54 protein-coding genes, 1 pseudogene and 1 riboswitch are annotated in these 57,362 nt (G+C 40.8%); of the genes and pseudogenes, 22 read left to right on the top strand and 33 right to left on the bottom strand.

The features are described 5' to 3' along the window. Nucleotides 1-247 precede the first annotated feature (247 nt). Genes B4Z90_RS00005 through B4Z90_RS00015 form a run of 3 tightly spaced genes read right to left on the bottom strand, consistent with a single transcriptional unit; the run spans nucleotide 248 to nucleotide 1,816 of the window. Complete coding sequence (locus B4Z90_RS00005) at nucleotides 248-535, bottom strand: hypothetical protein (protein ID WP_145331509.1); 288 nt, start codon at nucleotides 533-535, stop codon at nucleotides 248-250. Between the two features lie 2 nt (nucleotides 536-537). Continuing rightward, nucleotides 538-1,221 carry a hypothetical protein gene (locus B4Z90_RS00010; protein ID WP_286801149.1) on the bottom strand — a complete coding sequence of 228 codons (684 nt, stop codon included), beginning with the start codon at nucleotides 1,219-1,221 and terminating at the stop codon, nucleotides 538-540. 19 nt (nucleotides 1,222-1,240) lie between these two features. Further along, a complete protein-coding gene (locus B4Z90_RS00015) occupies nucleotides 1,241-1,816 on the bottom strand; it encodes a hypothetical protein (RefSeq protein ID WP_159333228.1) in 576 nt (191 codons plus the stop codon). A 616-nt stretch (nucleotides 1,817-2,432) separates the two neighbouring features. On the opposite strand from B4Z90_RS00015, the gene B4Z90_RS00020 reads away from it, so the two are divergent. The 4 genes from B4Z90_RS00020 (at nucleotide 2,433) to B4Z90_RS00035 (ending at nucleotide 9,572) form a co-directional block, all read left to right on the top strand. Further along, on the top strand, nucleotides 2,433-2,807 hold the full coding sequence (locus B4Z90_RS00020) for a hypothetical protein (protein ID WP_159333227.1): 375 nt from the start codon (nucleotides 2,433-2,435) through the stop codon (nucleotides 2,805-2,807). A 152-nt stretch (nucleotides 2,808-2,959) separates the two neighbouring features. After that, on the top strand, nucleotides 2,960-4,975 hold the full coding sequence (locus B4Z90_RS00025; RefSeq protein WP_286801152.1) for a TlpA family protein disulfide reductase: 2,016 nt from the start codon (nucleotides 2,960-2,962) through the stop codon (nucleotides 4,973-4,975). Nucleotides 4,976-4,977: 2 nt separating this feature from the next. After that, nucleotides 4,978-8,199 (top strand): SusC/RagA family TonB-linked outer membrane protein, encoded by a 3,222-nt coding sequence (locus B4Z90_RS00030; protein WP_070567077.1) that lies wholly within the window; start codon nucleotides 4,978-4,980, stop codon nucleotides 8,197-8,199. A gap of 11 nt (nucleotides 8,200-8,210) precedes the next feature. Next, entirely contained in the window at nucleotides 8,211-9,572 is a 1,362-nt protein-coding gene (locus B4Z90_RS00035; protein WP_070567074.1) for a RagB/SusD family nutrient uptake outer membrane protein, read from the top strand. Nucleotides 9,573-9,648: 76 nt separating this feature from the next. On the opposite strand, the gene B4Z90_RS00040 is transcribed toward B4Z90_RS00035, so the two are convergent. The 4 genes from B4Z90_RS00040 to B4Z90_RS00055 all read right to left on the bottom strand — a co-directional run bounded on the left by B4Z90_RS00040 (nucleotide 9,649) and on the right by B4Z90_RS00055 (nucleotide 12,965). After that, nucleotides 9,649-10,014: a hypothetical protein gene (locus B4Z90_RS00040; RefSeq protein ID WP_139145023.1), complete on the bottom strand. Its 366-nt coding sequence runs from the start codon at nucleotides 10,012-10,014 to the stop codon at nucleotides 9,649-9,651. Nucleotides 10,015-10,040: 26 nt separating this feature from the next. Next, a complete protein-coding gene (locus B4Z90_RS00045; RefSeq protein ID WP_139145022.1) occupies nucleotides 10,041-10,802 on the bottom strand; it encodes a MauE/DoxX family redox-associated membrane protein in 762 nt (253 codons plus the stop codon). A gap of 382 nt (nucleotides 10,803-11,184) precedes the next feature. Next, complete coding sequence (locus B4Z90_RS00050) at nucleotides 11,185-12,273, bottom strand: hypothetical protein (protein ID WP_070567065.1); 1,089 nt, start codon at nucleotides 12,271-12,273, stop codon at nucleotides 11,185-11,187. Next, nucleotides 12,270-12,965 (bottom strand): hypothetical protein, encoded by a 696-nt coding sequence (locus B4Z90_RS00055; protein WP_145329640.1) that lies wholly within the window; start codon nucleotides 12,963-12,965, stop codon nucleotides 12,270-12,272. Before B4Z90_RS00055 ends, B4Z90_RS00050 begins: the two co-directional genes overlap by 4 nt. A 316-nt stretch (nucleotides 12,966-13,281) precedes the next feature. On the opposite strand from B4Z90_RS00055, the gene B4Z90_RS00060 reads away from it, so the two are divergent. Together B4Z90_RS00060 and B4Z90_RS00065 are read left to right on the top strand one after the other, a co-directional pair. Continuing rightward, nucleotides 13,282-14,310, top strand: coding sequence for a hypothetical protein (locus B4Z90_RS00060; RefSeq protein WP_070567060.1), 1,029 nt, complete (start codon nucleotides 13,282-13,284; stop codon nucleotides 14,308-14,310). A 31-nt stretch (nucleotides 14,311-14,341) separates the two neighbouring features. Continuing rightward, complete coding sequence (locus tag B4Z90_RS00065) at nucleotides 14,342-14,650, top strand: hypothetical protein (protein WP_070567057.1); 309 nt, start codon at nucleotides 14,342-14,344, stop codon at nucleotides 14,648-14,650. A gap of 16 nt (nucleotides 14,651-14,666) precedes the next feature. On the opposite strand, the gene B4Z90_RS00070 is transcribed toward B4Z90_RS00065, so the two are convergent. Further along, complete coding sequence (locus tag B4Z90_RS00070; RefSeq protein ID WP_115049991.1) at nucleotides 14,667-15,293, bottom strand: DKNYY domain-containing protein; 627 nt, start codon at nucleotides 15,291-15,293, stop codon at nucleotides 14,667-14,669. Nucleotides 15,294-15,456: 163 nt separating this feature from the next. On the opposite strand from B4Z90_RS00070, the gene B4Z90_RS00075 reads away from it, so the two are divergent. Beyond that, nucleotides 15,457-15,762 carry a hypothetical protein gene (locus tag B4Z90_RS00075; protein ID WP_075993880.1) on the top strand — a complete coding sequence of 102 codons (306 nt, stop codon included), beginning with the start codon at nucleotides 15,457-15,459 and terminating at the stop codon, nucleotides 15,760-15,762. A 30-nt stretch (nucleotides 15,763-15,792) separates the two neighbouring features. Here the strand turns inward: B4Z90_RS00075 and B4Z90_RS00080 are convergent, their stop codons facing one another. Further along, nucleotides 15,793-16,056 carry a 5-oxoprolinase gene (locus B4Z90_RS00080; protein WP_070567048.1) on the bottom strand — a complete coding sequence of 88 codons (264 nt, stop codon included), beginning with the start codon at nucleotides 16,054-16,056 and terminating at the stop codon, nucleotides 15,793-15,795. Nucleotides 16,057-16,123: 67 nt separating this feature from the next. Further along, a riboswitch (SAM-I-IV-variant riboswitch) is annotated at nucleotides 16,124-16,217 on the bottom strand. A 210-nt stretch (nucleotides 16,218-16,427) separates the two neighbouring features. On the opposite strand from B4Z90_RS00080, the gene B4Z90_RS00085 reads away from it, so the two are divergent. The 4 genes from B4Z90_RS00085 (at nucleotide 16,428) to B4Z90_RS00100 (ending at nucleotide 21,378) form a co-directional block, all read left to right on the top strand. Beyond that, nucleotides 16,428-17,198 carry a DUF3050 domain-containing protein gene (locus B4Z90_RS00085; RefSeq protein WP_070567045.1) on the top strand — a complete coding sequence of 257 codons (771 nt, stop codon included), beginning with the start codon at nucleotides 16,428-16,430 and terminating at the stop codon, nucleotides 17,196-17,198. Between the two features lie 264 nt (nucleotides 17,199-17,462). Beyond that, entirely contained in the window at nucleotides 17,463-18,740 is a 1,278-nt protein-coding gene (locus B4Z90_RS00090; RefSeq protein WP_070567041.1) for a TolC family protein, read from the top strand. Then, nucleotides 18,740-19,801: an HlyD family secretion protein gene (locus tag B4Z90_RS00095; RefSeq protein ID WP_070567039.1), complete on the top strand. Its 1,062-nt coding sequence runs from the start codon at nucleotides 18,740-18,742 to the stop codon at nucleotides 19,799-19,801. Before B4Z90_RS00090 ends, B4Z90_RS00095 begins: the two co-directional genes overlap by 1 nt. After that, a complete protein-coding gene (locus B4Z90_RS00100; RefSeq protein ID WP_139145021.1) occupies nucleotides 19,801-21,378 on the top strand; it encodes a beta-carotene 15,15'-monooxygenase in 1,578 nt (525 codons plus the stop codon). The genes B4Z90_RS00095 and B4Z90_RS00100 overlap by 1 nt, the downstream gene beginning before the upstream one ends. A 70-nt stretch (nucleotides 21,379-21,448) precedes the next feature. On the opposite strand, the gene B4Z90_RS00105 is transcribed toward B4Z90_RS00100, so the two are convergent. From B4Z90_RS00105 to B4Z90_RS00120, 4 genes are all read right to left on the bottom strand, one after another. After that, on the bottom strand, nucleotides 21,449-22,666 hold the full coding sequence (locus B4Z90_RS00105) for a HAMP domain-containing sensor histidine kinase (RefSeq protein WP_236560265.1): 1,218 nt from the start codon (nucleotides 22,664-22,666) through the stop codon (nucleotides 21,449-21,451). Between the two features lie 158 nt (nucleotides 22,667-22,824). Beyond that, on the bottom strand, nucleotides 22,825-23,505 hold the full coding sequence (locus B4Z90_RS00110; protein WP_070567033.1) for a response regulator transcription factor: 681 nt from the start codon (nucleotides 23,503-23,505) through the stop codon (nucleotides 22,825-22,827). 199 nt (nucleotides 23,506-23,704) lie between these two features. Continuing rightward, entirely contained in the window at nucleotides 23,705-24,991 is a 1,287-nt protein-coding gene (locus B4Z90_RS00115; protein ID WP_070567030.1) for a sensor histidine kinase, read from the bottom strand. 9 nt (nucleotides 24,992-25,000) lie between these two features. Next, the gene (locus tag B4Z90_RS00120) at nucleotides 25,001-25,675 is read right to left on the bottom strand and encodes a response regulator transcription factor (RefSeq protein WP_070567028.1); all 675 of its coding nucleotides are present in this window, start codon (nucleotides 25,673-25,675) and stop codon (nucleotides 25,001-25,003) included. A gap of 166 nt (nucleotides 25,676-25,841) precedes the next feature. Here B4Z90_RS00120 and B4Z90_RS00125 point away from each other — a divergent pair, with 166 nt between their 5' ends. After that, nucleotides 25,842-26,366, top strand: a complete 525-nt coding sequence (locus tag B4Z90_RS00125; RefSeq protein WP_070567025.1) for a hypothetical protein — start codon at nucleotides 25,842-25,844, stop codon at nucleotides 26,364-26,366. Between the two features lie 144 nt (nucleotides 26,367-26,510). Here the strand turns inward: B4Z90_RS00125 and B4Z90_RS00130 are convergent, their stop codons facing one another. Further along, nucleotides 26,511-27,260, bottom strand: coding sequence for a hypothetical protein (locus tag B4Z90_RS00130; protein ID WP_159333225.1), 750 nt, complete (start codon nucleotides 27,258-27,260; stop codon nucleotides 26,511-26,513). A 245-nt stretch (nucleotides 27,261-27,505) separates the two neighbouring features. Here B4Z90_RS00130 and B4Z90_RS00135 point away from each other — a divergent pair, with 245 nt between their 5' ends. Further along, entirely contained in the window at nucleotides 27,506-28,630 is a 1,125-nt protein-coding gene (locus B4Z90_RS00135) for a serine hydrolase domain-containing protein (RefSeq protein WP_083295997.1), read from the top strand. Between the two features lie 81 nt (nucleotides 28,631-28,711). Here the strand turns inward: B4Z90_RS00135 and B4Z90_RS00140 are convergent, their stop codons facing one another. The 4 genes from B4Z90_RS00140 to B4Z90_RS00155 form a co-directional block, all read right to left on the bottom strand. Beyond that, nucleotides 28,712-29,608, bottom strand: a complete 897-nt coding sequence (locus tag B4Z90_RS00140; RefSeq protein WP_115050007.1) for a 3-hydroxyacyl-CoA dehydrogenase — start codon at nucleotides 29,606-29,608, stop codon at nucleotides 28,712-28,714. A 64-nt stretch (nucleotides 29,609-29,672) separates the two neighbouring features. Beyond that, nucleotides 29,673-31,613: an oleate hydratase gene (locus tag B4Z90_RS00145; RefSeq protein ID WP_115050009.1), complete on the bottom strand. Its 1,941-nt coding sequence runs from the start codon at nucleotides 31,611-31,613 to the stop codon at nucleotides 29,673-29,675. 97 nt (nucleotides 31,614-31,710) lie between these two features. Continuing rightward, on the bottom strand, nucleotides 31,711-32,607 hold the full coding sequence (locus B4Z90_RS00150; protein WP_159333224.1) for a helix-turn-helix domain-containing protein: 897 nt from the start codon (nucleotides 32,605-32,607) through the stop codon (nucleotides 31,711-31,713). A gap of 64 nt (nucleotides 32,608-32,671) precedes the next feature. Further along, the gene (locus B4Z90_RS00155) at nucleotides 32,672-33,172 is read right to left on the bottom strand and encodes a GNAT family N-acetyltransferase (protein ID WP_115050011.1); all 501 of its coding nucleotides are present in this window, start codon (nucleotides 33,170-33,172) and stop codon (nucleotides 32,672-32,674) included. Between the two features lie 217 nt (nucleotides 33,173-33,389). Between B4Z90_RS00155 and B4Z90_RS00160 the strand changes: the two genes are divergently transcribed. Then, on the top strand, nucleotides 33,390-33,842 hold the full coding sequence (locus tag B4Z90_RS00160) for a GNAT family N-acetyltransferase (RefSeq protein WP_201303570.1): 453 nt from the start codon (nucleotides 33,390-33,392) through the stop codon (nucleotides 33,840-33,842). Between the two features lie 22 nt (nucleotides 33,843-33,864). Then, nucleotides 33,865-34,065: pseudogene (locus B4Z90_RS25015) on the top strand (VOC family protein); the annotation flags it as partial. A 1-nt stretch (nucleotide 34,066) separates the two neighbouring features. Here B4Z90_RS25015 and B4Z90_RS25020 read toward each other — a convergent pair. The 5 genes from B4Z90_RS25020 to B4Z90_RS00190 form a co-directional block, all read right to left on the bottom strand. After that, nucleotides 34,067-34,591, bottom strand: coding sequence for a GNAT family N-acetyltransferase (locus B4Z90_RS25020; RefSeq protein WP_070567003.1), 525 nt, complete (start codon nucleotides 34,589-34,591; stop codon nucleotides 34,067-34,069). 3 nt (nucleotides 34,592-34,594) lie between these two features. Next, entirely contained in the window at nucleotides 34,595-34,957 is a 363-nt protein-coding gene (locus B4Z90_RS00175; protein WP_046675035.1) for a DUF4180 domain-containing protein, read from the bottom strand. A gap of 112 nt (nucleotides 34,958-35,069) precedes the next feature. Next, the gene (locus tag B4Z90_RS00180; RefSeq protein WP_070567000.1) at nucleotides 35,070-35,993 is read right to left on the bottom strand and encodes a Dyp-type peroxidase; all 924 of its coding nucleotides are present in this window, start codon (nucleotides 35,991-35,993) and stop codon (nucleotides 35,070-35,072) included. 73 nt (nucleotides 35,994-36,066) lie between these two features. Next, a complete protein-coding gene (locus tag B4Z90_RS00185; RefSeq protein WP_070566997.1) occupies nucleotides 36,067-36,663 on the bottom strand; it encodes a hypothetical protein in 597 nt (198 codons plus the stop codon). Continuing rightward, nucleotides 36,644-37,429, bottom strand: a complete 786-nt coding sequence (locus tag B4Z90_RS00190) for a class I SAM-dependent methyltransferase (protein WP_070566994.1) — start codon at nucleotides 37,427-37,429, stop codon at nucleotides 36,644-36,646. The genes B4Z90_RS00185 and B4Z90_RS00190 overlap by 20 nt, the downstream gene beginning before the upstream one ends. 488 nt (nucleotides 37,430-37,917) lie before the next feature. On the opposite strand from B4Z90_RS00190, the gene B4Z90_RS00195 reads away from it, so the two are divergent. Then, a complete protein-coding gene (locus tag B4Z90_RS00195; RefSeq protein WP_139145020.1) occupies nucleotides 37,918-38,751 on the top strand; it encodes a hypothetical protein in 834 nt (277 codons plus the stop codon). A 151-nt stretch (nucleotides 38,752-38,902) separates the two neighbouring features. Here B4Z90_RS00195 and B4Z90_RS00200 read toward each other — a convergent pair whose 3' ends face one another. Genes B4Z90_RS00200 through B4Z90_RS00210 form a run of 3 tightly spaced genes read right to left on the bottom strand, consistent with a single transcriptional unit; the run spans nucleotide 38,903 to nucleotide 44,711 of the window. Next, nucleotides 38,903-40,000 (bottom strand): efflux RND transporter periplasmic adaptor subunit, encoded by a 1,098-nt coding sequence (locus B4Z90_RS00200; protein WP_070566989.1) that lies wholly within the window; start codon nucleotides 39,998-40,000, stop codon nucleotides 38,903-38,905. A gap of 21 nt (nucleotides 40,001-40,021) precedes the next feature. Further along, nucleotides 40,022-43,312: an efflux RND transporter permease subunit gene (locus tag B4Z90_RS00205; protein WP_159333223.1), complete on the bottom strand. Its 3,291-nt coding sequence runs from the start codon at nucleotides 43,310-43,312 to the stop codon at nucleotides 40,022-40,024. Nucleotides 43,313-43,322: 10 nt separating this feature from the next. Beyond that, a complete protein-coding gene (locus tag B4Z90_RS00210; RefSeq protein WP_159333222.1) occupies nucleotides 43,323-44,711 on the bottom strand; it encodes a TolC family protein in 1,389 nt (462 codons plus the stop codon). 170 nt (nucleotides 44,712-44,881) lie between these two features. On the opposite strand from B4Z90_RS00210, the gene B4Z90_RS00215 reads away from it, so the two are divergent. After that, a complete protein-coding gene (locus B4Z90_RS00215) occupies nucleotides 44,882-45,892 on the top strand; it encodes a sensor histidine kinase (protein WP_159333221.1) in 1,011 nt (336 codons plus the stop codon). Nucleotides 45,893-45,895: 3 nt separating this feature from the next. After that, on the top strand, nucleotides 45,896-46,591 hold the full coding sequence (locus tag B4Z90_RS00220; protein WP_159333220.1) for a LytR/AlgR family response regulator transcription factor: 696 nt from the start codon (nucleotides 45,896-45,898) through the stop codon (nucleotides 46,589-46,591). A gap of 44 nt (nucleotides 46,592-46,635) precedes the next feature. On the opposite strand, the gene B4Z90_RS00225 is transcribed toward B4Z90_RS00220, so the two are convergent. Further along, complete coding sequence (locus B4Z90_RS00225; protein ID WP_046675049.1) at nucleotides 46,636-47,532, bottom strand: LysR family transcriptional regulator; 897 nt, start codon at nucleotides 47,530-47,532, stop codon at nucleotides 46,636-46,638. A gap of 97 nt (nucleotides 47,533-47,629) precedes the next feature. On the opposite strand from B4Z90_RS00225, the gene B4Z90_RS00230 reads away from it, so the two are divergent. Together B4Z90_RS00230 and B4Z90_RS00235 are read left to right on the top strand one after the other, a co-directional pair. Continuing rightward, complete coding sequence (locus tag B4Z90_RS00230; protein ID WP_159333219.1) at nucleotides 47,630-48,241, top strand: NAD(P)H-dependent oxidoreductase; 612 nt, start codon at nucleotides 47,630-47,632, stop codon at nucleotides 48,239-48,241. A gap of 80 nt (nucleotides 48,242-48,321) precedes the next feature. Then, nucleotides 48,322-48,612, top strand: a complete 291-nt coding sequence (locus tag B4Z90_RS00235) for a putative quinol monooxygenase (RefSeq protein WP_070567167.1) — start codon at nucleotides 48,322-48,324, stop codon at nucleotides 48,610-48,612. Nucleotides 48,613-48,755: 143 nt separating this feature from the next. On the opposite strand, the gene B4Z90_RS00240 is transcribed toward B4Z90_RS00235, so the two are convergent. From B4Z90_RS00240 to B4Z90_RS00260, 5 genes are all read right to left on the bottom strand, one after another. After that, entirely contained in the window at nucleotides 48,756-49,079 is a 324-nt protein-coding gene (locus B4Z90_RS00240) for a hypothetical protein (protein ID WP_070566978.1), read from the bottom strand. A gap of 89 nt (nucleotides 49,080-49,168) precedes the next feature. Continuing rightward, on the bottom strand, nucleotides 49,169-49,906 hold the full coding sequence (locus B4Z90_RS00245) for a type 1 glutamine amidotransferase (RefSeq protein WP_070566976.1): 738 nt from the start codon (nucleotides 49,904-49,906) through the stop codon (nucleotides 49,169-49,171). 11 nt (nucleotides 49,907-49,917) lie between these two features. Further along, nucleotides 49,918-50,649, bottom strand: a complete 732-nt coding sequence (locus B4Z90_RS00250; protein ID WP_070566974.1) for a YggS family pyridoxal phosphate-dependent enzyme — start codon at nucleotides 50,647-50,649, stop codon at nucleotides 49,918-49,920. Between the two features lies 1 nt (nucleotide 50,650). Further along, nucleotides 50,651-51,187, bottom strand: a complete 537-nt coding sequence (locus B4Z90_RS00255; RefSeq protein WP_083296001.1) for a GNAT family N-acetyltransferase — start codon at nucleotides 51,185-51,187, stop codon at nucleotides 50,651-50,653. 110 nt (nucleotides 51,188-51,297) lie between these two features. Continuing rightward, complete coding sequence (locus B4Z90_RS00260) at nucleotides 51,298-51,810, bottom strand: FMN-binding negative transcriptional regulator (protein WP_083295995.1); 513 nt, start codon at nucleotides 51,808-51,810, stop codon at nucleotides 51,298-51,300. Nucleotides 51,811-51,962: 152 nt separating this feature from the next. Between B4Z90_RS00260 and B4Z90_RS00265 the strand changes: the two genes are divergently transcribed. Further along, nucleotides 51,963-52,457 (top strand): GNAT family N-acetyltransferase, encoded by a 495-nt coding sequence (locus B4Z90_RS00265; protein ID WP_070566972.1) that lies wholly within the window; start codon nucleotides 51,963-51,965, stop codon nucleotides 52,455-52,457. Nucleotides 52,458-52,549: 92 nt separating this feature from the next. On the opposite strand, the gene B4Z90_RS00270 is transcribed toward B4Z90_RS00265, so the two are convergent. Beyond that, nucleotides 52,550-54,370 carry a mechanosensitive ion channel family protein gene (locus B4Z90_RS00270; protein ID WP_083295994.1) on the bottom strand — a complete coding sequence of 607 codons (1,821 nt, stop codon included), beginning with the start codon at nucleotides 54,368-54,370 and terminating at the stop codon, nucleotides 52,550-52,552. 272 nt (nucleotides 54,371-54,642) lie between these two features. Here B4Z90_RS00270 and B4Z90_RS00275 point away from each other — a divergent pair, with 272 nt between their 5' ends. Next, entirely contained in the window at nucleotides 54,643-57,111 is a 2,469-nt protein-coding gene (locus B4Z90_RS00275) for a glutaminase family protein (protein ID WP_070567163.1), read from the top strand. Nucleotides 57,112-57,362: the final 251 nt, after the last annotated feature.

Here is a 57,362-nt window from a genome sequence, read left to right on the forward strand (position 1 = left end):
GGTTATCTACTGATATAATCCTAAAGTTATCACCATCGTCCGAAAAAACAAGTTTTGATGCATTCATTAAAATATGAACGCTAATTGAAGACAAATATGATGGTATTACCACCAAAAGTGCGGAAGAACCAGCATGCTCCGGTATATGCAATCTTTTTAAGCATTCATTTCAATGTGGATGTCTAGAAAAATACAAATATTATATAATCACCTTCACAAAGCGGGCAGGAAGTTGTCATTTTATACGTCAGTTCTGTTGGTGGTTACCTACATAACTTATCTTCCATCTTGCCCCAGGTTTCTTTTGGTATGCACCACATACCTGAATATTAAGAACACCATCTCGGCATTGTCTAAGCATTTCTCGAAAATTGAACCCCGGTTTAGGTCCTTTTGTATTAGTTAGAATACTAGCATCAGATAAAGCTTGCGCACATTCATCTGCTGTTAGAAATGGTATGTTATTTTTCTTCATGTAAAGTTGAAGATAGTCTGATACATCTTGTACTTGTTGGTCTGTATAAATGAATTCCATTATTATTCAATATTTTTAATAATAGCTATTTTACTCATTCCATAAACAAACCTCCCATTCTCATTTTTCTTGTTCGTTAACTTAGGGGTTCCTTTTGTTCCATTGCAAGCTTTTAGCGCATTTGCAAGAAATAATGGGCGTACTGGAGACTCGAATTCTTTCTCACAATCTTTGAGAATCTGTAAGGCATTTTTAGGTTCGCTAAAATATCCTGAGGAGATTTGTTGTAATACCCATTCTTTAACTGATTGTTCTGTAACTATATTTGGGGATTCCAGTAATAAATCTTTTGGTTCAGCAGATAAGATAGCGACAAGTTCTATACTGCCATCTTTGAGGATTTTTTCAGCTTTATAAACAGCCAAGTCAGATTCACTCTTTGCTACAGATATTTGGATTGTAAATCCTGAGTTAGTGATATCGGGCACTATTTGCTCTATGCTACAATCGAAAATCTCACGAAATATATTATTAAATGGTATGGAGTAAATTAAGGTATGAGTGGGATCTTCAGCGTCACGAACATAAAAGTCGCGTTGACCCATGAGAAAAGAAAGCTCGAATTGACTATAACCTTTTTTCTTCCTCAAAAGAAATACATTTAGCATTTTTTCGACCTCTATTCGTGGCATGGCAGTAATATTAATTATTTCAAATTTGAGATCAACTAGCATAAAATTGGCCATTTCTTTCACCGCAAATATACTAATCCTTTTTTTGCTTACCGATAAGGATGTATGTATTAAAGTCGCCTTTAAGCACTACTTTGAGTCTTTTATTTTTACCTTTCACTGCATTTTCCAAAGGCTGAGTAAAATCTTGAGAAACCCAATTCTTGTTCTGAACTCTATTACACTCTTCAACAATTTCTTTTAACGTATGAGAAGTTTTAAAAAAATCTGTCGCTTCTATTACGGCATTTAAAGTAATAGTTGGGCCAGATCCAGGAGGAATAGCATCGACCTTTTTAGCTACTTTTTCGTTGCTTACTACTTCTGAAGGATATAAATCATAAATTGTATAATGATTTTTCCCTTTAAACTCTAGTTCTAAGCTAGGATTTTCACTGATAAATTTATTGATATAAAGTATTATATCTGATAAAACTTCGTCACTATAGCTTCCTTCATTCTGTTCATTTTCCATTGTCCCAATATAGTTGGAACTTTTTCCAATGCCTTTGGATAGCTGGCTAGCAGATAAATTGAAATGAATTCTTATACGTCTAACAGCATTAATACTGAAGAGTTGTATGGGAAAGATAAAAACTGATTTTGCCATTTTCCAAGTTGGTAAAGAAAAATATGTATCATGTTTATATGTAATAATTTGATTTTTTAAAACCACTTTACTATCTTTGTTTTATTAAAATATTAGATCAGTCATCTATAGTTTAGGTGTTTAAATCAAAGAGTCTTGTGCCTGTATTTTCTGACGCCACACCGCAAGACAGCAGATTAAACACCCATGTCTATACTTTTATGCTATATTTGCATAACAGATAGATGTGGGTACTGCTGTAAATCCGTGGTGTGTAAGGCGTCAGAAACTTTATTTCAGGTACGGTGTGCAGTCCCACATTTATCATTAGGCGACCTACCGACAAGACTCGTTACCAATAAAAGAGTTATGAACAAAAAGCAAAGAGCAAAAAACATCATCACTGCCCCCGAGTAGCTCGGCTGGTTTGGCCAAATAAGATTTGGCTTCTCTTGCCATGGAGTGCGTAACGCCAATATTATACACCTTGTGACCCCTCATTCAAACGCGCTCTGGCTTCCAGAATGAATTAATTATTACAAATGTGAACTGAGTGACATCAGGCTCCCAATAAAAAGCTGATTTCGATCGGAGAGGGGATGCTATGTACTTTCGGTTACAGATGATTTACTGAAAAATGAAAAGGATTTTAGCGCTACAATTTGCTTTTGACTGGATGATTTATGATGTTCATAAGGTCGATTACAACCCTATAAAGGAGATTGAAGCATTCTGGAATCACTATGCGCTAGAGACTGTTTCTGCTAATATACTGCAACTATTGAGCACGTATCTTGATGGTGGCTCAGGAGAGAATAGGCTCCTGAAAGATGAGGAAATGCAGGAATTTGCAACTGCATTGTATCGCGTATTGATCGCCTACAATGTCGCCAATTATCGCCATATAGACCTGCGTAAAATGCAGCTGTCAGCAGAAGCTGAAGAGCGCATCGGAAAAGATCTAGAATTGAGCAAGAAAGTCGCTGAGTTTTTCAGTAGGTTATCGAAATAACCGCCAACAAAAAAATTATGAATATCCTACAATTACTAGCCTTTTTTAAGGGCTATATAACTTATATATTTCAAATACCTGTGAAGCACTACTTAAGCACAGATATAGTACTAATTACGCAAAATTTGCGTAAGAAAATTAGACAAGGAAAAATGTACTTTAAAGGTACTTCGATCCTGCTAAAAAAGCGCTGTAAAATTAGCGCTCAAAACCGAATAAAAAAAGCAGATTCTTCGAGCAGCCTTCGGGTTTTGTTTGAGGATCATTCGACACTGCGTCGTACCAACGTCGCCTCTTCTTCGGGAACGATTCGACTGTTGTTCGACTGCGCTTCGGGTACGAGTCGAAGCGTAGTCGAAGGCCTGCCGAAGCCCAGTCGAAGCGGTGCCGAACATGTCTCGAACATGTCCCGAAGAAGTCTCGAAGCTGAGCCGAAGGCTACCCGACAAAGGGGAGAGGTATCACCTTCTTCGGACTTTCGCCTGATCAACTTCGCCCCAGCTTCTGCCTTTCATGCTATCGGCATCGAGTTTTCATCGGGATCTCATCGGGCTACACCGATAAAAACCCGATGCGGACTCGATGAAAATCCGATGAAATCTAAAAATTCGGCTGGAATTGCTCAAAAGATGGTCGAAGATTTTCAGCAGGTCGGAAATGCTAGATTGACTTATGAAGTAAAATCTGAACGATCTGTTTTAAGGTGTTTTAATTCGATCTGTGGGGTCTTAATGTATCGAGCTAATACTTTGCTTGTTTTGATGTATTTTGTTGCTCTGCGGGTTTTAAAATGCTTTTCATTTACTGAAGGTTATAAGTGCGCATATCGCATGGTCTTGAAGAACATAAGAGCTCTTGCCGCATTAGCTCTTATGTTTCATATGTTTAGTTTATCGGCTCAGACGCCCCGCAAGGACAGCGGGGCCGATGGGCTATCCGAGATCAAAGCGCTTGCAATAGGGGATACCATTCCTGAGAGCTTGTGGAATCTCGAAATGCCTGTTTTTAACGATAGCAAAGGTCGGTCAACAATTTCTCTTAGTGATTATAAAGATAATAAACTGATTATTGTAGATTTTTGGGCTACTTGGTGTACCAATTGCCTCGAAAGCTTTCCTAAATTGGATCAGTTGAAGGCCACTTTCAAAAGCGATTTTGACGTGCTGCTGGTCAACTGCAAACGAACGCGCGACGATCAGGCACGAATAGACAAGGTGCTCAAAAAATATAAAGATTCTTATCAGCTCAATGTTCAGTTTCCGTATCTCATCGGAGATACTGTATTCATTGCTCTATTTCCGCATCGTGGGATACCGCATGTCGTGTGGATCGGAAACGACCGTGTCGTCAAAGCAATTACGTACACAACCGAGCTTCAGGAGTCCAATGTCCGCCAGATTTTGGATGGCACGAAAGCGAATTTCTATATGAAGGACGATTTTAAGTATAAAGTCCAAGATAGTGTATCTACGGATACGCTCAAATTATTCTCCTCTTACCTGAGCAAACGTAGAGAGGGGATTCGGGAAATGGGGGTGCAGATAAAGGAAAGGGGGAAGGAAAAGGAATTTACATTTCTTAATACATCAGTGGCCATACGCATTTATGAATATCTCAGCGAATCAGGACATCGTATAGACCGTAACCTCTGGGTATTTGATAACAATGTGGGGAAAGAAATCCGTAGGAAACTCAAGACTCCTCAGCGCTACATGGATGAATATTGCTACTTTTTGCGTTACCCAAAGGATCGCTTAGATTTTGACCCGTACCGGAAAATGATCCATGATATTCAGGACAATTTTGGCGTCAGATGGGAAATCAGGAAAGAAGTGATCGACGTGTTGCGTATTGACTCTACGCCTAAAGTCTCACAATTCAAAACGAAGGGCCAAATACCTCTTGAAGCGCTTGATGCCTTGAATAACAAGAAGTTTTTTCAGAATTTGCCGCTCCGCAATAGCTTTCATGTGCTCTCTTGGTTGTTGAATAAACCTGTCTTGCTTGGCAATATTGAAACGATAAATGTCGATTTCGATCTACCGACAGATTTATTGGATTATACAGATGCACAGCTTTTGCAGTTGTTAGAGCAGCTTGGTGCAAAGATCACCATAGTGCCGCAGGAAGTGGAATATGTCTATTTCTCAGCAGATAGGGGGATATAGGCATGAAAACATTTTTATTAATGCTGTTATTCCTGATCATTTCAGGGGTAGCAAACTTCGCTATTGGACAGGATCTTATGTCTAAGATAGCGGGTAGGGTAATCAATAGCGAAAATAAAAAGCCTATTGAAGCTGCCTCGATTATCATTTTACGGGGCAATAGCAAAACAAAATCCGACCATGAAGGTCGGTTTTTGATCAGTGCAAATCATGGTGACAGTGTATTGGTTAGCCACATTGGCTATCATACGAAAACAATTTTATATAGATCTGGAACTTCAAGCCTGACGGTTATGTTGGTGCCTGTAGCTAATGTATTGGATGAAGTGATGGTCAGCTCAGGCTACCAGCAACTCCGTCCCAACGAAATGACAGGCTCTTTTCAGGTCTTGGATAAAAAGACACTTGACCAACAGGTGGGGATTAACATTCTTGACCGACTGAATAATCTGACCCCAGGATTCCGAAAGGGGACGTTCGAATTTCAGCCGAACCGCAATGAAAGGCTTAATATCTCGATTCGGGGACTTAGCACCATTGAGGCTTCTAAAGACCCCTTGATCGTACTTGATGGCTTTATTTATGAAGGAGATATCGATAACATCGATCCCAATAGTATTGCTTCTGTTACTGTGCTCAAGGATGCCGCAGCCACGTCAATATGGGGTGCCCGTGCGGGTAATGGTGTCATTGTACTAACCAGTATCAATGCTGCCAATAAATCGCAAAAGACAAGTGTCAGTATTTCGCATACCATCACGACTAAACGGATAACGGATTATAATAAGTTATATCAGCCAGCTAATTTGGACTATATCCAGGCCGAACAGGAGCTTTTCAATGCGGGCTACTATGACGGGAAGATCGAGCAGAGTCCATACCTCGCCCTAACGCCTGCAGCTGAAATTTTTCTGGCCCGTCGCAAGGGGCTGATTTCGGCGCAGGACTCTACAGTGATGATTGCCAAACTACTGACAATGGATGGTAAAGCTGCTTATAGGAATGCTTTTCTAAAGACTCCATTTTTACAGCAGTCTTTTGCAAATATCTCGGGGGCTTCTGACCTAATACGATATAATTTTGGGGTCGGCAATACGCTGGATCTTTCCGAAAATAAGGCTAAAGACAATAAGATCAATCTTTATCTGAACAATTCATTTCACTGGAATGATAAATTTGAGCTGAATCTCAACGTAAATTTCCTCACGCAGAAGCAGCGCAGCGGCACACCCGCATTTGACCTATTTAAATACGGCGGAAAGTATGTGCCATTTTTCGAATTTAGGAATGCTGAGGGTGAAGCATTGCCTTTTAATACAGGGTATCGAGGCAATTACCTCGATCAACTTTATGGGGACAAGCTGCTGGACTGGAATTATTATCCATTGCATGACTATGAGCTTGATCGCACGACAACACGGAAAAATGAACTGTATGCTATTGTGCAGGCTAAATATAATATAAGGCCTTATCTGTCAGCGAATCTATCTTACCAATATCAGACCCAGCGTAAAGCAACGGAAAGGATCGCACAGGTAGATAGTTATTATGCTCGGAATTTGATTAATATTTTTTCAAGTATTGACCCACAGTCGGGCTCGGTCGCACATCCGGTTCCTATGGGTGGAATCTATGACCTTAACAATGGGGATGTCAGTTCGTATACATGGAGGGGGCAGCTCAATTTTGACCGATCGTTCGGAGTTCATCATATCAATGCGATTTTAGGAGCTGAAATAAGAGAAGTATTATCAAAAGGTGCAACAAGTATTTCCTATGGTTATAGCGCTGATCCGATACGTACGAAAGTAGTAGATTACGCCAACTTTTATCCGACACTGCCTGCTGGAGGATTTTCCTCCATCCAGGGAAATGTTTCTCTGATGAAATCCGTGAATCGTTTTGTATCTCACTATGCAAATGTGGCCTATTTATATAAACAGCGCTATGGGCTCTCCGCCAGTATTCGTAAGGATGGAGCCAATGTTTTTGGTGTAAATACCAATGATAAGTATAATCCTTTCTGGTCAGTGGGTGCGAGCTGGCAGCTGAGCAAGGAAAAGTTTGCTGACTGGAAAGCGGTGAATGATCTGCAGCTCAGAGCTACTTATGGCTACAGTGGTAATATCGATCCTTCGCGAACACCCCTTCCTGTCACTGAAACAACCAGCGGACGGTATACCAATTATCCTGCTTTTGTGATCAGTACGTTGAATGATCCATCGTTGAGATGGGAAAAGGTGCGGACATTAAATTTGGGATTGCGGTTTGGACTGTTTAAAAGTAGAATAACGGGAAGCTTTGATTATTATGTGAAAAAGAGCACAGACCTCTATGGCAATTCATTGATCGATTACACCGTGTTTGGAAAGGCCAATACCACCGTGAAAAATAATGCGTCGATAAGAAGCCAGGGTGCGGAGTTGAACTTGACTGCCGAAGCGATCAGGACTCCGAATTTCAGCTGGCGGCCTGCCGTGCTTTTAAGCTTGAACAAAAATAAAGTGCTGGAATATTACAATAGGCAGTTTGGTCTGATCAATTTAGTGGGAAATGGCGCTAGTATTATACCAATAGTTGGTAGACCGCTCAATTCCATCGCTGCATTTAATTGGGGTGGCCTGAACGAACACGGCGATCCACAAGGGTTCTTGGTGGGTGAGCTGTCGACCGATTATCAAAAAATCAGAAATTCAACAGTAGGGGAAATAGGCGATAGTCAGACAATTGTATTTGTAGGCTCTTCTGTCCCACAGTTATTTGGAAATTTGATCAATACGTTTTCCTATAGGAATTTTGAACTATCATTTAACCTTTCCTTTAAAGCGAATTATTATTTCCGTAAGGAAGCAACCAACAGTGGCAACTTCTATACATATGGTAAAGCGTATTCAGATTACGATAGGAGATGGCAGTCTGCAGGGGACGAAAAATACACACAGGTGCCTCGGGTAAAGTATCCCATTGATGCCAATCGCGATGCTTTTTATCAGGGAAGCACAGTTAATGTGCTGAAAGGCGATCATGCTCGTTTGGAATATGTCAATCTCTCGTGGCGGAATCTGTGGCAGTTGGGCAGTAAAAAGTTAAATACCCGCTTGTTTCTCAATGCCAGTAATTTGGGATTGATCTGGAAAAGTAATAAAGAAGATGTTGATCCTGATTTTTCTGGGCGGTTAACACCTAATCCTACTTATTCCCTAGGGCTTAATGTCAATTTTTAAATAAAAAAATCATGAATATAAATGATAACCTAATCAAGATGTTGGCCGTTTTGCCGCTCTTGTTTTCTTTAATGTCATGTAGTAAGTTTTTAGAAGAGAAATCAAACTTTTCGCTTCAAAGTCCAAATACACTTGAAAGCCTACAAGGAATTTTGGATAATTCGATTGATATGAACATGAATGTTCCTGTGTTTGGTGATATTCATTCGGATGACTATTTCTTTACTGAAAAGGAATTTAATGCGGTGGATGATCAGTCCCGAGGATTTTATACTTGGGTAGGTTTTCCCTACAATTATCCCGATGATTGGGCGTTGATGTACGTCCCTGTTTATCAGGTTAACGTGGTGCTGGATGCATTGCCAAAGATTGAAGGGGTAAAAAGTGAAAAAGATAGGATAAAAGGAGCTGCACTGTTTTTTCGGGCTTATCAGTATCTGCAGGGAATGTGGATATTTGCCAAGCCCTGGGATCCGCAAACCTCAGATACTGATTTGGGAATTGTGTTGCGGCTGACCTCGGACCAGTCGGTACCTTCGAAACGCAGTACGGTATCAGCCTGTTACCGCCAGGTCATCGGGGATTTGGTAACAGCGGCAGGATTACTTCCTGATCTCGCTGAATCGCCTATGCGCCCCTCAAAAATAGCCTGCTATGGGGCATTGAGCAGAACTTATCTCTCTATTGGAAAGTACGATAGCGCATTTTATTATGCGGATAAGGTCTTAAAAGTTAAGAAAGACTTAATAGACTATAACGACTTTTCTTCCTCAGACCTATTGAAGCCTTATCCTTTATCTCGTTTGAATAAAGAGACGGTTTTTTATGCCCAGTTGACAACGTCGTATCCGAACCTCCATCCGAGTTATGGTCTGGTGGATACGATGCTGTATGCAAGTTATGCGGATAATGATATTCGGAAAATGCTGTTTTTTAAAGTTAGAAATGGGTACCGTAGTTTTAAAGGTAATTATACATCAGCTTTTAACCTATTCGGAGGTATGGCTACTGATGAGATGCTCTTGATACGGGCAGAGACCAGTATCCGACTGGGAAACGTCGAAAGTGGTTTGGATGACCTGAATACCTTACTGATGAAGCGAATTAAAAAGGGGAATTTCATCCCATACGTTGGATTTAATAAAGAGGACGCCCTCAAGTTGATAAAAAAAGAGCGGCGTAAAGAGCTGCTCATGCGTGGATTGCGATGGATGGATATAAAGCGTTACAACAAATATGATGGCGATAATATTAAGTTGATGCGGTATATAAGTGGAACCGAGTATGAGTTGGCACCGAATTCAAATCGATATGCTTTACCCTTGCCGACAGATATTATTCTTCTGACTGGGATGGAACAGAATCCCTTATAACATTTAATCGAATGCCCCGGAAGTTATCCCGGGGCATTCTTGCAGTATAAACATAGTTAAAACTGCATTTCCAAGCCTATAACTTATTAATTGGAGATATAGGTTGGCTACTAGGATTACTTGCCGCCGTATTTTTTGACGGAATGAATTGCGAACCAACTGCATTCGCATTCAGTGTAATCCTGCTCGGATTTAAAGAACGAGAACCAGGGGTACCCGTAAGATCAGAAGCGTCAGCCTCCATGGCGCATGCTGCATTATTTCCAGACCCGCAGTCTTCATCATTTGGCGTTTCGGTCCAAAGTGATTGATTTTGCACATCTGACGAAGAACTGGTGCTTCCATGGAAGTAGATAGTCACAGGATCTAATTTTTTTCCTGCATAAGCCTCAGCACCTTTAAATGCTGAGAATCCGATAATCATGGCTCCTCCTAATATCATGTAGCCATAATTGTTTAAAAATTTGGTTAGCATGTAGCTACCCTCCTTTCTGTCTTGCAAACCAATAATTGTTGAATAAGGTTGTTGGTCTGCAAACTTTTGGTAAATAATTGTCGGTACGGTCCTGTGTACCGATCGTATTTGGATGCCAGCAAACTTTTTATATTGCTGCTGGCGGTATTGGGGTCCCAGTAGTCGTAAATGCTGTCCGGTGTGTACCACATATCTTTTGACTTTGTGTAGTGGATATTCCAGTAGCTGATGGCTCCCATTGCCGGAAAGCCTACCAGGAATAATGCGATTGTTGTTCTGCCCGTCACAGTACGCTTGCTACATTTGATCACTGTACGGTGCAATAGCAATCCAATTATTGATAGGCCTAGGATAATGAGATTAAAGATCAAATGTGTTGTCCAGGAAATATTGCTGAGAAAGCTGGTACACATACAGGGTTTCTTGTCGTATACATGTAATACCCCCAGACCGATATAGATGCTAAAAACGATAATCAATAAGGTCGAAACTTTCCACCCCCAGGCAACTAGGCGTTGCGATGGCATGGCCAGCAATACGCCAACGCCGATTTCCATAAACGGAAGCAGCAAAAAAAGCACGGGAGCCAGATAACTGATTACCGGTTGCTGTTCAAGGGCAATCTTGAATGCCTCTAGCTGCCAGAGTTTTTCCATCCCCACATAGACCCAAAAAAGCACCATCGCTGCCCGAATGATCTTGTATATCATGTCTCTGGTTTTATTCCCTTCCATAACTTTAATTATTTGTATCATGGTATTTATTTTTTCTTGTCCTCGTTTTATTATTTTTCGCCGTTTCAAAAACAGGGCGCCGTACCTGCCCCTCCATATACGGTACAGCGGCCTGCCTGAGCGTCAGCTTCTACTTTCTCGTACGCTGTAAAACAAAGGTAGTATGGAAAATAGGCCGGCGCAGGTGTAGCGAAATGGTTAATTTGGAAAGTGCACCTGCCTCTATTGGATTTAAATAACGACTGGGATGTAATGAAGATGTAGTATGCGAAAAAAAGATCCGCAGAGGATTCTTGGTAAAACGGTCAGTTTTCGCATAATTAGGACTGTTTTTGATGGGTAGAATGAACACGTTTAGGAGGTGTAGCGGTGGCATACCCCCTGTTTTTTAAATTTTTATGTTTTATTTATTTAATTCAGGAAACTGTCTATTCAGTTCGTCAAGCATCGTATTCAATACCTTGCGGATACGGAGCGCTGTATGAAATTCGGCACTTTTGTCCATTCGGATCAGGCTATGTGCCGAAAGTAAGGTGCCTTCCCGCGTTTTGACAAGCCTGGAAAATACTTCGGCAACTTCTTTTTTCTCCGAAGACCACATAATATTCGCTTTGACAATTATATGCATCCAAAGTTTGAGCTCTTTGCCATTAAAATTGCTTTGAATAAATTGTTGGGGATAATCCTGCATTGTTGCTGATGGAGAGATTTTTTCATCCTCCATGTACCCGCGCATCAACTTGAGCAAGCTCCTACGGTTGCTATCATATGCAAAGTCCGGGATACAGGAGAAGTGTTTGGGGAAGCGTAACAAGGCATCCATAAAGGATGGGTCTGAATTGTAAAGTTCTTTCCAGCGATTGAAGAAGCCCATGTGGTTAAAATTGAAATTGACCATCAGAATCAAAAAGCGGTAATGCCAGTTTTTACTCTGGCGCTTGTCTTCAGCCAATTGGCAAAGTGATTCGATCATTTTGGTTAGGTAGTCCTGATGTCGGTATTGAATATAGGGAATCTTGCCATTTTCAAATAGGCTGTCCATACCCGAAAGGATCTCGGTGAGATAGGCTTTAGGTATGCTTTTCTGAGCCAACTTATCCAGAATATAGGGCATATGTTCGTATACATATTCATGCAGCCTCAGATAATAATGCTCTGGCAGCGGCGTACAGGGATCAATATCTTTTTTAAAGAGCTGTTCGATTCGCTCAAGTAATTCTTCTAAGGCAAATAGCGCTGCAGAACTCACAATTTTACGCACGTTACAGAAGCTATACAACAAAGAGTGTAGCCGCAACAATTGAGTATGGTAGATTTGGATAGCCTGACGTGCATTATTTACCTGAATAATCTCCCGATGGGCTTGTAGTGCCAATGCAAAATTAGTATTGCAGGCCTCGGTGATCTCACCCAAATGGTTTGGAATATCTTTGTTATCAAGATAAACCAAGGCTTCTATGAGCGTTGTCAGCTTCTGTAAACTTACGATCATCTATACCTCCTTTTGATATCCTTATGGTACCATGGCCAGCCAAATCTCCCGGGATGCATCTGAAGTATGAGTGAATCTCCTTCATTGGTCTGTTCATGTAGTTGGGGATTGACATTAATCGAAACTTTTTCTTCCTCACCTTCATAATTGAACGAAAACCATAGTTCGTATAGGTCACAGCAAGCAGGGCATTTCTGGATAACAATGGCGGGTATGCGTACAGCTTTTGCATTTGGGATATGCTGGCAATTAGCCATGATCAGCAGCATACGGATATACCAGGTACATGCAATGATCATGATGGGAAATTGGATCCCATAAAGTTTGAAAAGGTCTGTCTTTCTCCAGAAAAACAGATGTGCCATTGCGCAGATGATAAAGGCTGTCGGTATGCCCTTTTTTACAGCTGTCCAAAAGGGTTGTGAGCTGATCAGCAGCTGGTAGGGAAGGCGGTCAAATAGTGCTATGCTGCTGACCTGAATACAGACAAAAAAGATAACGAAAAGCTGCATGACGCGTTCTTGGCCACGCATTTCCAGAAATGGGATAAGAATGATCATTGCCCCGATGCTATAGACGCGCTCGCTATGTGACCGGGCCCAGAAAATCCCATATAAGGTAATCAGTACAGCAATTGCAATAAATACATAATTGCGGCTAAATAGCAGTCTAAATTTCTTTATCGTCCTCATGATTTATGGTTTAATAATCAGTGAAGTTTTACGCTATAAATTTACCCACTATAGCATGAAATTTCAGTGAATATCCCAACCATTTCAATGAAGGTCAATTTTTTACAATGAGGGCTAATTTCTTGACAGCGAAATAGGATTTTCTAGCAACAAAGAATTAAATTTTTCATCCAGCAGGGGAATTATTTGAACCGTAAAACGATGCAAAAGCATTGATTTAAGTTAGTTGGACATCGTTTAATAAATAATTGGCTAAATTTATATAACAAAAATAAGTATGTAAATTTTAATAGCGTTATTAAAATGTCGTCTGTACATGAAAAGTTTTAGCAAAAATAGATATCAGGATAATAGAACATTGACGGTGCAGTATCCCGATGGGATCTGGCAGTTGATTGCATCTTTCATTTTTGGAGGATTCTGTTGGTATCTGGGCTATCGGGGCGCCTTGGCGGAATGGCTTTTAGACTGGCCGGTAACCTATAGCTATCTATTTTTTGTATTGATGGTAGCGATTATTTTCTTTTATATACGATTGGTTATCGTAATATTAGACAAAAAGCAGAACTGGCTGGTTAACCCCGAAAAACGCGCCGGTATGCAATTATTTTTTTGCTGCATACTTCCGACGCTTTTATTGTTCTGGATCATTGGCCCCGATCCACAGGCGAAGGATGAATGGCTGCTGTTTCCTTTAATGGTCATATTTAGCGGTATTCTGGTCCTGAACATGTCCTATACAGTTTATTTCTACGTCGCTGTTTACCACAGGCAAAAAATATTGATTTTAGAACAGAAAGAAACTATCCTGCAGCAGGAATCAAGAACGATAGATCTCCAGGAGCAGATTGAGCTGCTTTCTCCGGGCATCGAAGAGCTGAAAGAGATCCTGGAAACAGCAGGGGAAGATAGAGATGTGGATGCAATGGATGAAATAGACTTAGCTCTGTTAAGATCCATGGATCTGGAACAGGAAGTATTCCTGCTCAATAATAAAATCTTGTCCCAAAAGATATCCTATAAGGATATCGGGATTTTTACTTATAAAAATGGTATAGTCAGCCTTTATTTAAGAACTGCGATGGACGAAAATCTGACTTGTGGCGAGCAGCGCAGCTTAAAGGAAGTTGTCAATAGCACGAAGGGATTTGTACAAAAGATAGACCGGGATAAGGCTATACCTTTGGATATGATCCAAGCTTGCCTGCAACTGAAACGGGGCCGATTGCGTATCCTGCTCAAAATCCCTTTTGAGGGAAGGTATAATTTTGAGGTATCCGATAAAATTGCAAAACATATCAGAGAATGGGTCATGATGCAGGTGCCAATAGAAAAGGAGCAATAAAATTGAATAGATGAACTTTAATAGATAGATTATGGAAAAAGTAAGGGACAATACCTGGAAATGCCGAGCTACTGGTAAAGTTGGATTTCCTTCTTTAATTGAGGCGCAATGGGCAATGCTTCACTTTAAGTTCAGATCCCGGATGAAAAACAAACTGGATGGTAAACGTATCAAACACAGGATGGGTAAAGATGCCTGCAAAAGGGCTTATTATTGTAAGTTCTGTAAAGGTTACCATATTACCACTTGGGAAAAAGGTCACTTTAATAATTACAAGACCAAAGCCGAATCCTGGGAGATACCGAAAGGATTAGGAAATTGGAATTATTCAATAGAATAATCCCGTGGTCTATTTTCTATTCTAATTTTTTTCCTCTATAATATTCATTCCAGCTATCCTTCGCATAACCTTTGCCCAGATATTTAAATGTAAAAGCAGTTGCATCTTTTATCTCCTGACCAAAATAATAGACTTTCCAGCTATCTTTGCTGTATCCATCACCGAGAAGAACAAAGCTTTGGTCGGATACATCTTTTAGTCGATTGCCTCTATAATAGACATTCCAACTGTCTTTGGCATATCCTTCATCCAGTATTTTAAAGCTGGGCGCAGAGACATCTTTAATCTTAACGCCACGATAATAGGCATTCCAACTATCTTTGGCATATCCCCAACCAAGTGATTGGAAAGAATGTGGCGATACATCTTTAATCTTAACGCCACGATAATAGGCATTCCAGTTGTCTATTGCATAAGCATTGCCGAGGTCTTTGAAAGATCGTGCATCGACACCTTCGACCATCTTATCCCTGTAGAAGATCCGGTTGCCTATGTTGACATAATCGTTTTCTCTGTCATGTCGAAACGTCGTCTGAGACGTAGATCTTTTATTGTGACGACCTTGTTGAGCAATACTTTTCTCCAATATACATAGCAATGCAAAGGAAATAACAAGCATATTTTTTAAGTGGATAAAGGCCATAATGTATCTGTTTTATAATATGATATTTATATTGAATCCCTCCTTTATGACCAAGATAATTCACCGAAGGTTTAATCATTTTATCATTTTATTTCTCGTTATCCTTATCCGTTTCAAATGCAACTATTTTGGAATCCAAATATTTTTTTGTATATTGCTGGTTATGAGTTTTAAAGAAAAATTAGAGAACTGGCGCACGTCAATCAATCGCGCCGGTAGTGGTGAGGAATTGTATATTTTGCTTTTGAACTATAAAAGGTTTATCAACAAAAATTGGGTGGACGATTTTGGCGATCCGGGCAACTGGAAATCGGAATTAAATCAGGTCATCAGCAAAGTAAGAAACAAGGTGGATGTAGCAGATATCAGAGCCTGCCAAGATTTATCGTCCTATCAGGACGATGCCCGGCAGACCGCACATTCACTCAATCATACGTTAAAATATCATCACTCATTGACAAAAGGGTAGGCTAGGCCTACCTTTTTTTGCCGATAACGATTACTGTAAAGGAATCAGGACATTCTGTTCCAAGCGTACAGGGACATGCTTCACCGAGGTAAAACCGTCTTCCTTGGAAATGATGTTGGAAAGATCCAATCCTCTTTTGGAGAACGTACTGATCAAAGCTGTTCTAAAGGTTGCCTTGGCTGAACCCCAGCCTTGTCCCAAAATGGTGTCATTGTTGAGCTGTATCAGTTCATCTGTTGAGTAATAACTGAATTTTTCCAGTAAGTGTTGGTAAAGATTTGTTGTAGTAGCCATACAATTTAAAAATTTAAAGGATTAAACCATAAACTGTATCCAGATCTTGTTGGGGAAAATAATCGTTCAGCGACGTTTATTTTGGTCGAAACCCGTATTAATTTACCACCGCGGTGCCTGCACTCGGTTGGTATTGCATCATGCAATTCTGAATACTCTACAAATATAGTAGATTATTTTTTATAATAAAAAATATTTTTGTTTTTAAGGGTAAATGGGCGTTAGCAACAGGAATACGGAGGTCAAAAGCGAGGCGCGTGGTTGGCTGTGATTTGGTTATGAAGCGGATAGCTGGGCGAAAAATTTATCATGTTACTGTAATCTCATCGAAAATACTTTTAAAAATAGAGATAAGACAATACTTTTGCGCCATGAATAGAATTGCGGAAATTAACGAATACATTGCTGCCGAACGCGAGGTATTATTGCAACACCCTTTATATCGTAAGATCAAAACGATCAAGAATCTACGTTCTTTTACAGAAGGGCATGTGTACGCTGTATGGGATTTTATGTCTTTACTAAAAGCTTTACAGATTAAATTGACCTGTACGACTTTACCTTGGTTTGCGAGTGAGCATCCATCAACACGCTATCTAATCAACGAAATTGTATTGGCTGAGGAGTCGGATGAATACATTGATGGCCGCCGTTTGAGCCATTTTGAGATGTATCTGGACGCCATGGATGCCATGGGTGCCGACCTTCATCTGGTCAACAAATTTATTGCTCAAGCCAAAAAATCGAGCAACATATTCGATGTCATTGCAACGACCACATTGGACAAGCGGATCAAAGACTTTTTGAATTTTACATTCGAAGTGATTGCTGAGGGCGAGGTGCATAAAATTGCTGCAGCATTTACATTTGGACGCGAAGATCTTATCCCGGGAATGTTTACCTCTATTTTGGAAGAAATTAAAACAAACTTTCCTACAGCCAATCTGGATAGCTTTATTTATTATTTTCAACGCCATATTGATCTTGACGGCGACGAGCATGGACCGTTGGCGATGCAGATGATCACAGATCTTGCGAAGGACGATGAGGTTAAATGGACGGAAATGAAAGAGATCAGTAAAGTTGCGCTACAAAAGAGAATCCAGTTGTGGAATGCAATAGAAGATTCCTTATACGGATAATCTATTATTATACCGTCGAGAAAGGCCTTTCAAATCATGATTTGAAAGGCCTTTTTTATGTGCTGTAAAAAAGGATATTGTAAGGACTTCTTGGCAGATATTGGTCTTTTTGTTTGAATTGATGAAAAAATGTCTTTTTTCCATAACATATTGGCGTTTGTGAAGAAATCCAAGTTCCAATAAGTGTCTAAGTTTGCAACGCAAAAAAATTACATAGCACACGTGAACTTTTTTCCTCCCTATTGGGCAAAAGGCATACTAACCATGGGATTGTTAGTATGCGCTATTTCGGACACCTTCGCCCTCGATTCTTTGCGTATGTCGCTGAAAGACATGATCGACAAAGCACTACAAAACAGTAAATACATCGAGCAGTCCTATTTGCAGCTCAAAGAAACTGAGGTGGCAGTACAGCAGCAACGCATGGAGTTGCTCCCTAAGATTTCCGCCAGAGCTTCTGCTAGTTATGCAAGTAATATGCCTGTATATGACCAGGGGCTTTTAAATAAACCTTCCCAGCATGATATCATTCATTACTTGTACGATAGCGGCCTGGATTTTTATCTGAACCTCTACAATGGGCATCGGGACCTAATGAAAATAGAGTCCAAAAAACTGGAAAATGAGCTGGCTAGAATCGATTGGAAGAATGCCGCAGCACAGACGAAATTGGAGGTTTGCAATCTTTTTTTGGATTTGGAACTGTCGTATAGTAACCGATCTTTAATCGAGCAGGATATTGCTGATCAACGGGTACAGCTCAAGGAGATTGAGCATCTGTATAAGGCGGGCGTGGTATTACACAGTGACGTCTTGCGTATTTCGTTGGAACTTTCGAAGCGGGAACTGTTGCTCGTGCAGATCGGTCATGATATTCAGGCTGCAAATCAGAAGCTGCAGCTAATTGGCGGTATTACAGCAGAGATTATCCCCTTGACCGAACCTTTTAAAGTGGAAAGCCCCAGCTATGAAGCGCTTGTTGCCGAAGCGCGAAGCCATGCTTTTTCCCTTCTAAAATCCGAACAGGAAGTTGTTTTGAAGAAATTGTCGGTCAAACAGGCGCGATCAAATTATCTTCCTGAGTTGGGTTTGACCAGCACATTTACCTTTGCCAATCCACAGGTCTTCTTGTATCCCTATAATCCCAGCTGGTATAATCTGAGTATCACAGGGCTCAAATTAAGCATACCGATCTCGGCTATCTATCTCAATAAAAACGTGGTGCGCGGAGCACAGATCGCATTGGATCGACAAGAGGTAAAACACCATCATGAAGAGGAGATTCTGGAAAATCAGCTGTTACAGGCCCTGTTGGATTATCAATTGGCTATTAAGCAGCAGGACGTCTGTCAAAACAATAAGGCGTTGGCGCAGGAAAATGCACGAATTATAAAAAACAGGTATTTTAAATCATCGGCTTTGATTACGGATCTATTGGATGCTGATATGCAATACCTAAAAACACTTTTTGATCTTGAAACCGCACATATTGCGATACAGAAACATTATTATTTTATCGAATTTTTGAAGGGTACTATCTAATGAAACCTAAATCACGAAGAACAGTTGTGGAGGCACAACTCACTCGAATCACCAACTGGTTGGCCGGAATTGTCTTGTTGGCCTTGTTGTTATGGGGCGCTCAAGCATTATGGATGCGACTGCGGTATACCTACACAAATGATGCACAGGTAACGCAGTATATCAATCCCATTGTTTCCCGGGTAGGAGGATATGTAGTTTCTGTGCATTATCACGATCATCAATTGGTTAAACGGGGTGATACCTTGTTGCTTATAGATAATAAGGAATATAAATATGAGGCTGATCAGGTAGCGGCATCCGTCAATAAGGAAGCTGCAGAGATCAATGTTCTTCATAGTCAAAAGGAAATTCTCCAGGCGGAACATGAATCTTTACGCACATCAATTGCTGCCGGGGAGGCTCGGGTAACCAAGCAACAGTTGGAATATGATCGATATAATTATTTGTTTCAGGAAAAGTCTGCAACGGCACAGCAACTGGAGGATGTAAAAGCGACGTTGGATGTGTATAAGAGTGAGCTGGCTTCGTTAAAGCATAAATTACAGGCTTCACAGGAGCGTGTGCATGATGTGGATATGAAAAAAGGTGTGGTTGATGCCGAACGTGTTCGTTTAACGGCAGCTGTCGGCCGCAAACGGCTTGATGTCGGCTATACCGTTATTCGCGCACCTTACGATGGACAGATTGGCAAACGCACGATTGAAAAAGGTCAAATGATAAGTGCTGGCGAAGTTTTGGGCTTTATCGTCAATAGAGAAACCCCAACCTGGGTAACCGCTAATTTTAAGGAAACACAACTCCGCTATTTGCATCTTGGCAATAGGGTTGAGGTGGTTGCTGATGCGTATCCGGATCAAAAATTTTATGGAAAAATTATTTCCATCTCCCCGGCTACTGGATCTGCATTCTCCCTTTTGCCGCCAGATAATGCAACGGGCAACTTTGTGAAGATTGTACAACGCGTACCTGTGCGCATTGAGCTGGATAAGCAAAAGGGAGCCCAACAGCTTCTTTCGGGAATGAATGTGAATGTATCGGTATCAAAAAAACAGAAATAGTGAAGGGAATTTTTAAAGAATGGGTGCCGGAGTGGTTGATCAAGCTTATCTTGTTTAGCAGTTTGATGCCCAGTATGGTCTTATTTTTCCTGCCGGGTGCAAATACAAATGTCACCGCTGGATTTTACGGTGCACAACCCAGTGATGTCCAGTTTCTGATCATTTTGTTTTATGCTGGTTTTGTTGGATTCTACGTTTTAGAACGGCGCTTTTTTTTATACTTTCCCATCAAGCAGTACTACATTATTTTTAATCTTCTACAGCTATTGAATTGCTTTTTGATGTACAGCATCACCGATATCAGCTGGGTATATGGCCTGCGCTTTTTCCAAGGGATGTTGTTTGCTTCTGCCGTAAACTTATCGATCTCCATGATATTCTCACGGTTGAAAAGCGATCGGGCTAAGGAAGTAAGTTATGCTGTCTTTTTTGGTATGTTACTCTGCAGCTCCCCATTTAATACTTTCGTCACGGCTGAATTTATCGATTCATTCAATTTTGATCAGCTCTATCTATACGCTGCCTTATCATTTGTACCGGGTTTATTGTTGATTATGCTGTCGATGCGCTCCATACGGCATATACGTCCTTACCCTTTGTTTTCATTAGACTGGGCAAGCTGCATTTTCTATAGTCTTGTGATCGTCAGTTTTGGCTATCTAATGGTGTATGGACAAGAAGTTTATTGGTTTAACGATCAGCATATGCTGATCATATTCGGGGTAGGTCTAACGTTGCTTATTCTTTTTATTGTTCGGCAAATGGTGCTCAGGCGTGTGTATGTTCATTTGGTGATTTTTAAAAACAGGAACTTTCTCTTGGGCTTATTGATTTTGTACATGATGTATATTGAGCGTTTCTCCTTGACCATCTCAAATCAATATCTCGTACAGGTTATTCAACTCGATCCTATTCATTTGTCCTATATCCAGTGGTTTAATATTGCTGGTATTGTCGCTGGTGTTCTAGGCTCATTGTATTGGATGCTTGGGCAACGCCCCGTAAAATGGATCTGGATTTCGGGCTATTGTTGCTTGCTGCTGTTTCACCAATGGATGTTTTTCTCCTTTGAGGGGCAGGGGAATGATGCGCATTTTTGGATACCCTTAGTTTTACATGGACTCGGAGTAGGGCTTATTATGGTACCCACCATTTTATTTTGTATTACCAGTGTCAGCCCGCAATTGGGGGCTTCTGCGGCTGCGGTCTGTCTTGCTATCCGATACCTGGGCTACACGAGCAGTATCGGTTTGCAGAATTTTTTCAAGTTGTTTGAATATGCCCAGCACCAGCAGGTTTTTAGGGACCAAACGGAAGTGGGCAATCCCTTATTTCGGGAGTACCTGCAGCAGGAATCTGTCAGCATTTTGCAGCATGGACTGCAGTATAAGGAACATACGGCAGCCTTAAAGCTCGTTGCTGAGCGGGTCAAGATCCAATCCTTTGTGCGCTATGCCATGGATTATTATGAGATCATGTCCATGATCAGTATCAGCATACTTTTGCTGATACTGATTTCGCCTTCCTTGAAAAGCATGTATAAAAAGTTGAGAAAAAACAGAATTTCTCCTGCTTAGCTGACAGTGCTACATTTTTCCTTTACCACAATATGCTGGTTAAGGAGACTTAAAAAAAAATAGCATGCTATCAGGATAGGGAACGATGTGAGATATCAATGCTAAAAACACTTCCAACGCCTTTTGCCGAGCGGACGGTGATCTCGCCTTGATGGAGAAGCACGATTTTTCGGGTAAGCGATAAACCAATACCATTTCCCTCGCTATAATCTTTGTTGCTTCCACGATAGAATGGTGTGAATATATTGGGCAGATCGACTGGGTCAATGCCTATTCCGTCATCTTTAAATTCCAGCTGAATTCTATTTTCATCCGCTTTGATAGCGATTAGGCATTTTTGATTGGGTGAAAATTTACAGGCATTTTCAATGAGGTTGACAAAGGCGACCTGCAATAGATACTCATTTGCATTGATGGATAGAAGTTTTTCATCTTCAATCGCCGGATCGACAAAAATGTCGAGTTTATAATTTGGACTTGACTGGAGAACCTGCTGGCATGCATCAATTAGTATTTCGTCTATACGTAAGGTTTTAAACGCGATTTCAGCACTGTCGTAACTTGCTTTGGCAAAATCAAGTAAGCTATTAAATAACTTCTTCAGTTTTTGGGCATCATTTAGCGTATTGTCGATGACAGTTTTATACTCCACTATGCTACGGTCCTTATTGGCAGAAATCTCGAGTTCTGCAATCATGGCGGCCAAGGGTGTTCTTAGCTCATGCGAGATATTGGAGACAAAATGCTTTTGGGCATCAAAGGAGTTCTCGAGGCGGTCGAGCATCGCATTGAATGTGCTGGCCAATTCGGAAAGCTCGTCTTTATTTCCGCTACTCGTAAGCCTGGCATCCAAACTTGTCGCAGAAATGGTTTTTACACGTTGTGTCATTTCCAGGATAGGTTGAAAGACCTTTTTGGAAAAGAATATTCCTGCTGCATAGATCAGAAATATAGACAAAATGAAAACCAAAAAAATGGTAGATAATAGACTATTCAGTTTATTGTAGCCGTATTGATCATAGGCTGCGGCTGTGATGATGTAAGTTTTGTCTTTATATGGAAAGGTTATGCCGATGACCTGCCATTTTTCCTGATAAAATCGTATCTCTTTATTTTTGAGAATATCCTGCAGCATGGCTGGTGTCTCTTTGACAAAGTCGATATCTACGGCATCATGATACAAGAGATCAAAACGGGTGTCGTAAATTGCAACCTCGACTTCGTTGAGGATTTTTCGGTTGTTGTGGTAGATATCTTCTAAGGTCTTTTTGTCGACTTTTGCATTCAAAAAAAGGTTTGCTTTGGTGTAAGCTTCTTTTTTCTATAGGGCGTAAAACTCTCTTTCCCGATTCTCCACCGCTGAAAAATATACTGTACAGGCAAATACCAGCAATATGGTGGCTGTAATCAGCGTGAATAATATGGAGATTCGTGTCCTGATCCGCATTAGTCCTGTTTTAGAATAAAGCCCATTCCGGATCTGGTATGGATATATCTGGTTGCAAAATCTTTGTCGATTTTTTTACGTAGATAGTTGATGTAAACATCAATGAAGTTGGTTCCGGTGTCGAAATGTGTTTCCCACACTTTTTCAGCAATTTCCATTCTGGAAAGGACACGCTCGGGATTTTGCAATAAATAATGGAGTAACTTGAACTCTTTGGGGGTCAAATGGATTTCGGTATTATTCCTTTTGACGCTTTTGGTATGGAGGTTCATTTCCAGGTCTCCATAACGCAAAATTGTTCCTGTGAGTGTATCTTGTTTTTGATATTTTTTGAGCAGGACTCTGATGCGGGCTAGGAGTTCGCGCATTTCAAAAGGTTTGACCAGATAGTCATCCGCTCCGGCGTCAAAACCCTCAATTTTATCGTCTGTAGTTCCTAATGCTGTTAACATGATAATGGGAACATCGGGTTTGATATGACGAATCTCTTTGCAGAGATCCAATCCATCCATCTTAGGGAGTACGATATCGGTTATGATAAGATCAAAGTCGTGTTGTAAGGCCATTTTCTTTCCAGATATGCCGTCGTAGGCAATAGCTGTTTGAAATTCATTTTCATCAAGTCCGCGTTTGATCAATCCTGCGACACGTACGTCATCTTCGACTAGGAGAATCTTCATATAAAGAAAAACGTTAAAAACTTCGATGAATCGAAATTTATCTATGATACCAAATCAGGGGCTATCCATGCATCGTCCCTACAAATGTATTAAACTAAGCTAAATTTACACGGATATGCAAATAAAACTTTCTACACGGTCCTGCGATGACATCACTTACCTAATGTCTGTTATTGATCGTAGGACTACTTTTGGAATTTTAAAAATGAATGGAAAAAATATGTTGATTATTTTCAAATTGATAATCAACAATCCAGCCTTGATACCGGGCGATTTCGGTAATAATTGCCAATCCTAAACCACTGCCTTGGCTGTTTTTCGAAAGTTTGGAAAACCGTTTGAATAAAAGTATTTTATCTAAGGGCATTGAACCGGGGTTATATACCGTTAAAGAAGTTTGATTGAGATGTACAGCAATTGTATCGTTGGCATTGCTGTAACGTATGGCGTTCAGGAGTAGGTTGTTGATCAGAATTTCGGTCAGACTGCTGTTTCCTGTCAGCAGCACCGATGGTTGGATCTCTTGTTGCAGTCGTAGCTGTTTTAGCTCCAGATGTTCTTGCATGACTTCAATACTTTGTGTAACAAGCGAGTCCATACTGATTTTTTCGGAATGATCGAATTGACTGTTGTCAATCTTGGCGAGCAGCAGCAGGTTGCGGTTGATTCGCGTGCTACGTGAAAGCGCTTTATGCATATCTTCAAAGAGCTGGTATTGCTCATCGCTTAGATCCGGGGACTGCAATAAGATATCTAACTTATTTTTTAGGATTGCCAAAGGTGTTTGCAATTCATGAGAAGCATTTTCAGTGAATTCCTTTTGTGATCGGTATACGGCCAGGTTTTTTTCAAGAAGCTTGGATAAGGATTGATTAAGCTCATGGAACTCTATGGTGTCCGTTTGCTGAAAGTCAACCTGTTGTTGACTATTGAGATTAAATGCCTTCAATTTATCAACGGTATCTCGAAATGGTTTCCAGAGCCTAAGTGATATTTTTCTGGAGATAATAAGTAAACCAATGACCAAGATAACAAAGAAAAACAAGGTTGTTGCGGCGATGGCGGCGATGGTTTCTACAGATTCTTCAATATTTGTTTGTACGGTAAAACGATAAGGCGCACCATTGATCTGAATAACAGATGATAGGCATCTAAATCGGTCAATTGTCTTTGGCTCGACAAAACGCTGCGGTTTTTCGATGGTATACACGCTATCTTGCAATAAATCGCCCGGCTTTACGCGATGTATATTGGTTTCAGGTTGTATGTTATTCCATAAAGCGATGCTGGCTTCGAGCTTGTCTTCGGAGAGTTTTAAACTGTTCAGTTCGTAGGTTGTTTTTTTGACGATAATTTCGTTATGTTCGTCTAATTCACTTTTCCATATCCCGTCGATTACAAAATAATAAACAGGAATACTGACACCTAGTACAATCAATACATAGAGTAGAAATGGGGTCGTTATTTTGCTCAGTAGGGGTTTCATCTCACTATTTTAATTTTCCCATTTGTAGCCCGTACCGTATACCGTTTTGATATAGGATTGACTTCCGGCGTCCTGTAGTTTCTTTTTTAAATTTTTGACATGAGCATAGACAAAGTCATGGTTATCGAGCATATCAGCAATGTCGCCGGACAAGTGTTCTGCTAAGGTACTTTTTGAAATTACTTTATTTTTGTTGCCGATAAAAAACATCAGCAGATCGAACTCTTTTTTGGTCAATACAACAGGAAGATCATTGACAATAACAGTTTTTGCCAGTAGATCAATCTGTATTTCATTTTGCACAACAATATTTGAGCTATTGAATTGTTTTCGACGGATCAAGGAATAGATTCGTGCTGTGAGTTCAGATAAATGGAAAGGTTTGGTCAGATAATCGTCGGCCCCCAGTTGTAGTCCATGGATTTTGTCGTCCAATGCATTTTTTGCAGAAATGATGATCACACCGTCCTGCTTTCGCTGCGTCTTCAACTCTTCGAGTAGTTTTAGACCATTTCCATCTGGTAGGCCGATATCCAGTAAGATACAGTCGTACTGGTATAACTGAATTTTGTCCAGAGCATCCTGCAAAGTTGGCGCAAATTCGCATAAATACTGTTGCTCGCTAAGGTATGTAGCGATGCTTTTGGCCAGCTCCAATTCGTCTTCTATGATCAAAATCTTCATGTGGTAAAGATAGAACTTCAATTTAGTAGAAATTTAGAATTTATTTCGCAATGATCTATCAATTTTGTTCATTTTTATTTCTTGTCCTACGACAAGTGTAATCGCTATTGAAACGTGTAATTTTAGTCTAAATCAGTTATTTAGTATTTAAAAAAATCAAAACGAAATGGATAAACCGAAATCATTAAAATTAGAAATCATCATTCCTGCTTATCGCATGCACAGTCAAATTTTTCTGAATGCGTTGGATGGCGTTTCGGAAGAAGATGCATTAAAACGAATTGATGGACAGACCAACCATATCGTATGGATGGCGGGTAATTTTGTAAATGTGCGTTATGCAATGGCACATGTTCTTGGGCTTCAGGAAAATGATCCTTACCATGAGCTATTTTTTATGGGAAAGACACTCGATGAAAGTTATCACTATCCCAGTGTGCAGGAATTAAAAGAAAATTTTAAAGCGATATCACCGAAAGTCTATGCTGCTTTGCTGCAAGTGGACGATACGCAGCTGGCTGAACTATTTAAGATTAATATGAATATCCCTTTTATTGAGGAGGACAAGCTAAATTTCATAGGGATGTGTATCGGACGGGAAGATTATCTGGCCGGTCAGATTGCCTTGATGCGAAGGTTGCTGCACTATCCAGGCATGAAATACGATATTGACGAAAAAATCCAGTACTAAAAGAAAAAATCCAGTACTAAAAATAGAGACTCAAGATCGGCCGCTGCTTAAAACGTTCGATCTTGAGTTTTTTAAGTATGGATCTAGCCGCATGATCTGTCTGCGCTGAAAAGTCAATACGTTGGTTATACCTAGAAATAAGGTTTACTCGCTACCTTTTATCGTCAATATAACACCTGAATATTTCTCGTGGTCTTTACCGATATAGAGCAGATCGACTTTTTTTGTCGCAGCATCCTCGAGCTGTTTTTTCAATAGATTTAAATCCATTTTTTCTGTTTTTTCCTGCCATTCATCGGTCGATTGGGGCCTGAACGAAGCAATGTTCTTCATGTCAAAAAGTGCCGAATTTGTGTCGAGCTGCTTTGAACGATGTATAAAAACAGTGTCGCCCACGATTTTATCTATTTTTATCCAACCTGCAGGAAGTCCATTTATACTGTTACCATCCTGATCGGTAAAAAAAGTAGCGCCATAAAGCTGGCCTGCCTTTAGTTGCTTCAACTGATCAATCATCTGACCAACTTCTTTTTCCCGTTGTTGATTTCCCAATTTATTCTTTACCCCATAAATGACTGCCCAGATAAGGATTGCCGCAGTGACAATTAGAAATCCTTTCCATAACTGAAAATAGGGGATGCTATACTGACTTTTGAACGCTTTGATCTCTGCTTTTAATTCATCTGAATAATTCCGTGCGTGAATCAATTTACCCTGTTCGTCGTAAAGTCTGGAAAGTTTGACAAATCCACCGCCAAAAGGTAGGCCTATAAACCGACGGGCTGGCGTAATAATCTGCAAGGTGAAATTTCTTGGCGCGTTTTCTTTTTTTAAGGTTGCGGTTACCGTTTTTTCTGCTAATACAAAGTCGTAGATACTGAAAATAAAAAACATAGTCTGTCGTGATTTTTTAATGAAGAACTGAGGGAAGGATTCCGGATCAGTTCGGCTTCATGAGAAATGAAGCATGAAAGCAAAATTAAAAGAAATAAATAAAAATCAATAAAAACACCCGCGCATTGCAAGAAAATTTCGATTTTTGAAGGGTACATTTTTGAAAAGCAATAAGATCAAATTGATTTAATACGCTGTGCCTTTCAGGAGGCTGACAATATAAACCGAAATGTACTGTATAAAATATGATAAACCTAAAACTGAGTTTTATTTTGATCTGTGTAACAAGTGTTGTTATGGGACAAAAAATGGATAAATCAAAATTGGATAGCACCATTGCAGGCTATTATAAGGACCCGGCAGCTCCGGGGATTAGCTGTGCAGTTAGCCAAAATGGTCGTCTTATTTATCGTTATGCAATTGGACGTGCAGATTTGAAGGAAAAGCGTGCAATCACATCCAGCTCACATTTTCGCCTGGCATCGGTAAGCAAACAGGTGACTGCACAGGCGATATATACCTTAGTGATTCAAAAGCGTTTAAAACTAGACGACCCATTGTCCCTTTTTTTTAAAGATCTGCCAGTCGCGCTGAAAGGTATTACTGTAGCACAGCTTCTGCAACATACATCCGGAATCTGGGACTATGAAGAGCTTATACCGAAAGAAAGGAAAGATCAGGTATCGGATAAGGATGTGCTGAAGTATATCCGGCAGACTGATCGTTTATATTTCCCTTCGGGAAGTCAATTTCGCTATAGCAATACAGGCTATTGTCTTTTATCGCTGATTGTCGAGCATGTTGCAAAAAAATCCTTTGCTTCCTTTGTCAAAAATCACTTGTTTGAACCCATAGGCATTAGCAAGGGATTGGTATATGAACCGGGCACGACGGTTGATGAACGAGTCTACGGTTATCATCCGACAGAAGGCTCCTACCTGTTTGCCGATCAGAGTGTGACAAGTGCGACACAGGGGAATGGGGGTGTTTATCTATCTGCGGATGAATATCATACATGGGCCAATTTTTTGGTAAAAGATCGGTTAATACAGCCGGGACTGGAGCAATTGTTCGATCAAATGGCCTACCCGGTAAAGGATGGAATAGCGTATCATTTCGGATGGTTTATTCAAAAAAATGCAGGCCATAAAATCCTGTTTCATTCAGGTGAATCTACCGGGTTTCATCATATCGTATATATCGATGTACAGAAAGACCTTGTGGTTTCACTTTTTAGCAATCGTGATGATTTGATGATCGGTGAAGCATTTGATGCCATCCTTAAAACAATGGGTATCAGCAAACCGGTATTGAATGGACAGCATCGTTCAACTTTTGCATGGTTGAACGGAGTATATGCAAATGAGTGAAAGAAGGAAGCGGATTGAAATAAGCATAAACACTAAATCGTCACCGCTCCACCTGCGACGATTTAGTGTTTATGAAGAGACCTACTTTAAAAAGTCGGGCGATTGATAGGCCGGATTGGGATAGGTATAGAACCCTTCCCCAGTAGCGACGCCCAATTTGTTTTTGTCTATAAAATGCTCTTTGAGATAGGCCACTGTTTTGATCTTTAAGGGATCATTTGTTGCATCGGCGCTCATTTTATTGATATTATACGCTGTTGTGATGCCAACGATATCGAGTATGCCGAAGGGGCCTGTTGGCGCCCCAGTGGCAACCATCCAGGTTTTGTCGATCGTTTGGGCATCCGCCACTTCGTTGACCAAAAGATCTGTTGCCGCCGAAAGTAATGGGACAAGTAAGGAGTTTACAATATAGCCAGGCTGCTCCTTGTGCAGCGGGAGGGCAACCATGCCAATGGATTTTGCAAAGTTTACAACCTGCTCAAATACAGTTTTGTCTGTACCCGGATGGCCCATAATTTCTGCTGTATTGTGCTTCCAGATTTCATTGGCAAAATGTAGCGCCAGGAACTTCTCTGGACGGCCGGTTTCTTGGGCAAATTGACTTGGTAGCAAGGTTGAGGAGTTTGTGGCAAAAATGGTTTTCTCCGGAGCCACTTTCGCTAACTCCTGATAGAAGCCAATTTTAATGGCTGGGTTTTCGGGAACGGCTTCGATAAGAAGATCTGCGTTTGCTACCGCCGCGGCCAGATCTGAACTATAACTTAGCCTGTCAAAGGTTGAAGCCAGTTGTTCTTTACTCGCATGAAGATCTTTCTCGAATGCCTGCGCCAAAATATCAAATTTTGCTGCTGCTTTTTTTAATACATCGTCGTTGATGTCGTATACAGTGACATGATAGCCATGAAATGCTGTTTGGAAAGCGATTTGATAGCCTAAAACCCCACTGCCAGCTATCGTTATATTTTTAAAGTCCATGATGTTATTGTTTTTTCAATTCGTAAAAATCTGCGCCACGGAATCATGGCGCAGGTTGTGATCCCTATCCTTTAATTCCTTTTAACCAATCTTTGAATTTGGTGATCTGCTCTGTCAGGAAAGATTCATGGTCTTCTTGTTCCTCAGAACCGATAGGCAGGATATGTTCAAAATAAGTGCCTTTTAGCATTTTACGTAGTAAGCCTTCGCCCACAAATGGTTTGTCATCATTTAATGTTTTGGCTGCTTTCAAAAGATGGCGGATGTCGTATTGTAGGGGATTAATATCCGGAACCTGCTTGTTTAAGTTCAGCAGTTCGTATACCGCAATACGTGCGGTACGTACCGAGCTTTCCATCGTAAAGACAACGTCATTGTTGGTTTCGACAAACTGACCGATCAAGCCCAGGTTTTTACATCCTTCAGGTACGACTCTCGGACGGTCGCCTTTTGCTCTTGGCATAAACATCGAGGTGATGTAAGGCATAAATGTCGTACGTACAATCGTATTTTTGATAACATCGTCCAGTTGATCAATAATGCCCAAATGGTGACATAGTTCGGCTAAAATTTCATCTCCAGTACATTGTGGCATTGGCTTTTTGATGTAATTTCCTTCTTTATCCATAAATAAGGCATATACCCATAAGACAAGAACATCATCCGGTTGGCCAGGGAAATGTGGCTGTCTATTACAGGTGAAACTCATCAGCCAATCAGAATCGGTAATGGTAATAATACCGCCAGTGACTGTTTTGCCGGAATAAGGGTCATTGACAGAATATTCTTTTAGTTTTTCGACTAAAGCCGAAGGTTTACATGTCAGGGTCGCAGACTCCCATGCTGATTTTTCGATGTTACTGCAGAACTTTTCGGGTTTACCAAAGATGGCGGATTTGGCAGCCAGATTTTTCCAGAGTTTCCAGCCTGCACTTTGACCGCTGCTGCTGTTGTCGATAGCGATGATCGGTGCATTTTTGTTGTCGCCGTAGAAGGTATCTTCTGTCATTGATCCAGTTGTCACAATGACGAAGTCGTCTTTTCCGATTGGAATTTTTACCTCTTTACCGTCTTGTTCTGTAATCAGGGCCTCCACAACTTTTCCATCGGTATTGCTTTGGATATCCAAGTCTTTGACTAACACATTGAATCGAATGTTTACACCTTTGCTTTGGAGTACTTTGCGCAAAGGGGTCACAAAGGTGTCGTATTGATTGTATTTCGGGAATACGAGTGATGAAAGATCATTCAATCCGTCTATCGCATGTAAAAAGCGGTGCATGTACAATTTCAGCTCAAGTAAACTATGCCAGTTTTCGAAAGCGAACATGGTACGCCAGAAGGTCCAGAAATTGCTGGATAAAAATGACTCGCTGAAGTAGTCTTCGATGGTTAAGTCATCTAAATCTTCTTTATTTTTGAGGAGCAATCGAATGATGGCCAGCTGATCCATTTTGCCCAATCCAAACTTGCTGAAGTCTTTTATCTCACCAAGTTTATGAATAAGCCTTGCTTTGGAGTAGTTGGAGTCGTTGTCATTGATCAAACGGTACTCGTCCAGAACACTGTAGGGGGCAGGCATTTCCAATGCAGGAATGTCCTGAAACATATCCCAAAGATTTTCGTAGGTCATATCCATTTCCCTACCACCGCGGATGACATAGCCGTCGGTTGCATTACCGGCGCCATCTAACGAGCCGCCTTCCACATGGAGCTGTTCAAGGAATGTGATGTTTTCAGCAGGAACATGACCATCTCGGATAAAATAGTAGGCTGCAGACATCCCTGCTATACCGCTTCCGACGATGTAAATTTTACTGTCTTTATATGATTTTGGTGGAATACCTTTATTGCGTTGATAATTTCCGATCTGATCAGAAAAGGGCATCGATTTTTTCGGTGTGTTACGTTGTTGTTCTTTGCTTGAATCGGGTTCATGATTTACATTTCCATATTCAGCAGATGCATTTAATACTTTGTCGAATTTTGAGGTGATTTCTTTCATGATTCTTATGTTTTTTTAATTGTTGAGTAAAGTTACAAAGACCACCTTCATCATTTGTGCCCTCAAATTCGCTATTGTTCTACCGAATTTCCTCTTTCTACATATTTTGTCGCTTTCGGTACTCTGATGGCGATAAGGTGGCGTATTTTTTGAAAAAACGACCAAATGCTGAGATGGAATTAAATCCGATTTCATAAGAAATTTCTGAGATAGTCTTTTCGGGATTCCCGAGCAGCACATAGGCTTCTTTAAGCACACGCTCATCAATAATTTCATGTGGTGTTTTACCTGATGCTCTTTTAACAATCTGAATGAGGTATTTGTTTGAAATAAATAACTGGTCGGCGTAATATTGTACTTCTTTGTATTGATTGCTATGTCGCTGAACCAGGTCTGTAAACTTATAGAACAGGTTGTTGGTCTCTTGTACACTTTCCGTTGTATTATGGTCTTTAGAGACCAATTCGTCGGCGATCTCTAACAGGAGATTAAAGATGATCGTGCGGATGATATCTGCTGTAAAATGTGTTGTTCTTAAGGTAACTTCTTTGAAGTAGTCCATTAATTTTAACAGCTTGTCAATTTGTTTATCTTGGGAGCTGACAATGGTAAAGGTCGAATTTTTAAAAAGCCCCAGTTGTTCGATAAAGAATGGATTGACAATATGTTTAAGCAGGAATGCTTTGTCAAAAAAGAGTAGCTTCATTCTAAAGTCGGCGCTGACCTGCGAAAACCGGATAATTGTTGTTGGGGCGGATATGAGGATATGGTTTGTCGAGATATGGTATTCCTGATTGTCTACCTGAATATTTATATCGCCCGCTGTACAGATACAGATGGCATAATAATCAATACGAAAAGCATTGCTTGGGTATTCAAAAATCGGATTTCCAGAAGAAATATAATAGGGGCGGTGGCAATTTACGCCAAAGAATGATAAGGTATCTTGAAGACTTTCGTGTGTATTATAAGTTGTTTTTACCTTAAACTTCATTGACTTTTTGTTCGGTTTGGGCATATACAGTTCCTATTGTTTTAAATATTCGAATGGGCTTTGTTTATTCGGATGCTGTCCGTTTGAGCATCAGCTTTTCTGTGGCAATATCGTCTTCTATCCCCACGAAGAAACTTTTGAATCCGAATTTATTCAGTAGTCGTCTCGATGCGGTGTTATCGGGATCAATAATACCAATCACATCTTTACCTGGATTTAATGTTGTGGCAAGGGCTAGCATCGACTCGCAAATCTGTGTTCCCAGCCCCTTTCCCCAATGTTCTTTGCGGAGCAAATAACCAATTTCGAATACACTTGGATCTTTTTTGTAGTTAACAAGCTTACAGTCGCCTAAAAGCTTTAGCGTATCCGCTTCGATTACTTTAAAATAGCCTAAATCAGGATCCTGGTTGATTTCTAGAATCGAATCGAACTTTTTCCGGGCCTGCTCTTCGGACAATCCTTTGCCGGTAATGTATTTCATGACATCATCCGCTTTAACCAAGTCGTGGAAAGCGTCAAAATCTTCCGGAAGATATTTTTTGAATAGAAGTGTATTGTACATGGCTAATGTGTTTATTTACAAGATAAGGTTGTTTTCTCTGAAATCAAATTATCGGAACCTAAATCATCATCTTTCTGTCTTATTTAACTTTTTCATGATTTTAGTTCTCCAATTTAACTTACATTGCCTTTCTGTAAAGCGGAAGGGAAGCTTTTATAAGAATGCTATTCCGTAGCGATACGGTGTAAATAAGAATTTTTAGAGGGAGATAATCGTTATGGAAATAAGAGCGGCAAGTGGAGCCGACTATGCGGCAATCCTGCGCATTTGGGAAAATTCGGTTCGGGCAACACATGATTTTTTGAAAGAGGAGGATCTTCAGTTATATAAGAGACTGATCCCAACCGAGTATTTACCACAATTAAAGGTCTATGTCATCGATGACGCTGGACAGCCTACTGCTTTTTTCGCTGTCTCCGATGATAATCTAGAAATGTTATTTGTGGATTCAGCCTACAGGGGAAAAGGTATTGGGACTGTGGCACTACAGTATGTGCTGGATAAGCTCCAGGTGTATAAAGTTGATGTCAATGAGCAAAATCAGCAGGCTGTTGATTTTTATCTGAAAAAAGGATATCAGCTTATCGGACGCTCAGCTGTAGATGGTATGGGCAAATCCTATCCGATCTTGCATTTACATCACGAGAGCGCTATTAATGGATCGAAATAATTTTAATAAAATGAAATAACTCATGATACAAGGTTTATACGAAACGCATATTCAGGTGCGGGATTTAGCTAAGTCTGTCGCATTTTATACGGAGGTACTGGGATTACGTGTGGCACATCGTGATCCGACACGTCCTATTGTTTTTTTATGGATTGGAACCGGCAAAGACTATATGTTGGGCCTGTGGCAGGAAGAAACAAACTTTCAACCGAGACATTTTGCTTTTAGAGTGGATAAAGAGGATATCTTGAACTATGCCGTGGACTATCTGAAAACACGTGACCTGACACCTTATAATTTTTTAAAGGACGGGATCGAAGCACCGATGGTCTTTGCATGGATGCCTTGTTTTCCGGAGCTACCGAGGCCATGATCCGATGTTTATGATACTGACGGAACAGGGCCGCTATAACTGTTTTTAGTCCTTCTTTGGCATAACCCTGTTGCTGGAATTCTTTTTTTATGGTACAGCCCAATTCCACCTGCAGGTGTTCAGCACCAAAAAAATGAACGCCAATATCGCCGATTACAGCCTTTGCTATTTTGTCGGTCATAACGAGCTGAAACCAGGACTCTGGAAGATTGAACGTGTTTGGGTTTTTTGCTATAAATTCATCGACTTCTGCCAAAGAGTCTGGAATCCAGCCCTGGTATTTATTGGTTTCTTTATCTGAACGATACCCGAATATTGCCCGACTGTCTTCCGGCATGATGGGCCGAATCGCTAATCTTTCTGAATCAATGCGCATGGTTTAACGTTTTGAAAATCTGGCTATCGCTTCTTCACGCGTACCTACAAAATTGATTTTTTTTGATTTATTGCTTTCGTAGATAAAATCGTTTAAACTTTTGCTGTTGTATTTGGAGAAATCGCCAACGATGGCAATGTCAAAGCCATACTGCGTATATTTTTGAAGAATTTCACCGGCAAGTTTTGTTTTAAGTTCGAAGAAGTCATCCGTGATGTTCTCTTGATAAATAATTGCTTTGTATGCTTCTTGCGCGCCACAGTCGACCATAATCTGTAGACCATCATCGAGATTATGGATAAAGACGCCTGAACCTTTAACTTCAGCAATGTTTTCGTCACCTAGCTGAATAATAGTGATTTCCATTTTTTTTGTTGTGTCGTTTGAAAAATATATTTGTGGGATCAGATTCCATGATCCATTGCACATCGTTGGGATATGCTGTTGAAAATGATCCGAGATAGCGGATAAATAGGTTTTAACCTGCAAATTCTTTCAGCATATTGATTGTTGGACAGAAGAACAGGGAGCCGGTATGTGCTGTACTAAAGTCTAGTATTCTATCGTAATTTCCTTCGGGTTCACCGATAAACATTCTGTTCAGCATCAATTGTACGGTACTGAATGTGCTGGCGTAAGCGATAAAGTATGTTCCCATTTCATTTGTTGCGATTTGCCCAAAAGGCATATTGTCGCGCACAATCTTTAAATCGTCACCGACATTGGCCAGGGCCGAATGAGAATTGGCCGGTTTTTCATCGTCGCTCATCTCAATATCGTTTGCTTTGCTTCTGCCGATGACCTTTTCCTGATCGGCGACGGGTAAAGAACGCCAGGCATTCATGTCATGAATATATTTTTGCACAAATAAATAGCTTCCACCCTTATAGGCTGCATCCTCATCACCTACGATACCAAAGAAAGCACGATCCTCACCAAGGGGATTTTCCGTTCCGTCGACGAAGCCCAAGATACTTCGCCCATCCCAATATCTGAACCCATGAACTTCCTCCTTGCAATCCGCAACGGGATTTAATAAGGCTGCTATTTCGGTCGCCATGTCAATGCAATAGCTTTTTTCATAAGCACGAATATGGAAATGTAAATCTCCGGGGGTAGCCACAGCAATATGTTTTTGACCGATGATAGGTTCGAAAGGAACCAATTCCTTTGGCATAGGTTCGTTGAGTTCAAGCTTTTTCCAGGCATGGTGGCTTATGCCCAATACCACGCTTGCTTTCACAAGATTTGAACGTACCTGTGCCGAATTGTTGAGATTGACAACCAATGCACATAAGCGTTGGAAGACATCCTTAATGACCACATTTTCGTGGAAATTCCATACCATAAACACCGTATTGTTGCTCGGTGTATCGATGACATTTTGGGCCTGATGATCCATAAGATAAGTTGTTGTGTGTTGTACAGCCTTGCTAAGCTACAAATAAAATCGGTTGTACGGATAGACTTTTTGATTACTCGAATGCGGTTTTTTGATATAGTTTGACGATTTCATCAATGACCAGATCCGGTTCGTCATAAAAGACATGATGCTCCGCATTTTGAGCCAAAAGATAACGTCTATTGTTTTTTTGATCTGCAAATTTTTTAAGGGCAGCAATAAATAAACTGCGATCGGGTTCTTCAAAAGGCGATTTTCCTGAACCAATGACAGTCATGGGGACATTGATTTTTCCTGCAACCTCATGTAAAACAGCCGTTGACGCTTCGTAGTTTAAAACGAGATGATAGAACCCTAGGCTTTCTTTTTTGATGTTATCAAGTTCACTGGCATATTCGCTCTTCAATGATTTGGATCGCTCCATGGTCATGAGATAAGGGGAGACAATATCGATCATTACTGTGCCAACAACCTGAGCGGGATTGGAACCATCATTTCCCGCTCCAGATTCAAAGACAATGGGGATACCTTTTCCTTCCATTAAAGTGAAATGAAGGCTATGGTTGCCTACATTGATCATGGTATCCCTGAGCTGTGCTTTTACGGCCAGCCCGGGAAGTGTCAGTAGGAGGAAAACGGATAAAAGGAGATTATACTTTAGCCTGTACATCGTTCATTTTAAGTGTCATGCTTGTCGCTTCTGTCTCGATCCATTGGCTGTATTCGGCGATAGCCTGTAAGCGAAGTTCGTCGGAGATATACCCTTCCGTAACCATTTGTCGCGATTGGGCGACTTTGTTCCAGATGGCCAGATTGGTATCAAAGTTAGCTTCTCCTTTTTTGTAGGTCTGATCGGCATTGATAACCTGAACAGAATGGAAACCTGCTTCCTGGAGCAGTGCAGCGACCTCATCAGCAACACGATTGTTCATACCTGCATCTGCTCTCCACTTCAGGAAAGTATGGTAAAATGTGAGCATGCTTTCCGGAGGGGCGGGGTTCCATTCAATGGCGGTGTGATTGTAGTCTAAAATAGAAATTTGTCCTCCGGGCTTTAACCAGGATTTGAATAAGCCCAATGCCCTGGGAATATCACTTAACCATTGCATGGTGCGCGGCGTTATAATCAGGTCGAAAGGATGTGGAGGCTGATAATCAAAAATATTGCTGCAGACCAGGTTCAGATTTTGGGTGCTACCATAGTGCTCATTGCCACTGTCGATAAATGACTGTGTATTATCGAGCCCGGTTATAGTTCCGTCGCCGATATAGCTTGCTACCTCATTCGTGAGCGTTCCGGTACCACAGCCCACGTCCAAGATTTCCATGCCAGGAGATAGTAAGGGAATAATCGTTCTATAATCGAAGGATAATGTTCTTCTTTCAAATATCTTATTGGCCTGTTGGTCTTTTCTGTCGATAAATTTCTCTTTCATTGGATTTGGTTTAGTTGACTGTAAATATAGCTTTTGCTTTCCGGTTAAAAAAAAATCTATTCGTTTAACCGTTTTTGTTACGCTAATCAGACCAACAGTTGATGGTATTCCTTGATTTGTTTATGGTTACTATCAGTCGAATATCCTATTCTCCATTAAGAGGGATATAATAATCTTTTTACAAGGTATTAACAGGGGGTTAACTGGGGATTTACCCCTGCTAACCCCCTGTTAACCCCCTGCAATATCCCTGTTATTATGTAAACTGATGTAAAGCAATTTCAAAGCTGTATCGGACGATAAAAGAGGGCCATTTACTGCTTTATGACGATCATGTACTATTTTGATAGAAACAGTGATACTTTGCGATTAATACCCTAATTAGGAAATTATTTTATGTCGTTTCGTTGTTTTTTTAATAATAGTTTTTTATATTGTTGTACAACAGCACTCGTGCCGTTGCAATTACACTAAGATATCCTGATTTTATGCGAAAAGTATTCAAAGTTCTCACGCTAACGTATTGTGCTGTTTTTCTTTCAGCCTGTTCTTCCAACTATCTCATGACATTCAATGGGGAGAATGTAAAAAAAGATGAAGACAAGGGAACGTTTTCATTTAATAATGATACAGTACAAATTGATTATTCCTTTGCCGACAGAAATGGTCGAATTTACCTTCGAATAGAAAATAAAATCGATAAACCGATCTTATGGGATCTTAAAAATTCGGCCATGATTATTAATGGTAAAACGCAAGGTTATTCTGTTGAACAAGCTGCTTTTAATGGAAAGATGAATGCTTCGGTTTACGATATAAACGCTAGTAAATCCACTATATTCAATGATACTTGGGTAAACGGTTCTATCACAGGATCGGTAAGTTTGCCTAAAGATGTGGTGCTTATCCCACCACATGCCTATGTGGATGGGCATTATTTTGATTTTAAAAACGATGTTAAATCCATTGTACGATCATCCCAAAAAGAAAAAGTGTATATGTATGATATGAATGGCGAGAGTTTTGCGGTAAAACTTGCTCGATTTGAAGGCGCTGATTCACCTTACAGTTTACGTAGTTATTTAAGTTATTCGATTTTAGAAGATGGTAAAGCCATTGTTAAAACTACGGAGCAAAAATTTTATGCTGCCCAGCTTTGGCAGACCGGTTCAGTAGCGCTTAATAATATTATTGAACTGTATAATAAGCGTGGAGACGTGCTGGCTGTTAAGGAAAAAAAGGGGCAGGAGGCTATGATCGTTGGCGGGGCCTTAGCACTAACTGCAGCAGCAGCAGCAATTGACCCGAAAGCAGCTGAATAGTGCTTGTCAAAAAGGCATTTCAAATAACCTGTTTAAGGCTGCCCAACCCTTTAAATTTATGGGCATTTAAATTAGAAAAACCGAATAAATTAGAAAGACCGAATCCGGTTATGGGTTCGGTCTTTCTTTTGTTTAGGAATTAGGAGATGTCCTATTTGACTGATGTACCGTCTATAATCTCTTCATCCGCTTTGCTGACCAATTTGGTGTCTTGTTTTAAGTCGCCAAATATTTCGATCTGACCATCGATGCTGCGTCCTTTCTGTACAGGAATACGTTGTGTTTTGTTCGAAACAACAGCAATCACAAAACTTCCTTCGCCCGAAGTAAATACGGCTGATTTCGGTACAACAAAAGTACTATCCTGAGATGTTAAAGGCAATTCGACCTCTGCAACCATGCCCGGCAATAACTTGTTGTCGGTATTGTTAATGTCAATTTCTACCCGTTCGGATCTTAACCGGCTGTCCAGGGCACCCGATTTACGAGCGATCTTACCCGAGAAGGTTTGCCCCGGCAATGATTTGACGGTAAATTGTAAGGGCTGGTTTTCGGTCAGGAAACCCGAATATTGTTCCGGAACAGCAACGGCTAACCTCAGTTTGCGTTGTTGTTGAATGGTCATGATGGGCATTTCCGAACCACGGCCAGCTGGACCAACATAGGCGCCTTGATTGACATTTCTTGTTGCGATGACACCGTCGAAGGGTGCTCTGATTTCCAAATAATTCAAGAGGTTTTGTACTTCTGCATAGGCTGATTTAGCGGCTTGGTACTGGGCAAAATCAGCATTCTTTTTTGACTCAGCAACCTCAAGATCGAGTCTAGCCACAGTTCCTTCCACCTTGCTGGTTTCGAAGAGTCTATCGTAAGTGCTCTTTGTAGCCATATAAACTGCTTCTTGCGATTTGAGCCGCGATTTTGCAGCAGATAGCTGTGAACTCAATTCGGGAGCTTCCAAGACAGCCAACAACTGGCCTGCATGCACTTTACTGCCGATGTCCACATTGAGGCTTTTGACATAGCTACTGACCTTGGCGTAAATTTCGACCTGCTGGAATCCCGTGATTTCCCCAGGGATCTGCATTTTATTGGTTAATTTCTGTTTGGAAGGTACAAATGTCTCCATTGCCGGAGCTGCAGCTTCGGGACTTTCTTTTTTGACATTTTCCTCGGCTGCCGAATGGCATCCTGCTAAGGATGCGATCAGGCCGGCGATAGATAATATTTTGAACAAATTATTTTTCATATTTTATAGATTATACTGCTTTTACGATAAAGGTTTTAATGCGGCAATATAGTGTTTACTTTCTTTGTCTTCAGGATCTAATGAGATCGATTGTGTACTGCTTTTTTCTTGCGCCCAAGCAAATATGAGCGGTAAGATGACGAGTACGGCAAATGTTGAAAATAGTAATCCGCCAATGACGGCTCTACCGAGTGGTGAAACTTGTTCACCACCTTCACCATGGCCAATGGCCATAGGGAGCATGCCTACAATCATGGCTAAACTGGTCATGATAATGGGTCTAAGCCGTAAGGATGCTGCCTCACGAGCGGCAGCCAGCGCATCTCCATGATGCCGACGGATATGTTCGGCATTGGTGATGAGGAGGACAGCGTTCGCAATGGATACACCCACCGACATGATAATCCCCATGTAGGATTGTAAGTTGAGGGTAGATCCGGTTAACAACAATAGAAGTAATGACCCCAGCACCACCGCAGGAACTGTGGTGAGTACAACCATAGAAACTTTGAACGATTGGAAATTGGCTGATAGCATCAGGAATATAACGATAATGGCAACAGCCAAACCAGATTCAAGGCTGCTCATGGTTTCTTCCAATACTTTTCCGAGGCCTATTTGCTCCATGGATAATCCACGCGGGAGTTCACCAAGGGCTTTGATACTACGTTTTACATCTTTGGAGGCTGTTTTCAAATCGGTATGATCAATATTTGCTGTAACTGATACATAGGGCATCGCGCCCAAATTGTCATTTTCTCCATAAGTGAAGGACGGTGTGATGGTTGCAACGTCGCTCAGTATTGGTCGCGCCGAATTTTTCAATAAAGGGATTTCACCGATTTCTTTCTCATCTTTCATTTTATCGATGGGAACCTGAACTTGGACATTATACGAGAGTCCTGCTTTTTCATCGATCCAGGTGTTTTTTTCGGTATAACGCGAAGATGAGGTGGACGCGATAAGCGATCGTGTCACTTCGCTGAGATCGATACCCAATTGTGCAGCTCTAATGCGATCTATTTTAATATCGTACGAAGGATATTTAATGGATTGTGCTAATTGTACATCTCTAAAGTAGGGGATGGCTTTTAGTTCCTCGATCAATTTTCCGGCGTACTTTTCGTTGTTCTTTTTGTTTTTTCCTGCTATCCGAACTTCAATAGGGGTAGGCGAACCCTGGCTTAATACTTTATCCGTAAGTTCGATCGGTTCAAAGGATACCTGTACATCGGGAACTGCTGCTTTCAGGCGTTTTCGGTATTCATCACGGAAACTGTCCATATCATGATGGTAGTCTTTCAGTGCTATTTGGAAAACAGCTTCATGTGGACCGGCCATGAAAAGATAGATCGGCGATACTGAAAACTGCCCGGGGTGCTGACCGATATAGACAGAAGATATGCTAATATGTTCTTTGCCAACCAGTTTTTCCAGTTCGGCCAGCGCCAGTTTTGCTTTTTCTTCGGTGCGTTCGATACGTGTACCTTCAGCGGCACGAAGGCGCATTTGAAACTGGCTGGAGTTGACTTTCGGAAATACATCCTGGCCTATCGTGGAAAGTAAAATGACAACAAGACTTAGCGCTCCAAGCAGATAGATCACCGTAATGGTTTTCTTTCTTTTGAACAAGCGATCGAGCATTTTCATGAATCTGTTTCTGAACCGTTCAAAAATACTGATCTTTCCATCGTTGTTAAAGTCGTCACGTTCCACCAATAGTTTCTTCTGATTCAAGGTATCCTGTTCGGATTCTACGGTCAGTCCAGATGCTGCAAACTGGGCTTCATCTGCATTTAAACCCTCGGATTTGGTCGCATGTGGAGCCTTATGGGCATGATCTTTCATAAACCAGTTTGCCATGATGGGAACGAATGTCTGCGAAAGAAGAAAGGATACGATCATCGAAAATCCAATGGACAGGGCCAAGGGAAGAAATAGCGAGCCCGGAATTCCCGTCATGGTAAATGCAGGTGCAAATACGGCTAATATACAGAGCAGGATCAATAATTTTGGTAAGGCGATCTCCTTACAGGCATCCCAGATAGCCAAGGCTTTGGGTTTACCCATATCCAGATGCTGGTGTATATTCTCGATCGTTACCGTACTTTCGTCGACCAAGATACCAATAGCCAGGGCTAGTCCGCTGAGGGACATGAGGTTGATGGTCTGCCCGAAGAGTTTCAGAAAGAGCACTCCGGATATCACGGATATCGGTATGGTCAGGATAACGATCAGCGCGGCTCTTCGATCACCTAAAAATAGGAGCACCATAAGTCCGGTCAGGATAGCTCCGATGGCACCTTCGGTAATCAAACTCTTTACCGAATTGATGACATAAACGGATTGATCAAATTCATACGATAACTTGACGTCGTCGGGTAAATTCTCCTGAATTTTTGGTAAAGCTGCTTTTAAGTTCTGGACGACTTCCCATGTGGAGGCATCGCCAGCTTTGGCAATACTGACGTATACGGAGCGCTTGCCGTTGACCAAGGCGTAGCCTGCAGTAACATCAGCTCCGTCCTTTACCGTAGCGATATCTCCAAGGTAAAGATTTTGTACACCACCTTTAAATAGCGGGATTTTTTCAAAATCTTTGACCTCTTTAATGGTATTATTGGTCGGCGTAATGTAGTTTTTATCCTGAATGCGTACGTTTCCTGCCGGGGCAGTTTGATTGTTCAGTCTTAGCGCTTCTACAACCTGATCGGGCGTCATATTGTGGCTCCGCATTAAATCGGGATCAACGTTGACCTCAATTGTACGTGGACTTCCCCCAAAAGGAGGGGGCGACAGTAGACCAGGGATTGACGTAAACGATGCCCGGACATAGACGTTGGCCAGATCTTGCAGTTCATTATTGGACCGTTTGCTACTACTCAATACCAGTTGACCCACAGGAAGGGAGGAGGCATCAAAACGAATGATGAACGGTGGTTGTGAGCCTGGAGGAAAGGAGGCCTGGATCCGATTGGCCAGGGCACTTAGCTCGGCTGCAGCCTGGGCCATGTTGGTGTCTTCGTAATACGATACTTTCATTAAGGTCAGACCTTGAATATTCTTGGTCTCAATGGACTTGACCCCATTGGCAAAAAGAAGGATATTGACGTAGTTTTTGGCAAAGTAAGATTCCATTTGATCCGGCGAATAGCCACCAAATGGATGGGCAATATAAATAACCGGAAGGTTCATTTTTGGCAGGATATCCACCTTGATCGATCGAACGGCACCTATGCCAAAGACAATAAGTCCCAATACGAGTACGAGGATGGATATCGGCTTGCGTAAGGCAAAACGTATTAAATTCATGTAATGTTATTTATAGTTCTTTGTTGAAAATATCAAAATCTCCCGCAGCGGCGGCTTTTAGTAAAAGCGACTGCCAAAGATTGATGTGGACGATCTCTCGATCGGTTTCGGCTCTATTTAATGTGTAAAAGGTCTGCGTCACGTCGACAAGTGTCGCTAGGCCGTTTTTATACATCGTCATTTTTTGATTGTAAGCTTGCTGAGCTGCCGACACTTGTCGGGGAGCTTCTAGATCACTTTTTCGGGCCAATTGGATTTTCACATCAGCGGCATCCAGCTGTGCTGTCAATTGGGCTTCGGCAGTTTGGTATTCTTCTCTTAGGGCATCGTTCGTAAAGCGCTGTGCACTGATTTTTTTATTGATACGCGCAATCGAAGTCAGGTTCCAGTTTATGCCCAATCCCAAGAGATAATTTTGCCTACTGGGACGAACCCCTTGCCAATAATTTGTGCTATATGCTTGTAAATCCGTAATGTAGTCACTCTTAAAACCAGATCCTCTGGTCTGAAAGACCCCAAAGGCGCTTACAGTGGGAAGATACTCTTTGGTTGATAGTTTCAATTGTTGTTCGCCAAGTTCAATTTTACTTTTATAAAATTGCAGAATAGGATTACTTTCAATCAAGTTGCCTGAAAGGGGCGTTAGCTCGACGGGTGTTTTCTGGACGAGCAAGGTGTCTATTTGCAGGTCTTTTGCTGGTATTCCCATCAATACTGTCAATTTGTTGTTTTGCTCCTTAACATTTTCACGGGCCTGATTGAGGCTGATTTTAGCGCGCGATACTTCCGCTGAAGCAAGTGTAGAATCTACTCCGGGCAATATTCCATTTTTTACTTTGGTGGCAGCAATATTTAAAAATACCAGTGCACGATCCAGATTCATCTGTTGATTTTTTTCCAATCGTTGACTAGCCAATAAATTGAGGTAAGCCGCAGCAATCTTGATTTTATGCTGGAACTGTTCCTGACCGAGATCGGCCTGTAGTCGTTTGGTATCGGATTTGGCCAATTCGATACGTTCTTTTTTTCGTCCAAAGGTGTAAATGTCCCAATTGACATTGGCTAAGTAAAGCGCACCAAATGCGGCATTCCAATTTTGTTCTGGAAGAGCGGCTCCCGAAGAAGCTACACCCAGCCCACCAAATCCATACAGCGGACCATTTTGTCCGTTGACTGTTCCAAAGTCCTGTTGGGCTACGATGTTCAGATTGGGCCAAAAGTCGCGTTTGACTTGTTCATTGGTCTGCAGGGAGGACTGGAGATAATATTCCTTTGCCTTGATATTTCCATAATTTGCAATACCCTGTTCTACGGCATCGCGAAGCGTAAGCTTCTGAGCGAAGGAAGAGGAGGTCGCAAGTGATACAGCCAATGACAGCACTAAATTCAATTTCAGCATAGGTTATCTATCATTTTATGGACACGAAGATAGCGATGAGATGAATTGCGATGTCCCTTTAAAATGATCTATAGCGTTTAAAAGTGACCAATTTAATTCGTCATTTATTTTTCTACTGTTATAAACTTAAAACTTTTACTTTGTAACAGATTTTTAACAAAAAAAGGATTATGAGAAAGGTTTTGGAGAACAAGGTGATACAGGAGATCGTGCTATTGATCTTTTCGTTTATCCTCTTTACTTTGAACGATTGGATTTTGATCCTGAGCTGGAAGGGATTTTTGATGGGGGTGTTCTATTTCTTGATCCTTTATGCGCATGCGCAATTGAATCGCTTTTTCCTGTTGCCATTGCTACTGAAGAAGAATAAACCGCTGTTGTATATTTTGGCGTCGGTGGCAACACTACTGGTTTTTGCACTCATATTAAAAGAGCTAACGGATAACGTGATCTACAAGAATTGTTTTCTTTACAAGAATCTTGTTCAGAAAACGTTCCATTATCAATTTGGTGTATTATTGGGTTCGTTGATCTGTATATTGGGTAGTATCCAATTTATAGAGTTTTATCGCTTCCAACGGGTGAAGACCCGACGTGAACTGCTTTCCAATCAGACGCAATTATCGCATTTAAAAAAACAGCTCAATCCACATTTTTTATTCAATACATTGAATACCATTTATGGTATTAATTTAAAGTATCCGGAACGTACCTCCGAATTGATCATCAAAGTTTCCCAGCTTCTCCGTTATCAGATGGAATGCAGCGATCGGGAATTTGTCGGTATGGATGATGAGATCGATTTTATCTCAAGTTATATCGAGCTGGAGCGCGAACGGTTAGGCTATCGCACGAAAATTGAATTTGATTATCAAAAAAAAGAAGATATCAATTATCAGATAGCGCCGATGCTTTTGATTACTTTCGTAGAAAATGCTTTTAAACACGGAACCTGCAGTATTGAAGATTGTTTTGTACATATTTCGATCAAGATTGAAAAAGGGAACTTATATTTGCATGTACGGAATTCTGTTCCCGTTAAGAAAAGGAATGTTTTTTCGGCGAAAATAGGTCTGGAAAATACAATAGCGCGGTTAAAGCTTTTGTATCCTAATCGGTATACATTAACGACAAATTCCAAGAAAGAGGAGTATGAGGTGTCATTGGTTATCAATCTTTAAACAATGAATAAAAATAGCTGTATTGTGGTTGATGACGAACCTGCGGCGCATTATGTACTGGTAAATTATATTGAAAGAAGTACTGATCTGCAGTTGGTCGCTCAGTGTTATAATGCTTTTGAGGCATTGGAGTTTCTTCGGGAGAACAAAGTAGATTTAATCTTCCTGGATATTGAAATGCCCGAAATTAATGGGATGGAGTTTCTGAAGATGCTGGATAACCCGCCCAAAACGATTTTGACAACAGCATATTCCGAATACGCATTGGAGAGTTATGATTATGGCGTTGTTGATTATCTGTTAAAACCTATTTCATTTCCTCGTTTTTTTAAGGCTGTTCAACGTTTTTTATCCTATAACACGGCTGTGTCGCCCCAGGAAAAAGAACCTAAATCAATTAGTATACGCATGGATGGCCGTATTATTGACGTTAAATTATCGCAGATCGATTTTATCCAGAGCTTTGGCAATTACGTGAAAATTGTCACTCCTAGTCAGACATTTTTGACCGCAAGCACCACCCAGCAAATTCTCACACAGGTGCCGGCATCAAAGTTTATCCGTATCCACAAATCTTACATTGCTTCGATCAATAAGGTGATCAAATATGAGCATGGAATGGTGCAGATCAATAATACGTCCCTACCGGTCGGTATTACTTTCCGTCGGGAGTTACAGGAGCGGCTAGCCAATAAATAGGTCTGAGCGAATGGAGGTCTTGTTGCTATGAGCGAGTCAGGTGACTACCATTTCTCTTTTAACAGCGTTTCCAACTGCCCAATTTCTTCCTGATACATGGTTTTCTTTCTAGTTCCGAAGTAAAGGATATTTTCGACAGGCGATGTCCCTTCCCAGATTAGTTTTATTTTCCCGGATGCAATTGCTTCAGCACATAGGAAGTCAGGAACAATCGAAAAGCCTGTATTGTTGCTCAAACAGCGTATGATGGAGCTAATATTGGGAACAATATAATTGGGGCTAAAGTCTGGATGTTCGCCAAAGTGTGTTGACCAGTAGTTTTTTAAATGATCCATATCGGCAGCCGTGCTATACCATAATTGTTTTTTAAGGAGTTGAGCTGCTTCTTTAATTTTATTGGCACTCAGCAGTGCTTCCAGTGTGGATGTATCCGTCTGACACCCTGCAATCAAGACAATACGTTCTTTTGAAAAAGCTTCATACTGTAGATTCTGTTGGTTTCCTTTTTGAGGCGTAATAATAAGATCCAATAAACCATTATCAAGATCCTGTTGCATCTGCGGATATTCTCCAAATTTGATAATTAAATTGAAGGGGAGCTGGGCAATATGTTCTTCGAGGGTGTACTGAAAGGTCTCAAAACACATTCCGATACTGATCGTTATACGTTCGTCCAATGCCCGTTTGTGAAAATGCTGTTCACCGGTTTCTAGTTTTTTAAGCGGATCAATAACATAGTTATACAAGATTTTCCCCTTTTCGGTCGGCACCATTCTTCGCGCAGAGCGATCAAAAAGCTTGTGCCCCGTAAATGCTTCCAGGGAATTCAGATGTAAGCTTACCCCCGGCTGAGAAATAAATAATTCCTGTGCAGCTGCAGATAATGTTCCGGTTTCATAGATTGCCTTAAATGTACGAAGCCATTCTAAGTTCCATTTCATAGTTATTATTTTTATGATACAAATATACAATTTAAATTATTTGTATGATTCAAAAATATGATAGAAATTTGTATTATCAATAATAAAAATTATAGAGATGAAAATATTTATTATCAACGGCGGACAGAAATTCGCACACTCGGGTGGTTCTTTCAATACCACAATAACAAATTGGACCGTTGAAACATTGGCTGAAAATGGATTTGAAACAAGGGTTACCAATATCAATGATGATTTTGATCCAATGGTTGAAGTTGAAAATTTTAAATGGGCAGACATTATCGTTTACCATTTTCCTGTATGGTGGTTCCAGGTTCCGAATCGTCTGAAACTTTATATCGATGAAGTCTTTACGGCCGGCCACAACAACGGTATCTATAAGAGTGATGGTCGATCGCGTAAGAATCCGGCAATTAATTACGGCACCGGGGGGTTGATGCAAGGTAAAAAATACATGGTGACTTCGAGCTGGAATGCCCCTGAGACAGCATTTACAATGGAAAATGAGTTTTTTGATCAGCATTCAGTTGATGCCGGTGTTTTATTCGGTTTTCATAAGATGAATCAGTTTGTAGGATTGGAACACCTGGGAAGTTTCCATTTTCATGATATGGAAAAGGGGGCATCTCAAGAACGTGTCGACAATTACGAAAAGGAATATAAACAATATTTGGAAGAGGTCTTCCATTTGGAAACTACGTTGAACTAAAAATTTATTGATCGATAAATCGCTTTATCCATGGCGTTATTGCGATGAAAAGAGTAAATTACCAAAATAAAATCAATAACATGAAGGTATATTTAACCGCAATTTTAAAAGCAGTTCCTGCACATCGGGAAGAAGTATTGGCATTATTGTTAGAAATGGTCGAGGCAAGTAGGAAAGAAGAAGCGTGTATACAGTATGATCTGCACCAGGTAAACAGTGATGAAAATCAATTTATATTTTATGAAATCTGGGAAGATCAAGCGGGCTTGGATGCGCATAATCAACAACCTTATATTGTGGCATTTGGAAAAGTGGCTGGTGAAAAATTACAGGAAACGCCTCAAATTATAGCAATGAATAAGATTGCTTAATTTACCATGTGGTCTGTCCGGACCTTATTGAGAAGATAGCAAACAACATGTGTAGTGGATGATTTGTGTGGGCCTAGGATATGAACTATAATTGAAGTATTGGTGGTGCCAAAATCATTTGTGTTGCCTAGATAGAGCGTGCTCTATTCTGATTTGGTGACGCGAATGATTTTGTTGGTACCTTGCTGAACAGCGACGTCGACTTTATTTCGTTGCGTGTAGCTCTGTTGCAGGAGATTCAATTTTTTGGTCAGCTGACCATCTTGATTATCTAGCCAGAAGGTAGCAGCCATGATACCAATTTGCACTCTGTAACTGGAATCAGTTTCCGGAACAAGCTGCTCGATAATCTGATGTTGATACCAGGTCAGTTTTTTGTTTTCTTTTTGGGAAACACAGCTGTACAGGAGAAATGCCAGAAGGGCGACATAGCCCATTTTTAGAAGTTTACTGCGTCTTAGGTCCATCAATAGTTCTTTGTGTTAATATCAAATCTACGATTTTTTATCCAACTAATGAATTACCTCTACGAATTTTTATGGCCTCATTTAAACAGTTATGCGCATTTATTGACCAGACTTCTCCTGTATGCACATTCAAGTAAATCTAAAAATGTATGAAGTTTATTGTTCATTTCGTTGTAATCATAAGCCTGAATTACGTCGGGTAATTGCACAAATTGGTGCAATTGGCTTTGGAGAAGGAGATCTTCTTCTGAAGCTATCAATAGCCGGACGACTTCAGTCGTGAGTTCCATATGGCATTGAAATCCGTAAACGAGATTTGTATAACGCACAATTTGCCTAGGGCAGCCGGCGCTACTTGCTAAGATTTCACTTTCAGGGGTAAGTCCAGGCATATCGTTGTGCCAATGTCCAACCGATAACGGGCTGCCAAAATGTGCTATTTTGGAGTCGTTTATTCCTGCCGCTGTAAGCGTGATGGGGAAAACCCCAATTTCTTTTTGTGGACTATGTTCATACTTTGCCAATAGCGCTTCGCCAATCAGTTGTGCGCCCAGGCATATACCAACAACTGCCTTGCCTGCATCAATACATCGGCGGATAAAGGCGATTTCGGCCTTAGCGTCAAAATAAGGGTATTCGGAAGGGGATGAATCTGGGCTTTGAGGTCCGCCCATAATGATCAATACATCGACGGAATCAATTTCGTCTGGCAGAAGGTCCTGTTGGTAGACCTGGGAAAAGGTGACCTCATGCTGTTGTTTTTCTGCCCAGGCTAAATAGGCTCCGGGTGCTTCAAAAACTTCGTGTTGTATAAAATGTATCCGCATTGGTTTTTATGTTATCGGTTTTCGTTCCAGTAATAACTATTTGGAGTAGGACGCTGTCCAAAAATTGCCGTTCCTACCCTGACAATCGTCGCGCCTTCCGCTATAGCTATTTCTAAATCCCCGCTCATGCCCATCGACAGTTCTTTCATCGATACATCAGGAATAGCTAGGGCTATAATTTGTTGTTGAATATGTCTAAGCAATTTGAAACAGGCTCGTACCTGTTCGGCCTCGGCACTCAATAGACCTATCGTCATCAATCCTTTAATCTTTAGTGTGTTTAATGTTGCTATTTGCTGTACTAGATCGATCACTTCCTTTGGAGCAGCGCCGTACTTGCTCTCTTCAAAGGAAGTATTCACCTGAATGAGCACCTCCATGGTTTTATCTTCTTTTAAAAGTCGTTGATGCAATTTTTCGGCAAGATCTATACGATCTATTGAATGGATGCAGGATACGTTGTATTTAAGCAGATCCTTGATTTTATTGGTTTGCAGGTGGCCAATAAAATGATTAACATGCGGAATAGTATTTAAATACTCAAATTTGTCTTTTAATTCCTGTACTTTATTTTCGGCAATTAAGGTTTGACCAGTTTGCAGTGCGATTTCGATACGTTCGGCAGGTACGGTTTTAGTCGCTAGCAATAATTTTACTTCGCGTGGGTCGCGCTGATTTGCTTTGCACGCTTTGTCGATACGCTGTTGTATAATGCGTATATTCTCTGTAATAAACTCATCCATGTTACGGTTGTATTGTTTTTTTCATCATAATATCGATTTGCTTATCGTCGCCCAGTTGAAATATATGCTTGTCGAATGCCACAAAGCCATTTTTCCGATAGAAATTGATCGCGCGGGAATTTTTTTCCCAAACACCAAGCCAGATAAATGAAACTGCTTTTTTTTGAGCTAAGACTAGTGCTTTCTCGAACAATAGCTGCCCCACTTTTCTACCGTGAAATTCCTGTAGAACATAGATGCGTTCAATTTCCAATGCCTGTGGGCTTTGGTTTTCGGTCTGCGCTTGTCCGGTATTTATTTTTAAGTAACCGATAACATTATTTTCTAAAACGGCGAAGTAAAATTCAGACTCATCATGGCAGAGCTCGGCCAATAATTTTTCTCTTGCAAAACCTTCCGTTAGATAAGTCTTCATGTTCTCTTCGGTGTTTGTGTCTGAAAAGGTCTGGATAAATGTTTCTTTTCCAATATGCTGCAGCAGGTCAATATCTGTTAGTTTTACTTTAGTGATGGCTATTTCGGTGTTATTTTTGTTCATTTTTTTCATTACTTATTGATCCATTTTTCATTGCTGCGGCAATATTTCTTTCGAGCTCATTGTCGCTATTTTTCAGAAAATCGCGGATACGCTGTTTTTCTGTTTCACTTTTATTTTGACCTAATTTTTTTTTGGCCCTGTAAATCCGTAACGACAAGTTCGAAGGCGATGATACCTCGCATCATGCCACTTTTGAAGCGATCGGAGAGATTGTTCCATTGTGTTAGATAAGCTTCGTCGTAACTGAGGATCATTTGCTCTAAAGCCTTGTTTATTGCTTTTTCCTCCGTAAGGATAGATGCAAGACCATAGGCATGAACCGCAATGTAGTCCCAGGTTGGTACACTTTCCTCCTTGTCGTAGTGCTGTGGCGAGATATAAGCATGTGGTTCGGAGAAAATGACTAATGACGGTGTATTTTCGATATAATTGGCTTGTTCGTTTGCGCGAGCGAAGTGTGATGTTAAAAGCAGCTGATCTTTATCTGTACGGATGTGGAAGGGGAGCTGGGTTGCTATTGGAATCCCCTCTTTAACCGATACGATGGTGGCAAAACTATATTGTTGCATAAATTCAACCTTTTCTGCGTAATCTTCGAACTGGAAATGTTTGGGTACATACATGCAAATAGCTATTTCTTGATTTAATTCAAAATTACGGCCAATGGGTGCAAATGAGCTAGTCCAAATTGAATAATGTAGCTGGTCCAGTGTTCATTTATTGCGCTTGCTTAAGTATATTTACGTTAAAAGATAAGCAAAAAAAGACGCCAAAAATGGAGAAATATGAGCTAAGACGTTTAGAAATAGGAGAATGGCAGCAATACAAAAAGATAAGACTGGAGGCCTTATCTTCTGCTCCTGAGGTGTTCGGTAGCAATTATCAAAAGGAAGCGGCTTATAGTGATGCCGAGTGGATGGCCTTACTGGGCAATCCCAAGTGTGCGATATTCGGTTTGTATAACCAAGAATTATTGATTGGGCTGACTGGTGTCGTGTTGGATCGGACGGATGAATCAAATGCGATTTTGATCGCGTCTTTCATTCAGGAAGGCCATAGAGGCCGGGGGTTGTCCCGCTTGTTTTATGAAGCGCGTATAACATGGGCACGTGAACAAGGCTGCCTCCGGATTACGGTATCTCATGGGGTTGGTAACGAAGCCTCGAGAGCTGCAAATCAATCGTTTAACTTTGCGTATACACATTCAAGAGATGTCGTTTGGCCTGATGGGGTCAAAGCAGAAGAGCTGATCTATGTTTTGAATCTTTAGTTAACCTGCTTCCTGCTGTTGATCAATTACTGCGTTCAGTCCGGTCTGAACGCAGCAACTGATCTATAAAATACAGCGCATGGAAACAAGCTTTAAAGTTCGTTTTCGTGCGAACTGTTGGGTGCTTTCGGATTATATTGCTGGACATGATCAACTTTGGCAAATAGGTGTGGACCATTCATTTCAATTCCTGCCGCTAAAAAGTCATCGAGGATCAATTGAAAAATTTCAGATTTTGCCAGTTCAATTTCCGCGGATCTAGCGATGTAGACATTCAGTTCATATAAAACATAAAAGTCGTCTAATTTTTTTTGCAAGACGAATGGGGCAGGACTAAGGTTGACTCTTTTTATTCGTGGCGGGATGTTCAGCAGCAATTCGTGGATACGTTGCCAAGGTTCTTCATAACCGACTGTCAATTCCACCTGAAAACAAATTCCCTCTTCAGAGAATGTCGAATAATTGACGGTATTTCCCGAAAGTACCGAGGAATTGGGAATGGTAATTTCTTCATTTTTTATCGTTCGAAGCCTGGTTACCAGGGGGGATTTTTCGATAACAACGCCCGTTTTGTCGGCGATAGTGATACGGTCTCCGATACGGAAAGGACGCATATAGGTGATCACAAGCCCCGCTATGATATTGGAAATCGCAGAAGATGACCCCAAAGAGAACAGGACACCAATAAATACGGATATTCCTTTAAAGATATCTGAATTTGCGCCGGGTAAGTAAGGGAATATGAGCACCAGCGTGAAGGCTTGGAGCAGAAAACGAACAATAGTAAAGGTTGGCATGGCAAAATCGCGATGAAAACCATTGACCTCTAATTTGCCTTTGTCAATTTCGCTAAAAATATACTTTATGAATCGAACGGCATACCGCATGACAACGAGTATGACAAATACAGTAATCAGATTGGGAATATAATCCCAAATGGCCAAAACTGCAGTCTTCAGGGGCTTTGTAAAAAGTCCAATGAGATTGGATGCCCAGCTCTGTGTAAATGGAAAGACACTAAAGACAATCGGCAGCATGATAAAGGCAATGAGTACGATCAAGCCCCAACGTAAGATATTTATGGCATTAATAAACATCCGTGTTTTTTGTACGGAGGTGACAAGGACGTAATTTTTGATCTTAATGTCTTTGATCCGCTGTGTTCTTTCTGTCAATATACGTCGCGTACCATATTTTTTCAATTTGTTTATCAATAGAATCAATATCGAAAAAACGACTAGAATGAGAAATACAAGCCCAATACGCGTAAGAAGTTTTGTAATGCTGTTATCAGCACGTTCCGTTTTGATTGAATCCTGAATTCTTTTTAGGTAGTTTGCCGCAATCTCTTCTTTGCTTTTTCCTTCAAGAAGGGCATCGAGTTCTGTGACGGAAGTTATGACGAGATCTTTATAAACGATGTCGGCACTTATTTCGCTGTTTTCGATTTTAAAGGAATCTACTTTCACAAAATCGTCTTCATATAGATTATGGATTCTGCTGACCACATTGTAGGCGCGGTCTTTGGCTAATGATGATCCAAGTTTATTATAGATATAGAATAGCGTATCCTGAAATGGCGCGACCGCATATCTTTTTGTGTTTTTTTTGATGGAGTCTACTTTAACTTTCAGCTGCTGCTTCCGAAGGTTATTTTCTTCGTCAAACTCATTCAGCTGCTGTTTTAAATTTTCTTTTTTGGGGCTATTTTGACTTTTAAGATCGGCAATTTCATGCTGAAGCTTTACCCGTTCAAGAGAATCATTAATTTGCTGTTGTCTAATTCCGTTCAGTAGGGAACTTAGATCCAATTCTTTTTTATTGACCGAATCTGTTTCTTGTGCATAAAGCGGTGCGCTCGTTGAAAATAGACAAGATATAGTCATTAAGAAATAAACGTAAATACTTCTCATCGTGTTATTGGTAAAATTGAATGCCGATGTTTACTAGGTTATTTTGCGCATAACGATCGGACAGGTTCTCAAAGATAATAATTATCTCGATTAGACGGCAGATCGTCAAATATGATATAAATTGAAGGTAAAATGATACGATGCGACAGCTGAATTTAACTTATTCCGACTTTCTTTGTTAAAACGATTGAGCATATGCTCAATACGAAAAACTGTATAGCTAATTTTATCTAAAAAATATGATTAAACCTTTTCAAAAATCTATTTATGCAATGAACAAACTTGGGAAGATATGTCTCTGTGTTATTGTAGCCTGTGTTTCCACTGTTTTAGATGGACAAGCCCAAGAACGCAAAGCTCCGGCTTATCCATTGATTACACACAACCCCAATTTTAGTATATGGTCAATGACAGATCAGCTTCATGCATCGACAACAAAGCACTGGACAGACGCTGATCATTCGCTGTTGGGCTTAATTGATGTTGATGGTCATATTTATCGTTTTCTTGGCAAAGAGGAACCGAGTTATGCGGTTATTCTACCGACTGCCGAAGATAAATCTTATACGGTACAGTATACAGAATCAAAACCTCAAGGTGGCTGGGAATCTTCCGCTTATAATACGGATACGTGGAAATCGGGACTTGCACCCATAGGTGATGACGAGAAGCAGGTAAAAACCCTTTGGAAATCGGACGATATCTGGGTGAGACGCGAGTTTTCCGTAGCGGATCCGAAGGGTATTAATGAGTTGTTTTTAAAACTCAATCATGATGATAATATAGACGTATTTTTGAATGGGAAGAAGGTTTACGAAAAAGTAGGTTGGACCAACAACTTTCAGTATATACCGATTGACAAGACGAATTTGAAGGCTGGGCAAAATAATATTGCCATCCATTTGAAGAATAGTGCTGGCGGTCGTTATCTCGATTTTGGTTTGGTTGACAGGCTTAAAGAGCGTGGGGCACGGATTGAAGAAGCCGTGCAAAACGATGTAGAAATAACAGCGACGCGTACGGTTTATAACTTTCAGGCAGGTAAGGTTGATCTAAAATTAACTTTTACGTCGCCTTTGCTTATGGAAGATCTGAATTTATTGGCTCGACCGGTAAGCTATATCACGTATAACGTCAAAGCAAACGATGGCAAGCAGCATGCGGTTAAAGTTTTTCTAAGTGCATCCACAAATATTGCGGTGTATAAACCTTCACAGGAGGTGATCGCCGAAAAATATGAGACGGCAAAATTGTCTGTACTAAAGACGGGAACGGTCGAACAGCCTATTCTGCAGAAAGGGGCCGATGATATGCGGATAGACTGGGGGTATTTTTATGTTGCTGCGCCGAAGCGGGATAAAACGCAACAGTTTATTAGTCCGAGAGGCGGAGCCGTAGACGCCTTTAGAAAGGGAACAACGACATCGGTAAAAACTGTTAAGGGGACATCACTTGCGCTGAACACGGTCATTCCATTTGGCAATGTGGGGGCGAAAGTGGAGGAACGTTTTGTAGAGGTTGGGTACGATGAAATTTATGCGATTCAGTATTTCAAAAATAATTTGAGACCATGGTGGAACAACTCCGGTAAAGAAACGATGGAAAATCAGCTGACTTTGGCTGCAGATGAGTATCGTAAGGTACTCGATAAGTGCGTGGCATTCGACAAAACAGTGTATGCAGATGCGCTAAAATCGGGTGGAAAAGAGTATGCACACCTTAGCGTTCTCGCTTATCGTCAAAGTATTGCAGCACATACCTTGGTGAAAAGTCCACAAAACGAACTACTATGGCTTTCCAAAGAAAATAATAGTGGCGGATTCATCAATACGGTCGATGTCACTTATCCTTCAGCGCCATTGTATCTGATCTATAATCCGGAGTTGTTGAAAGGGATGTTAAGTGGAATATTTTATTTTAGTGAGAGCGGTAAATATCCCTATCCTTGGGCAGCGCACGATTTGGGTACGTATCCATTGGCCAATGGTCAAACCTATGGTGAACCTATGCCTGTGGAGGAATCGGGCAATATGATTATTTTAACTGCTGCAATCGCAAAAGTGCAAGGGAATGCTGACTATGCCAGGAAGCATTGGAAAACATTGACAACATGGGTAGATTATCTCGTTAAAGATGGTTTTGACCCTAAAACGCAGCTATGTACAGATGATTTTGCCGGTCACCTTGCACGAAATGCCAATTTATCTGTTAAGGCTATCGTTGGTATTGCTTGTTATGCGCAGCTAGCGGAGGCCATTGGTGAAACCGCAATAGCAAAAAAATACCGTGCAATTGCCGAGGAAATGGTTCCGAAATGGATGGAAATGGCATATGCTGGTGATCATTATGCACTGACATTTGATGATAAAAATACCTGGAGTCAAAAATATAATTTGATCTGGGACAAAGTGTTGGGATTGAATCTATTTCCACAGAAAGTGTATGATACAGAAATTAAGTATTATCTGACCAAGCAAAATAGATTCGGCATACCATTGGATAGCCGTAAAGCGTACACAAAAAATGACTGGATTCTTTGGACGGCATCATTTGCTCCATCAAGAGAAGCATTTGAAGCTTTGATAAAACCAGTCTATAATCATGCGATTCAAACGGAATCCCGTGTCCCATTAAATGATTTTTATGATTCGACTACGGGGATCCGCGAAAACTTCAAGGCGCGTAGTGTTGTTGGAGGTTTTTACATGAAACTTTTAGCGGATATCATGAAACAGAAATAAATGAGGAAAATGAGTAGGAGACGGGAGTCCACAATGAAATATTTAGTTTGTGTTTAGTTAATAAGACGGCGGGCAATTAAAGAATTGCTCGCCGTTTGTTTATAGGGTTATGCGTTTCAATATCCCGTATTTTACGGTATCGAAATTTGGCTCAACATGGTTCTTTTTTCTGATTTCTGTTGAAATACGTGTTGTCTTGCAAGTTCTGTATTGTTTTCCTGAAATTTTCACTGCAGTAGAACCTAGAAAGG

Source organism: Sphingobacterium sp. UBA5639 (assembly GCF_002421245.1).
Lineage (GTDB): Bacteria > Bacteroidota > Bacteroidia > Sphingobacteriales > Sphingobacteriaceae > Sphingobacterium > Sphingobacterium multivorum.

Bases quoted from the DNA above. Each gene is read 5' to 3' on its own strand.
- B4Z90_RS00035 (WP_070567074.1), top strand. From the start codon at position 8,211: ATGAATATAAATGATAACCTAATCAAGATGTTGGCCGTTTTGCCGCTC.
- B4Z90_RS00255 (WP_083296001.1), bottom strand. From the start codon at position 51,187: ATGAACAAAAATAACACCGAAATAGCCATCACTAAAGTAAAACTAACA.
- B4Z90_RS00040 (WP_139145023.1), bottom strand. From the start codon at position 10,014: ATGATATTAGGAGGAGCCATGATTATCGGATTCTCAGCATTTAAAGGT.
- B4Z90_RS00125 (WP_070567025.1), top strand. From the start codon at position 25,842: ATGGATAAACCGAAATCATTAAAATTAGAAATCATCATTCCTGCTTAT.
- B4Z90_RS00180 (WP_070567000.1), bottom strand. From the start codon at position 35,993: ATGGATCATCAGGCCCAAAATGTCATCGATACACCGAGCAACAATACG.
- B4Z90_RS00260 (WP_083295995.1), bottom strand. From the start codon at position 51,810: ATGTATGTACCCAAACATTTCCAGTTCGAAGATTACGCAGAAAAGGTT.
- B4Z90_RS00160 (WP_201303570.1), top strand. From the start codon at position 33,390: ATGGAAATAAGAGCGGCAAGTGGAGCCGACTATGCGGCAATCCTGCGC.
- B4Z90_RS00190 (WP_070566994.1), bottom strand. From the start codon at position 37,429: ATGAAAGAGAAATTTATCGACAGAAAAGACCAACAGGCCAATAAGATA.
- B4Z90_RS00155 (WP_115050011.1), bottom strand. From the start codon at position 33,172: ATGTACAATACACTTCTATTCAAAAAATATCTTCCGGAAGATTTTGAC.
- B4Z90_RS00195 (WP_139145020.1), top strand. From the start codon at position 37,918: ATGCGAAAAGTATTCAAAGTTCTCACGCTAACGTATTGTGCTGTTTTT.
- B4Z90_RS00130 (WP_159333225.1), bottom strand. From the start codon at position 27,260: ATGTTTTTTATTTTCAGTATCTACGACTTTGTATTAGCAGAAAAAACG.
- B4Z90_RS00025 (WP_286801152.1), top strand. From the start codon at position 2,960: ATGTACTTTAAAGGTACTTCGATCCTGCTAAAAAAGCGCTGTAAAATT.
- B4Z90_RS00220 (WP_159333220.1), top strand. From the start codon at position 45,896: ATGAATAAAAATAGCTGTATTGTGGTTGATGACGAACCTGCGGCGCAT.
- B4Z90_RS00145 (WP_115050009.1), bottom strand. From the start codon at position 31,613: ATGAAAGAAATCACCTCAAAATTCGACAAAGTATTAAATGCATCTGCT.
- B4Z90_RS00085 (WP_070567045.1), top strand. From the start codon at position 16,428: ATGAATAGAATTGCGGAAATTAACGAATACATTGCTGCCGAACGCGAG.
- B4Z90_RS00275 (WP_070567163.1), top strand. From the start codon at position 54,643: ATGAACAAACTTGGGAAGATATGTCTCTGTGTTATTGTAGCCTGTGTT.
- B4Z90_RS00020 (WP_159333227.1), top strand. From the start codon at position 2,433: ATGAAAAGGATTTTAGCGCTACAATTTGCTTTTGACTGGATGATTTAT.
- B4Z90_RS00135 (WP_083295997.1), top strand. From the start codon at position 27,506: ATGATAAACCTAAAACTGAGTTTTATTTTGATCTGTGTAACAAGTGTT.
- B4Z90_RS00090 (WP_070567041.1), top strand. From the start codon at position 17,463: ATGGGATTGTTAGTATGCGCTATTTCGGACACCTTCGCCCTCGATTCT.
- B4Z90_RS00070 (WP_115049991.1), bottom strand. From the start codon at position 15,293: ATGGCCTTTATCCACTTAAAAAATATGCTTGTTATTTCCTTTGCATTG.
- B4Z90_RS00265 (WP_070566972.1), top strand. From the start codon at position 51,963: ATGGAGAAATATGAGCTAAGACGTTTAGAAATAGGAGAATGGCAGCAA.
- B4Z90_RS00140 (WP_115050007.1), bottom strand. From the start codon at position 29,608: ATGGACTTTAAAAATATAACGATAGCTGGCAGTGGGGTTTTAGGCTAT.
- B4Z90_RS00230 (WP_159333219.1), top strand. From the start codon at position 47,630: ATGAAAATATTTATTATCAACGGCGGACAGAAATTCGCACACTCGGGT.
- B4Z90_RS00185 (WP_070566997.1), bottom strand. From the start codon at position 36,663: ATGTACAGGCTAAAGTATAATCTCCTTTTATCCGTTTTCCTCCTACTG.
- B4Z90_RS00215 (WP_159333221.1), top strand. From the start codon at position 44,882: ATGAGAAAGGTTTTGGAGAACAAGGTGATACAGGAGATCGTGCTATTG.
- B4Z90_RS00225 (WP_046675049.1), bottom strand. From the start codon at position 47,532: ATGAAATGGAACTTAGAATGGCTTCGTACATTTAAGGCAATCTATGAA.
- B4Z90_RS00250 (WP_070566974.1), bottom strand. From the start codon at position 50,649: ATGGATGAGTTTATTACAGAGAATATACGCATTATACAACAGCGTATC.
- B4Z90_RS00205 (WP_159333223.1), bottom strand. From the start codon at position 43,312: ATGAATTTAATACGTTTTGCCTTACGCAAGCCGATATCCATCCTCGTA.
- B4Z90_RS25020 (WP_070567003.1), bottom strand. From the start codon at position 34,591: ATGCGCATTGATTCAGAAAGATTAGCGATTCGGCCCATCATGCCGGAA.
- B4Z90_RS00080 (WP_070567048.1), bottom strand. From the start codon at position 16,056: ATGGCTACTACAACAAATCTTTACCAACACTTACTGGAAAAATTCAGT.
- B4Z90_RS00005 (WP_145331509.1), bottom strand. From the start codon at position 535: ATGGAATTCATTTATACAGACCAACAAGTACAAGATGTATCAGACTAT.
- B4Z90_RS00245 (WP_070566976.1), bottom strand. From the start codon at position 49,906: ATGCGGATACATTTTATACAACACGAAGTTTTTGAAGCACCCGGAGCC.
- B4Z90_RS00010 (WP_286801149.1), bottom strand. From the start codon at position 1,221: ATGGCCAATTTTATGCTAGTTGATCTCAAATTTGAAATAATTAATATT.
- B4Z90_RS00055 (WP_145329640.1), bottom strand. From the start codon at position 12,965: ATGAGGACGATAAAGAAATTTAGACTGCTATTTAGCCGCAATTATGTA.
- B4Z90_RS00115 (WP_070567030.1), bottom strand. From the start codon at position 24,991: ATGAAACCCCTACTGAGCAAAATAACGACCCCATTTCTACTCTATGTA.
- B4Z90_RS00200 (WP_070566989.1), bottom strand. From the start codon at position 40,000: ATGAAAAATAATTTGTTCAAAATATTATCTATCGCCGGCCTGATCGCA.
- B4Z90_RS00270 (WP_083295994.1), bottom strand. From the start codon at position 54,370: ATGAGAAGTATTTACGTTTATTTCTTAATGACTATATCTTGTCTATTT.
- B4Z90_RS00060 (WP_070567060.1), top strand. From the start codon at position 13,282: ATGAAAAGTTTTAGCAAAAATAGATATCAGGATAATAGAACATTGACG.
- B4Z90_RS00050 (WP_070567065.1), bottom strand. From the start codon at position 12,273: ATGATCGTAAGTTTACAGAAGCTGACAACGCTCATAGAAGCCTTGGTT.
- B4Z90_RS00110 (WP_070567033.1), bottom strand. From the start codon at position 23,505: ATGAAGATTCTCCTAGTCGAAGATGACGTACGTGTCGCAGGATTGATC.
- B4Z90_RS00045 (WP_139145022.1), bottom strand. From the start codon at position 10,802: ATGATACAAATAATTAAAGTTATGGAAGGGAATAAAACCAGAGACATG.
- B4Z90_RS00175 (WP_046675035.1), bottom strand. From the start codon at position 34,957: ATGGAAATCACTATTATTCAGCTAGGTGACGAAAACATTGCTGAAGTT.
- B4Z90_RS00235 (WP_070567167.1), top strand. From the start codon at position 48,322: ATGAAGGTATATTTAACCGCAATTTTAAAAGCAGTTCCTGCACATCGG.
- B4Z90_RS00075 (WP_075993880.1), top strand. From the start codon at position 15,457: ATGAGTTTTAAAGAAAAATTAGAGAACTGGCGCACGTCAATCAATCGC.
- B4Z90_RS00210 (WP_159333222.1), bottom strand. From the start codon at position 44,711: ATGCTGAAATTGAATTTAGTGCTGTCATTGGCTGTATCACTTGCGACC.
- B4Z90_RS00150 (WP_159333224.1), bottom strand. From the start codon at position 32,607: ATGAAGTTTAAGGTAAAAACAACTTATAATACACACGAAAGTCTTCAA.
- B4Z90_RS00095 (WP_070567039.1), top strand. From the start codon at position 18,740: ATGAAACCTAAATCACGAAGAACAGTTGTGGAGGCACAACTCACTCGA.
- B4Z90_RS00065 (WP_070567057.1), top strand. From the start codon at position 14,342: ATGGAAAAAGTAAGGGACAATACCTGGAAATGCCGAGCTACTGGTAAA.
- B4Z90_RS00030 (WP_070567077.1), top strand. From the start codon at position 4,978: ATGAAAACATTTTTATTAATGCTGTTATTCCTGATCATTTCAGGGGTA.
- B4Z90_RS00120 (WP_070567028.1), bottom strand. From the start codon at position 25,675: ATGAAGATTTTGATCATAGAAGACGAATTGGAGCTGGCCAAAAGCATC.
- B4Z90_RS00015 (WP_159333228.1), bottom strand. From the start codon at position 1,816: ATGGCAAAATCAGTTTTTATCTTTCCCATACAACTCTTCAGTATTAAT.
- B4Z90_RS00240 (WP_070566978.1), bottom strand. From the start codon at position 49,079: ATGGACCTAAGACGCAGTAAACTTCTAAAAATGGGCTATGTCGCCCTT.